47 protein-coding genes and 2 pseudogenes (1 of these 49 only partly in view) are annotated in these 57,671 nt (G+C 49.6%); 12 read left to right on the top strand and 37 right to left on the bottom strand.

Features of this window, described 5'->3' with window-relative positions:
- Positions 1–52: 52 nt before the first annotated feature.
- On the bottom strand, positions 53–502 hold the full coding sequence (locus H6629_18110) for a GNAT family N-acetyltransferase (GenBank protein MCB9069702.1): 450 nt from the start codon (positions 500–502) through the stop codon (positions 53–55).
- A 132-nt stretch (positions 503–634) separates the two neighbouring features.
- Between H6629_18110 and H6629_18105 the strand changes: the two genes are divergently transcribed.
- Both H6629_18105 and H6629_18100 read left to right on the top strand, forming a co-directional pair.
- Entirely contained in the window at positions 635–991 is a 357-nt protein-coding gene (locus H6629_18105; GenBank protein ID MCB9069701.1) for a hypothetical protein, read from the top strand.
- A gap of 142 nt (positions 992–1,133) precedes the next feature.
- Positions 1,134–1,802 (top strand): hypothetical protein, encoded by a 669-nt coding sequence (locus H6629_18100; protein MCB9069700.1) that lies wholly within the window; start codon positions 1,134–1,136, stop codon positions 1,800–1,802.
- Positions 1,803–2,067: 265 nt separating this feature from the next.
- Here H6629_18100 and H6629_18095 read toward each other — a convergent pair whose 3' ends face one another.
- From H6629_18095 to H6629_18075, 5 genes and pseudogenes are all read right to left on the bottom strand, one after another.
- Positions 2,068–2,889: a DUF1028 domain-containing protein gene (locus tag H6629_18095; protein ID MCB9069699.1), complete on the bottom strand. Its 822-nt coding sequence runs from the start codon at positions 2,887–2,889 to the stop codon at positions 2,068–2,070.
- Positions 2,890–3,211: 322 nt separating this feature from the next.
- Entirely contained in the window at positions 3,212–3,691 is a 480-nt protein-coding gene (locus tag H6629_18090; GenBank protein MCB9069698.1) for a hypothetical protein, read from the bottom strand.
- Between the two features lie 149 nt (positions 3,692–3,840).
- Positions 3,841–4,191, bottom strand: a pseudogene (locus tag H6629_18085) (TfoX/Sxy family protein).
- A 40-nt stretch (positions 4,192–4,231) separates the two neighbouring features.
- Positions 4,232–4,915, bottom strand: a complete 684-nt coding sequence (locus tag H6629_18080) for a hypothetical protein (protein ID MCB9069697.1) — start codon at positions 4,913–4,915, stop codon at positions 4,232–4,234.
- Between the two features lie 44 nt (positions 4,916–4,959).
- Complete coding sequence (locus H6629_18075) at positions 4,960–5,646, bottom strand: DNA alkylation repair protein (protein ID MCB9069696.1); 687 nt, start codon at positions 5,644–5,646, stop codon at positions 4,960–4,962.
- A gap of 294 nt (positions 5,647–5,940) precedes the next feature.
- On the opposite strand from H6629_18075, the gene H6629_18070 reads away from it, so the two are divergent.
- From H6629_18070 to H6629_18060, 3 genes are all read left to right on the top strand, one after another.
- Positions 5,941–7,305, top strand: a complete 1,365-nt coding sequence (locus H6629_18070; protein MCB9069695.1) for a sialate O-acetylesterase — start codon at positions 5,941–5,943, stop codon at positions 7,303–7,305.
- A 236-nt stretch (positions 7,306–7,541) separates the two neighbouring features.
- Positions 7,542–7,997, top strand: coding sequence for a hydrogenase maturation protease (locus H6629_18065; protein ID MCB9069694.1), 456 nt, complete (start codon positions 7,542–7,544; stop codon positions 7,995–7,997).
- Between the two features lie 21 nt (positions 7,998–8,018).
- Complete coding sequence (locus H6629_18060; GenBank protein ID MCB9069693.1) at positions 8,019–8,441, top strand: hypothetical protein; 423 nt, start codon at positions 8,019–8,021, stop codon at positions 8,439–8,441.
- 91 nt (positions 8,442–8,532) lie between these two features.
- Here the strand turns inward: H6629_18060 and cybH are convergent, their stop codons facing one another.
- The 14 genes and pseudogenes from cybH to H6629_17990 form a co-directional block, all read right to left on the bottom strand.
- Entirely contained in the window at positions 8,533–9,255 is a 723-nt protein-coding gene (gene cybH / locus H6629_18055) for a Ni/Fe-hydrogenase, b-type cytochrome subunit (protein MCB9069692.1), read from the bottom strand.
- 37 nt (positions 9,256–9,292) lie between these two features.
- Positions 9,293–11,029: a nickel-dependent hydrogenase large subunit gene (locus H6629_18050; GenBank protein MCB9069691.1), complete on the bottom strand. Its 1,737-nt coding sequence runs from the start codon at positions 11,027–11,029 to the stop codon at positions 9,293–9,295.
- Positions 11,029–12,154 (bottom strand): annotated as a pseudogene (locus H6629_18045) (hydrogenase small subunit). Before H6629_18045 ends, H6629_18050 begins: the two are co-directional and overlap by 1 nt.
- 413 nt (positions 12,155–12,567) lie before the next feature.
- Positions 12,568–13,974 (bottom strand): sigma-54-dependent Fis family transcriptional regulator, encoded by a 1,407-nt coding sequence (locus H6629_18040; protein MCB9069690.1) that lies wholly within the window; start codon positions 13,972–13,974, stop codon positions 12,568–12,570.
- 62 nt (positions 13,975–14,036) lie between these two features.
- On the bottom strand, positions 14,037–15,503 hold the full coding sequence (locus H6629_18035; GenBank protein ID MCB9069689.1) for a PAS domain S-box protein: 1,467 nt from the start codon (positions 15,501–15,503) through the stop codon (positions 14,037–14,039).
- Positions 15,504–15,528: 25 nt separating this feature from the next.
- Entirely contained in the window at positions 15,529–16,548 is a 1,020-nt protein-coding gene (gene hypE, locus H6629_18030) for a hydrogenase expression/formation protein HypE (protein MCB9069688.1), read from the bottom strand.
- Between the two features lie 68 nt (positions 16,549–16,616).
- On the bottom strand, positions 16,617–17,711 hold the full coding sequence (gene hypD, locus H6629_18025) for a hydrogenase formation protein HypD (protein MCB9069687.1): 1,095 nt from the start codon (positions 17,709–17,711) through the stop codon (positions 16,617–16,619).
- 53 nt (positions 17,712–17,764) lie between these two features.
- Positions 17,765–18,016 carry a HypC/HybG/HupF family hydrogenase formation chaperone gene (locus H6629_18020; GenBank protein ID MCB9069686.1) on the bottom strand — a complete coding sequence of 84 codons (252 nt, stop codon included), beginning with the start codon at positions 18,014–18,016 and terminating at the stop codon, positions 17,765–17,767.
- Positions 18,017–18,157: 141 nt separating this feature from the next.
- Positions 18,158–20,527, bottom strand: coding sequence for a carbamoyltransferase HypF (hypF, locus tag H6629_18015; protein MCB9069685.1), 2,370 nt, complete (start codon positions 20,525–20,527; stop codon positions 18,158–18,160).
- A 5-nt stretch (positions 20,528–20,532) separates the two neighbouring features.
- Positions 20,533–21,240, bottom strand: coding sequence for a hydrogenase nickel incorporation protein HypB (hypB, locus tag H6629_18010; protein ID MCB9069684.1), 708 nt, complete (start codon positions 21,238–21,240; stop codon positions 20,533–20,535).
- Positions 21,221–21,598, bottom strand: coding sequence for a hydrogenase maturation nickel metallochaperone HypA (locus H6629_18005; protein MCB9069683.1), 378 nt, complete (start codon positions 21,596–21,598; stop codon positions 21,221–21,223). The genes hypB and H6629_18005 overlap by 20 nt, the downstream gene beginning before the upstream one ends.
- A 219-nt stretch (positions 21,599–21,817) precedes the next feature.
- The gene (locus H6629_18000; protein MCB9069682.1) at positions 21,818–22,504 is read right to left on the bottom strand and encodes a sulfite exporter TauE/SafE family protein; all 687 of its coding nucleotides are present in this window, start codon (positions 22,502–22,504) and stop codon (positions 21,818–21,820) included.
- Positions 22,505–22,690: 186 nt separating this feature from the next.
- Positions 22,691–24,421 (bottom strand): HAMP domain-containing protein, encoded by a 1,731-nt coding sequence (locus H6629_17995; GenBank protein ID MCB9069681.1) that lies wholly within the window; start codon positions 24,419–24,421, stop codon positions 22,691–22,693.
- 48 nt (positions 24,422–24,469) lie between these two features.
- Positions 24,470–25,450, bottom strand: coding sequence for an NAD(P)-dependent alcohol dehydrogenase (locus H6629_17990; protein MCB9069680.1), 981 nt, complete (start codon positions 25,448–25,450; stop codon positions 24,470–24,472).
- Positions 25,451–25,923: 473 nt separating this feature from the next.
- Between H6629_17990 and H6629_17985 the strand changes: the two genes are divergently transcribed.
- The 3 genes from H6629_17985 to H6629_17975 are packed head-to-tail and all read left to right on the top strand — an operon-like array spanning position 25,924 to position 28,361.
- Positions 25,924–27,219, top strand: a complete 1,296-nt coding sequence (locus tag H6629_17985) for a hypothetical protein (protein MCB9069679.1) — start codon at positions 25,924–25,926, stop codon at positions 27,217–27,219.
- Complete coding sequence (locus H6629_17980) at positions 27,220–27,840, top strand: FMN-binding protein (GenBank protein ID MCB9069678.1); 621 nt, start codon at positions 27,220–27,222, stop codon at positions 27,838–27,840.
- On the top strand, positions 27,837–28,361 hold the full coding sequence (locus H6629_17975; protein ID MCB9069677.1) for a hypothetical protein: 525 nt from the start codon (positions 27,837–27,839) through the stop codon (positions 28,359–28,361). Before H6629_17980 ends, H6629_17975 begins: the two co-directional genes overlap by 4 nt.
- Before the next feature lie 98 nt (positions 28,362–28,459).
- Here the strand turns inward: H6629_17975 and H6629_17970 are convergent, their stop codons facing one another.
- Together H6629_17970 and H6629_17965 are read right to left on the bottom strand one after the other, a co-directional pair.
- Positions 28,460–30,619 carry a T9SS type A sorting domain-containing protein gene (locus H6629_17970; protein ID MCB9069676.1) on the bottom strand — a complete coding sequence of 720 codons (2,160 nt, stop codon included), beginning with the start codon at positions 30,617–30,619 and terminating at the stop codon, positions 28,460–28,462.
- A gap of 2 nt (positions 30,620–30,621) precedes the next feature.
- Positions 30,622–30,996, bottom strand: coding sequence for a hypothetical protein (locus H6629_17965; protein MCB9069675.1), 375 nt, complete (start codon positions 30,994–30,996; stop codon positions 30,622–30,624).
- 194 nt (positions 30,997–31,190) lie between these two features.
- On the opposite strand from H6629_17965, the gene H6629_17960 reads away from it, so the two are divergent.
- Positions 31,191–31,406 carry a hypothetical protein gene (locus H6629_17960; protein MCB9069674.1) on the top strand — a complete coding sequence of 72 codons (216 nt, stop codon included), beginning with the start codon at positions 31,191–31,193 and terminating at the stop codon, positions 31,404–31,406.
- Here the strand turns inward: H6629_17960 and H6629_17955 are convergent.
- The 15 genes from H6629_17955 to H6629_17885 all read right to left on the bottom strand — a co-directional run bounded on the left by H6629_17955 (position 31,351) and on the right by H6629_17885 (position 54,813).
- Positions 31,351–31,809, bottom strand: coding sequence for a hypothetical protein (locus H6629_17955; protein ID MCB9069673.1), 459 nt, complete (start codon positions 31,807–31,809; stop codon positions 31,351–31,353). The genes H6629_17960 and H6629_17955 overlap by 56 nt on opposite strands.
- Before the next feature lie 590 nt (positions 31,810–32,399).
- Entirely contained in the window at positions 32,400–32,666 is a 267-nt protein-coding gene (locus H6629_17950; protein MCB9069672.1) for a T9SS type A sorting domain-containing protein, read from the bottom strand.
- 468 nt (positions 32,667–33,134) lie between these two features.
- Positions 33,135–36,320: a hypothetical protein gene (locus H6629_17945; GenBank protein ID MCB9069671.1), complete on the bottom strand. Its 3,186-nt coding sequence runs from the start codon at positions 36,318–36,320 to the stop codon at positions 33,135–33,137.
- 194 nt (positions 36,321–36,514) lie between these two features.
- Complete coding sequence (locus H6629_17940) at positions 36,515–36,715, bottom strand: hypothetical protein (GenBank protein MCB9069670.1); 201 nt, start codon at positions 36,713–36,715, stop codon at positions 36,515–36,517.
- A gap of 891 nt (positions 36,716–37,606) precedes the next feature.
- A complete protein-coding gene (locus H6629_17935; protein MCB9069669.1) occupies positions 37,607–38,194 on the bottom strand; it encodes a hypothetical protein in 588 nt (195 codons plus the stop codon).
- Positions 38,124–39,245 (bottom strand): SBBP repeat-containing protein, encoded by a 1,122-nt coding sequence (locus H6629_17930; GenBank protein ID MCB9069668.1) that lies wholly within the window; start codon positions 39,243–39,245, stop codon positions 38,124–38,126. The genes H6629_17935 and H6629_17930 overlap by 71 nt, the downstream gene beginning before the upstream one ends.
- 439 nt (positions 39,246–39,684) lie before the next feature.
- Positions 39,685–39,912 (bottom strand): T9SS type A sorting domain-containing protein, encoded by a 228-nt coding sequence (locus H6629_17925; protein MCB9069667.1) that lies wholly within the window; start codon positions 39,910–39,912, stop codon positions 39,685–39,687.
- 1,023 nt (positions 39,913–40,935) lie between these two features.
- Positions 40,936–41,460, bottom strand: coding sequence for a hypothetical protein (locus H6629_17920; GenBank protein MCB9069666.1), 525 nt, complete (start codon positions 41,458–41,460; stop codon positions 40,936–40,938).
- A gap of 95 nt (positions 41,461–41,555) precedes the next feature.
- Entirely contained in the window at positions 41,556–42,059 is a 504-nt protein-coding gene (locus tag H6629_17915) for a hypothetical protein (GenBank protein MCB9069665.1), read from the bottom strand.
- 523 nt (positions 42,060–42,582) lie between these two features.
- Positions 42,583–42,837 (bottom strand): hypothetical protein, encoded by a 255-nt coding sequence (locus tag H6629_17910; protein MCB9069664.1) that lies wholly within the window; start codon positions 42,835–42,837, stop codon positions 42,583–42,585.
- A 53-nt stretch (positions 42,838–42,890) separates the two neighbouring features.
- Positions 42,891–43,313: a hypothetical protein gene (locus H6629_17905; GenBank protein MCB9069663.1), complete on the bottom strand. Its 423-nt coding sequence runs from the start codon at positions 43,311–43,313 to the stop codon at positions 42,891–42,893.
- Between the two features lie 2,121 nt (positions 43,314–45,434).
- Positions 45,435–48,521 carry a S8 family serine peptidase gene (locus H6629_17900; GenBank protein MCB9069662.1) on the bottom strand — a complete coding sequence of 1,029 codons (3,087 nt, stop codon included), beginning with the start codon at positions 48,519–48,521 and terminating at the stop codon, positions 45,435–45,437.
- Between the two features lie 663 nt (positions 48,522–49,184).
- Positions 49,185–49,478, bottom strand: coding sequence for a hypothetical protein (locus H6629_17895; protein ID MCB9069661.1), 294 nt, complete (start codon positions 49,476–49,478; stop codon positions 49,185–49,187).
- Between the two features lie 200 nt (positions 49,479–49,678).
- Complete coding sequence (locus H6629_17890; protein ID MCB9069660.1) at positions 49,679–53,713, bottom strand: response regulator; 4,035 nt, start codon at positions 53,711–53,713, stop codon at positions 49,679–49,681.
- Positions 53,714–54,492: 779 nt separating this feature from the next.
- Positions 54,493–54,813, bottom strand: a complete 321-nt coding sequence (locus H6629_17885; protein MCB9069659.1) for an isoamylase early set domain-containing protein — start codon at positions 54,811–54,813, stop codon at positions 54,493–54,495.
- 263 nt (positions 54,814–55,076) lie between these two features.
- Between H6629_17885 and H6629_17880 the strand changes: the two genes are divergently transcribed.
- The 3 genes from H6629_17880 to H6629_17870 all read left to right on the top strand — a co-directional run.
- Positions 55,077–55,655 carry a cob(I)yrinic acid a,c-diamide adenosyltransferase gene (locus H6629_17880; protein ID MCB9069658.1) on the top strand — a complete coding sequence of 193 codons (579 nt, stop codon included), beginning with the start codon at positions 55,077–55,079 and terminating at the stop codon, positions 55,653–55,655.
- A 91-nt stretch (positions 55,656–55,746) separates the two neighbouring features.
- Positions 55,747–56,829, top strand: coding sequence for a 3-phosphoserine/phosphohydroxythreonine transaminase (serC, locus tag H6629_17875; protein ID MCB9069657.1), 1,083 nt, complete (start codon positions 55,747–55,749; stop codon positions 56,827–56,829).
- Positions 56,830–56,868: 39 nt separating this feature from the next.
- Positions 56,869–57,671: the 5' portion of an iron-containing alcohol dehydrogenase gene (locus tag H6629_17870; GenBank protein ID MCB9069656.1), read on the top strand. It continues 334 nt past the right edge of the window; 803 of the gene's 1,137 nt are visible here — the first part of the coding sequence; its start codon is at positions 56,869–56,871; the stop codon falls past the right edge of the window.

Genomic DNA, 57,671 nt, shown 5'->3' with positions numbered 1-57,671 from the left:
CGAATAAAACCGCTGCTATTGTAGGGTTCGCACATGTGCGAACCGAATTTTGTCACCGTGTAACATCGATTAGTAATTTGTCAAATATTTTCTGTTGTTTGTTTTCAATAAACCCGATGCGCTCATAAAAACGATGACTTTCCCGGCGAATCACGTTACAGCGCACGCGAATGCGCCGGCATTGCCGGGTTTCCGCCCACCGGATGACGGTTTCTACCAGTTCTTTGCCGATGCCCCGGTTGCGATATGCCTCATGAACCACCAGCCCGCCGATTTCTACAAAGCGATCTGTTTCTACCCGCAACAGATAACATCCGTGAATCCAGCCTGCGACCATGTCATCCAATACGGCGACATATACACAATGTTCATCGTGATGGATCAGCGCTGTCAAACGTTCTTTATTGCATCCCGGTTTGCGGCATAGCCCAATTGACCCGATAGCTCCGCAATTGCCGCTGCATCTGCCATTATAGCCGTGCGTATCATTATTGCCATTCAAGTATTTCCATGTGATAGGCTTTAAAATAAATATATTTTTTGCATAAAGAAATAAAATTTTGCACAATTTTCCTGATGGAAGCCTGAAATGCAATGTGGGATTTTAGGATTGGCCTGTTTGAAGCATAAAATCGTGCCGGTTGCCGGTGTGGCGCAGCATGATCCGGGACGTTTTGCTGTTATGCCAAACGTTTACCGGAGGTGTGTCCCATATATTTCACTGCTGCGATGTAATGTTTTGCTGCTGTTCCACAATTTTTCGGCAGTGTTCCCCGGGTTTGGCGGTAGTGCGCTGCTGTTTTTCGCTGTTATGACCGTTGTTTTCGCTATTGTGCCAGCATTTTCTGCTGCTGTACCCGATATTTTCGCAGTTACGACTGAATTTTCCGGTGCTGTTCCCGATGTTTTCGCTGGTGTGCTTCTTCCTAACGGTTTATTGGTAAGCAGTCGTTCCGTAATTACAGAGAAAAACGCAAAAAGATCTCCGTAATTACGGAGTGAATTTCCGAATTTGCAGTCGTCTTCTCTGTAATTACCGAATTTACCTGTTATCCTAAAGTATGTCGCGGTTTAATCGAAAATGGCATTTATAACGGTCACACAACATAAATATTACCAAAAGGAGTTGGTTTATGAAAAAACCCCGTTTTACTGAAAAAGTCATCCTTCCGGTTTCCAAAACCACTTTGGCTGCGGCACGGGAACATCAGGCGGATTTATCCCGCTTTGGCGCCACCGTGGAACAGTTGGATGATCTCGAATCCCGTATTCAGGCGGCGGAGTCGGTTACCATTGATTCGGTTAACGTGCTTGGACAAAAACAATCCACCGGTCAGAAAAACGTTGCGCTGGAGGCGTGTTACGATTGGTCGCGTGATCTGGCGTTTCGCATGGAATTGGCTTTTGGCAAATCATCGGTTGAGTATAAAGCCTTTCCTTCCGGCGCGCTGAACGATGCAAAAACCAGCGAGCGCAGCATGATCGCCCTGATGCCGGCGTTAATCCGTTTTGCCACGGACCACCACGCCGTTTTATCCGCCAAAGGTCAAACCGATGCTATCCGCGATGCCGGTGCAACCTTGCTTGCCGCGCTGAAATCTGCCAACGAAGCACAGGAAATGCAAAAACTCTTGCGCACTTCGGATACGCAGGATCGCTATAATCGCTTGAAATCCATTTACGAAACGGTGAATAAGATTAACCGGATCGGGCAGCGGGTGTATCGGGATAATCCCGCCAAATTTGCCCTGTTTAAAAGCCGTTGGCCAAAATATGTCCCGGTGGAAAAAGTTGAGGAATAATCGATTGGTGTATGTTTGTTGGGCGGGTCTGTGACTCGCCCCTTGTTACGCTTTTGTTCCCAAACGTATTTAGTTTCTGCCGGTATTGTTGTTTAGCTAGTGCATCGCGGCGGAAATCATACGCCGCATGTTTGTGCTTCGACTCCGCTCAGCATGACGTCAATAGTCATTCTGAGTCCCGCGCGCGGGAAAGAATGACGAACTATCTTTGCCGAGATACACTAGTCTAGCGACATCACATTCATGCAAACCGGAAAAGTCACCTTTATTTGTTTTCCGGCACAATATACACTCTTGTCGAAGGACGATTTATACTTTGCGGAAACAGAGAATGAAATTCTTTTACCAGATAATCGACTGCCGGCACGCCGCCTTTTTCAGTACCATAAACTACCAGATGGAAATATGGCCATCTGGCATTGTCAGTTTTATTATACACAGTTACAAAAGCGGATCTTGCGCGTTGTTCACCACATCGTTTATCACCCCCGGCATTTGCGCCTGCTTCTAATGCCTTTACCAGTTTCTCTGCCAATGTTCCATCCTTGCGTTGAAATGCTAATACAGCGTCGTCCAAAACGGCATCGCTAACCAGCACATTACCCTGAACGGATAATCCTGTGGCAATACGATGACCACGTGTATTATCCAGTTTATTGCCTGAGAACGCTATCGGCTGTATGGTGGAATCTAGTAATATTAGTGCATACTGCTGATTTTCGGGATCGTATTTGGGATTGCGGATTTCATCCATAATTTCCGCCAGCGAATGTTCTTCCCGCATTAACGCAATGGCGCTTTCCCTGGCTTCATCACTACTCATGCCTTGAACGATGACGGCTCCCTTACCTGGAATTATCTCACCAATACCCTGAACATTAAATGTGCAAGATGCGCCTGCGATACCAATTTGACCGGTTTTGAAATCTACCGCAGCAATAGACCAGGTACCCACTTCAGCAGGTTCCGGATATTCATTTTTTACAACATTATCATTTACTTGCATGGAGTTAATGTGCTGGGCATTGGAACAACTCCAAAACAATGCGCCAAAAAGCAATACCACTAAAAATTTATTAAGCGTCATATTTTTCCTGTAGTTATCATCCTCGCCGGTATAGAGGAGTTGTGATTGATGATCACATTATCCATAAGAAGTTCACAAATAGTGGTTACCTCTTTTGGGAAATTTTATCTATTTTAACCGAAAAATTATCAAACAAATAGCTTCTAAGTAATGGGACAATAATATCTTGCTAATTTAGGTCATGCCCGAATGACTTAATCGGGCATCCAAAGTATTGTAAACAAATGGATTCCCGCTAAAAACTGCGGGAATGACCAACCCCTGGTTTGAAATGATAAAAGTAAATTTATTGTGTCTACCCACTTACTTCCTGATAAGATAATTATTCCTGTGATTCTTTTTCTGCCATTGCGATATACCAGGTTTTAACAACAAATGTTAATAATCCGGATGTAACAGCCGGATCGAGCGCGGCATATGCTTCAATTTCCTGCCTGCTCACACCTTCTGCGGCAACCATCATCCCACCTGAATCGGCATCGATAAAAGGTCCGCCCATAAATAATTTATTATCCCCATGAAGTTTTGCATAATGCTGGACGTGTTCCATTACGCCGGGCTGTTCTCTAAAATCGACCCCTGTTTTCCATTGTGGACCTGGTGAGTGAAACACCACATGCTTTAATACCATTGTTGATTCCTTTTGATTTGATAAATTCTGATGGTTTGATATGATATTCTGATCGTTAAGGTTTGATATTCCTCTGCCAAACAATGATGTCGAAAAAATGCCGACAAGCGAACTTACGCTTAATTTTAACCACTGTCTGCGGTTCAAGCCGTCCGTTTTGATCATTTCCAAATTCGTTTCCTTTCTAACGTTTGCAGTTAATCTGCTTTCTTTTGTTAACTAACATTGCACAATTTAGCCAAAAAGTGATAAAAAATCACAGCGGAAATGCTTTTAATAGTAGTGCATATGTGCCAAAAAATGATGAGTAACCTCAAATCTTAATCGCTGTTTTTCCGGGTATTCTTTGTTTTTTTCTTTTTGGGCTTTGGCTCCGGCAGTTCCGCAACGGTAACCCGGATTAACTCGTTCAACCATTCGCGATTTTCAATCTGGTCTTCTATTAAGAAATACATTTATGCACCGGGGTAGGGCGGTGCTTCAACCACATCCCCGATAAAATCCCTGCCCGCAGTTGTCGGTTTGATAAACAGTTGGTTATCACAAACCAGCGCAAATATTTTGCCGTTTGAATAAACGCCGTATTCGCCAAACATTTTTTTGTAAGTGATCAATCCGGCGTTTTCTATTTGTTCCAAAACAAAATCCATAAACGCTTTGTCTGATGCCATATTTTTTATCTCCCGCTCAATCAATATTTATAATGAATTGCTATTCTTCCGATGCCCGCAAATAGGTGATTGTTTCCATATTCCGGTATGAATAAAATGCGGTGACAACTGTACCATTTGCCTCAACCATTTCCGGCGTAATAAAATATTTAAAATGGATTTGATTGCCCGTATCATCGGTAATCGTAATAACGCCGGGCAAATCGCCGGTGGTTTCGGCTTCGGCGCCGCTGAGAAACCCGGTGATGTGCAGCCAATCGGGATTTATTTCCGGCGCCCACTCGCCGAGCACCGATGTTCCCGAAACTTGCAAATCGTTCAGGTCGTTTTCCATCTCGCTCAGGTAATAAATGGTGGCGTATTTTCCCTCTAACGCGGTTAACGCCGCCATATCCATGGCAATTTCTTCGATATTCAGGTTAAATGTTGATTTCATCTGCCGGTCGGGGAAATCGACCGTGACGACGAACATCGGGTAACCGCTGTCCTCGATGCTTTCGATGATGCCAAATTCCTGAATCTCATCTTCCGCCGGTTCCTGCAGATCGCCCTCGCCGGATGCACTGTTGCTGTGATGCGCTGCCGATTGCATATCCGCTGTTGAATCGGCTTGTGCTGTGGTTTGCAGTTCGCTGCGCTCTCCGCTTTGCGGCTTTTCTGATTGGCAGGCGATCAACAGCACTGCTGCGATCAACGCAAAACCAACGGCGATTTGCTTTTTCATGAATATCCTTTTTTGATTGGCGATCAGGTGGTAATCGCTTTAAACTACATGTATTTCCGGGCGTTTTTGATGACTTCCGTTGTTGTCCATTCCTGATATTTTTCCAGAAAATCCGTGACAAACAGCGGGTCAATTTTTGAATATTCGCGCATTACCCAGCCGACAGCGGTTTTGCAGAATCGTTCGTCCCGCTGAATCAGCGTTTTGGATAATTCAGCGATCATTTCCCGGTGTTGTCCGATGCTTTTGCACTGGGCAAACGGCACCAGCGATGCCCGCGCTTTCCATAAATACGGGTCGGTATTCCAGCGGCTTAATTCATCGATGATTGTCGGTGTGCTATCCACCAGCGGACTGAGCAGACGAACGCACAGCCAATCGCAAACATTCCAATCGCTGATCCAGCGTTGGTCAAACCAGCCGGAAATCATGCGCATCGTCGCGTCAGGTTCGCTGGTTTTCCAATACAACTGGACAAATAATATCGCTGCCAATTTGTACTCGGTGATCGGCTGGTGCATCAAATCGTTCAGCATTTCCGTTTGTTCGCTGATCGGCAACTGTGTGAGGCGATGTTCTCGCTCCGCCTGCCGGATGATGTCCCGGATCTCCGGAATCCCCACGCCCAACGACTGAATATCGTGTTTTACGTAGTTTTCCAGCCATTTGGCTTTGTCGCGGTTCTCGCGTTGGCTGATCTGCTGCTGTATTTCTGTTGAAAAGGGAATCATTCCGTGCCTGCGTAATAGCTGTATTTGGTTTCGCGGAAATATGTTGATTTTTTTCCGGAAATAATATATCAATTTTTGGCAGACAACAAAATATGTCCTTTATTGCCGAGCAGGTTTGCTGAGCGTAGTTGAAGCATGGTTGCTGAGCTACGCTGAAGCATGTCCTATTATTCATCTTTGGATATTTAATTGAAATGCGTAAAATTACTCAAACAATACAGGATAATAATCGTGATCTATCGTTATCTCAAAACAATAATGTGGTGTCTTTTGATCAACAGCGGCTTTTCTCAGATGCATGCGGAAGTCAAACTTGCCGCACTTTTTTCGGACAATATGGTGCTCCAGCAATCGCAGCCGGTGCCGGTGTGGGGCTGGGCTTCGCCTGGTGAATCTGTGGTTGTCGCGTTTGCCGGACAGGAACAATCGGCTGTTGCGGATGCAACCGGCAAATGGCTGGTGCAACTCCGTCCCATGACGGCCAATAAACAGGGTGCCTCGCTGCAGGTGCGGAGCAAATCCGGAACGATCACGCTGAACAATGTGCTGGTCGGGGAGGTCTGGTTGTGTTCCGGACAGTCCAACATGGAAATGGGCGTTGGCAGCTTTAATGATGCCGAAAAAGAGATTGCCGCCGCGTATCATCCTGCCATCCGGCTGTTTAATCCCGACAATAACTACAGCGATACGCCGTTGAGCGACGTTGCCGGCGATGCGCGCTGGCAGGTGTGCACGCCGCAAACCATCGCCGCCGGCGGTTGGGGCGGATTTTCCGCAACCGGCTATTATTTCGGTCGGGAATTGCTGCAGGAACTGGATGTGCCCATCGGTTTGATCGATGCATCGTGGAGCGCCACCGCCATCGAGCCGTGGATTGCGCCGGAAGGATTTGCGACTGAGCCGTTGCTCCAATCCATTTACGACAATCGCATGGAAAAACCCGCTGTGGGCATTTGGGGCGAGCCGTCGCGTCCGTCCAGTTTGTTTAACGCGATGATTCATCCGCTGCTGCCGGTTGCGCTTCGCGGTGTGATCTGGTATCAGGGCGAATCGAATGTTGGCGACGGCATGCTGTATTTCACCAAAATGAAAGCGCTTATCAACGGTTGGCGTAAGGTGTTGAATCAACCGGATTTACCGTTCTATTTTGCGCAGATCGCCCCGTATAAGGATTATCCGGAAAATGATTTGCCGGAGCTGTGGGCTGCGCAAATCGCAACGCTGGCGCTGCCGAAAACGGCAATGGCAGTCACGATGGATATCGGCGAACTTGACGATATCCATCCCAAAAATAAACAGGATGTGGGCAAGCGTTTGGCGCTGTGTGCGCTGGCAAAAACATATGGCAAGTCGCTCGAATACAGCGGCCCGGTGTTCCGCTCGATGCAGGTTGCAGCCGGTAAAATAGTGCTCTCATTCGATCATGTTGGGGATGGATTATCTTCGCGCGATAATCGCCCGCTCACTTTTTTTACGATCGCCGAAGCGGATGGCAAGTTTGTCCCCGCGACTGCGGAAATTTCCGGCAAAACGGTGATCGTTTCCAGCCCGCAAACCCCGAACCCGCTACATGTGCGGTTTGGGTGGAGCCGTTTTGCCCAACCGAATCTGGTGAACAGCGCGGGTTTACCGGCGTTGCCCTTTCGGACGAAAGATTGATAAAGGATAAAGGATAAAGGATAAAGGATAAAGGATAAAGGATAAAGGATAAAGGATAAAGGATAAAGGATAAAGGATAAAGGATAAAGGGAAAAGCGGTTATGAAAATTCCCTCCGGAATTCCAATTTCAATTTTCCAATTTCAAATTTCGATCCTCCAATTTTCCCGTTGACAAAATCATGCGAATCGTGTAACATCTGATCAACAGCTTACGATAACGGAACCGGATAATGCTATGAAAACATTGATATTAGGTATTGGCAATTTGCTGATGGGCGATGAAGGGGTGGGCATTCACGCGGCTAATTATATTGAACAGCAGTTTCAGCTCCCCGATGATGTGGATGCGCTGGACGGCGGCTCCGGCGGGTTGCATCTGCTGGATTATTTCCATCAATATCCCCGGGTGATTCTCATCGATGCGACGATGGACGGTCAACCGGTTGGCACGATTGCACAACTTACGCCAAAGTTTTCATCGGATTATCCGCCAACCCTAACCGCGCACGACATTGGTTTGAAAGATGTGCTCGACGTTCTCTTTTTGATGGACAATCAGCCGGAAATTATCCTGTTTACCATCACCATCGAAGATATGAGCACGATGGCTACCGAAATGACGCCGGCGGTTGCGGCTGCGGTTCCGGCAGTCGCCAAAGCGGTGATGCAGTTTATCAACGATACGAAATAATTGCTATTCCCCGGTTCTCAAATGACCTGTTTTTTCCATCGATTGCGCCACATTTCTCTGATCGTTTTGCTCGCTGTTGTTGCCGGATGCGGCGGCGAGCAGCCGGCTTCCGAACCGCTGCGCCCGCAGTTTTCGAGTATTTTCCGCAATGTTATCAAACCGAATTGCGCGATCCCCGGTTGCCACGTCGGGACGATGCCGGAATCCCAATTAAATATGGAAAATGCGGATTTTACCTATCAGCAACTGGTGGGGAAACCCAGCACATTTATGCCGGATTGGCAATTGGTTCATCCGGGCGATGCGGGGCGCAGTTATATTATCCAGAAATTAACCGGCGGAACGATTGTCGGTGAGCGTATGCCATCCGGCAAACCGCCGCTGCCCGATAGCGTGATTGTTATCATTCGCGAATGGATTGATAGCGGCGCTTTGCAAAATTGATGTGTCATTTTGCCGCAGCTTTTTTGCAAAAAAGAACGCCCCGAACAGAATTGTCCGGGGCGTTTCCCCACCAAGTAGTTGTAGAAGACAACTATTTTTTGCCTTTTATAACCTTCTTTACATCTTTGTGCACCAGACTGGCTTTGCCCTCATCTTTGGGTTTGCTGCGGATAAATTTCCAGCCGCCCACCATCGATGAGATCGTGCCGGTTGCTTCCACATAATCGTGATAAGCTGCCAGATATATGTGTATCACAACAAAAATGGCGAAAAACCACATCATGAAATGATGGATAATTCGCACGATATGATCACCGCCCATAAACGGAACCACCCACGTAAATAAATCCACAAACCAGTTGTTGCTCATTGCTGTGTAAAGTCCGAATCCGGTAATTGCCGAAATCAGAAATCCAACAAAACCAATGAGATACGCGCCGCCGGCGAGGGCATTGTGTCCGATGGAATCGGTTGCCTCTTCCCAAATGTGCAGCACGTCCACTTTGATGACGTGAACGATTTCCGCCCATTTTTCCCGGCTGAACGGCAGGAAGTTGTTGAAACGCACGTATTCATTCCCGACAAATCCCCAATACAATCGCAGAAAAGCCACGGCAACCCAAACATAAGCGCTCAAAAAATGAATAAAGCGCAAACTGCCAAACCAGTATTGTTGAGATGCCTCCACCGAGCTGGTGACAGCCACCGGATTTCCCATAAAATACCCGGTTACTGCCAACACAACCACACATGCGGCGTTTACCCAATGGAACAATCGCACCGGGAATTCCCAAACGTAAATGTAATAGCGCATTTGCGCGTTTTGGACAGATTTTGTTTCACCGGCCATTTTAGCGTCCTCCCAAAATATCCAGCACCTGCACTTGGTTGATGTGTTTGCCATCCGGATCATACAGGTGAACCGAACAAGCCAGGCAGGGATCGAACGAGTGGATTGTTCGCAAAATTTCCAGCGGTTGCTCGGGATCTGCCATCGGCGTATCCATCAGCGATGCTTCGTATGCGGACATATTGCCGTTGGGATCGCGTGGCGATGCGTTCCAGGTTGTCGGCACAACCAGTTGGTAATTCTCGATTTTCTGATCCTTAATTTTGATCCAGTGGCACAGCGCGCCGCGCGGGGCTTCGGTTAAACCGAGTCCCTGTGCTTCTGCCGGCCAGGTGTATGGCTCAAAGCGGTCTTTATTTGCCGTCCGCAAATCGCCATTTTTAATGTTCTGCAACAGCTCGTTGAAATAATCTTTCATCCAGTACGCCACCAGCTTTGTTTCCAAACCGCGTGCGGCGGTTCGTCCCAATGTGGAGAACAGCGCGGAAACCGGCACATTCAATCTGCCGAGTGCATCGTTTACCACGTCCTGCACTTCGGTAACGCCTTTGGCGTAGGCAACCACCAAACGCGAGAGCGGACCAACTTCCATCGGTTTATCGCGCCAGCGCGGTGTTTTCAGCCAACTGTATTTTTCATCCACATTCAAAAAATCGTATGGTGGTTTGGGTCCGGTGTAATTCAATTCGGTTTCGCCGTCATACGGGTGCAGACCTTTGGAATCGCCGTTGGCGTATTTATACCACGAATGCGCGATGTATTCCTTGATCTGTTCGGGATCGTTGCCGTCCACTTCCAGCACTTCGCTGAGGTTGCGATCCAGCACAATGCCACGCGGGAATTTGAATCGACCCGGATCGTTGTAGCCGTTGGTGGGAAATTCGCCGTAGCTGAGGTAGTTGCTCAGCCCGCCGCCAATCGCGCCCCAATCTTTGTAAAACGATGCAATGGCCATCAAATCGGGAATATACACCTGCTCAACAAATTCGATCGCTTCATTGATCAGGCTGCCGACAAACGCCAGGCGTTCGGCGTTAATCGCACCGGAATCTTCCGGATTGATCGCGCAGGCAACACCGCCAACCAGATAGTTGGGATGCGGGTTTTTTCCGCCAAAAACGGTGTGAATTTTAACGATTTCTTTTTGCCATTCCAGCGCATCCAGATAGTGCGCAACGCCAATCAGGTTTACTTCCGGCGGCAGTTTGTATGCCGGATGTCCCCAATAACCTTTCGCGAAAATGCCCAGTTGACCGCTTTCCACCAATTTGCGAACCCGTCCCTGTACGCTGGCAAAATAGGCTGCCGAGTTTTTCGGCCAGGTGGAGATGCTTTTGGCGATGCGTTCGGATTCTTTCGGATCAGCTTTTAGCGAGCTGACGATATCCACCCAATCCAGCGCATGCAAATGATAAAAATGCACCACGTGATCGTGAATATACAGCACCGCGTTCATGATATTCCGAATCAATTCCGCATTCGGCGGCACGGTAATGTTCAGCGCGTTTTCCACCGAACGAACGGAAGCCAGCGCGTGAATGCTGGTGCAAACGCCGCAAACGCGTTCGGTAAACGCCCATGCATCGCGCGGATCGCGACCTTTCAAAATAATTTCGATCCCGCGAACCATCGTTCCCGATGAATACGCGTTGGTAATTTTGCCATTGTTTACTTCTGCTTCTACCCGCAAATGCCCTTCGATGCGGGTGATCGGATCAACGACGATACGTTTTCCCATTATTTGCCCCCTTTCTCGTCAATATCACTGCCCTTTGCGCTGGCATCGATGCCTTCCTGAATCAGCTTGCGTTTCCGCAGATTGGTGACCACCGCGTGCGCCGCAACTCCGGCAGCGGTTATTCCGGCAACTGTCATCCCGATTTTATCGGCGTTGCCTTCGATCGGGAAACCGGAAACGTTGGCGAGGTGGTTGTAAAACGGGCCGTTATCCCAGAATTTTTCTTCGCTGCAACCGATGCACGGGTGCCCGGATTTGATCGGGTTGCTGACGCCCTCGTTCCAACCCATCACGCCGCAGGCGTTGTAAGTTACCGGACCGCGACAACCGACTTTGTAGAGGCAATAGCCTTTTTTGGCATTTTCATCATCAAATGAATCGACAAACAAACCAGCATCAAAATAGGGGCGGCGATAGCAGGAATCGTGCACCCGTTTGGAATAAAACGCTTTCGGACGACCGAGTCCGTCCAGTTGCGGCAGCCGGTCGAAAGTGAGCACGTGCATAATAACGCCGGCCATCACTTCGCCGATCGGCGGGCAGCCGGGCACTTTTACGATTGGTTTTCCCTGAATAATTTTGTGAATCGGGGTTGCCTGGGTAGGATTCGGTTTCGATGCCTGCACGCATCCGTTGGATGCACAACTGCCCCACGCGATGATCGCTTTTGCACCGGCTGCGGCTTCCTGCAATAAATCGACCGATGTCCGTCCGCCGATGCAGCAATACACGCCATCCGCACCCATCGGCACAGAACCTTCCACACATAAAATATAGTTGCCGTAATTTTCTTTCATCGTTTCCTGCAACGCCTCATGCGCCTGATGCCCGGATGCAGCTTGCAGTGTTTCGGTATAATCCAGCGAAATTCTGTCCAGAATAATATCCGCCACCACCGGGTGCGACGAGCGAATAAACGACTCGTTGCAGCAGGTGCTTTCCTGAATGTGGAACCACACCACCGGCTGACGCGTTTTTGTCAAGCGCGTGAACAACCTGGGGTATCATTGCGGATTGCAGCCCCATATATGCAGAAATGTAGGAGCAAAATTTGAGGAAATCCCTTCGGGTGTATCCTGCTTCGTGCATTTTTTCCCAGTATGTGGGCTGTTTCGATTGGCTCATAATGTCCCCTTTATTGATGATCTGTGAAGAGCGTTTATCATTTGTCGCAATTGTTTTTGAATCCGTGAAACGAACTCGGGAATTAAAAACAAACCTTGTGCCAGCAAATGCACACAATACATATGATTTTTAAACCATTGATATTTAATAAGTTATGGAGAATCTCAAAAGGGTAGGGGGAAACCGGATGTTTGAAAAATTCTTAAAAATAAGAAAATGTTTTTCAGATTTGGGAAAACAGGATTGGATGTGAAAAGCAGCGAATGGCGTCGCTGAATTTGGATTATTTCCAAATTTCGATTGACTTGAAAATGCATTTGAATGAAGTCATTCCTGCTCCGAAGGAGTGCCTTCGGTACGAATGCAGAAATCCTCGGTTTTTAGGCAACGCTACTTTATATGAAACAAATCACTCAACCATCGCTGATGTTCAACTCACTCATTTTGCGATACAGCGATGAAAGGCTGAGCCCCAGTTTCTCGGCAGCCGTTTTTTTATCGCCATCGCAGTGCTGCAAAATTTTGGTGATGTGTTCGCGCTCAAACCGGTTCACCGCAGCTTTTAGATCAGTGATGCCGGAAACATGTCCGTTTTGCTGCGGATGGTGGTAGCGCAACGGCAAATCTTCCGCAGAAATCTCAGTTCCGGTTGTTAAAATCATCGCATGCTCGATAGCATTTCGCAACTCCCGAACATTGCCTTTCCACGGATTGGCGACCAGCAAATGCGCCGCGCTGACCGTCATTCCGGTGACATTTTTCATCAGATCGACATTAAATTGCCGGATAAAGTGGTTTGCCAGCAGCGCGATATCTTCCCGCCGTTCCCGCAACGGCGGCGCAAAAATGGAAATAACGTTCAATCGATAATACAAGTCTTCCCGGAATTGCCCGGCTTCGACGGCAGCTTGCAAATTGGAATTGCAGGCTGCGAGAATGCGCACATCGACCCGGAACGTTTTTATTGCACCGACCGGACGCACTTCGCGCTCCTCCAAAACACGTAATAATTTAACCTGCATGTTCGGCGATAGCGAGCCGACTTCATCCAGAAACAGGCTGCCGCCATCCGCTGTTTTGAACAATCCATCCTTTTCCGCAACTGCGCCGGTAAATGCGCCTTTCACGTGTCCAAACAATTCGCTTTCGATAATTTGCTCGGCGATGGCGCCGCAGTTCACCGCCACAAACGGTTTGTCCGCACGATCGCTTTTTTCGTGCAATTGGCGCGCGATAATTTCTTTTCCGGTGCCGCTTTCACCATTGATCAGCACGGTGGAGGGCATCGGCGCGATCTGCTCGATCATCTGGCGAATGCGCCGGATTTCCGGCGATTCTCCGATCAACTGAATTTTTTCCACACCGCATTTCAACTGGGTTTTCAACTGACGGTTTTCCCGAACCAGTCCCTGTTTTTCCAGCACGCGCTGAACACGGGCGAGAATATCCGCCCGTTTGAACGGTTTGGCGATAAAATCGTGAGCGCCTTCGCGCATCGCTTCAACCGCCATTTCCACCGTCGCGTGACCGGTAATCAGCAGCACCTCCACATCGCCAAACGATTGTTTGATGCGTTTCAGCAGCGATAATCCATCCATTTCCGGCATCATAATATCCGAAATCACCAGATCGACAGCGTGTTTTCCGAGCAGGGAAATCGCATCTTTGGCGCTCGCTGCGGGCAGCACGGCGTAATTTTCGCGACTGAGCACCTTCATCAGCGATTCGCGAATGTTCTGTTCGTCGTCAACAATCAAAATGGTTTTCTGCCGGTCGATGGGGCGCTCCTTTTGTTGGATATTTGTTTTAAACGTAATCAAATCAATTATTTAAGCATCACAAAATACACAATGGGGTTGCTGAGCGAAGCCGAAGCATTTCCTCACAACCCCACCGGCAATTGCACTAAAAAAGTTGTGCCTTTTCCCGGCTGGCTTTCGCAAAAAATATTGCCGTTGTGCTCTCTTACGATTTGCTGAACGATCGACAAACCCAGTCCGGTGCCAAATGATTTGGTGGTGAAAAACGGATCAAAAATTTTCTCAACCTGTTCCGTTGCGATACCGGAACCGGTATCGCGGAAAGCGACTTCCACCCACGGACCACCGTTGTGCATTTCGACGGAGAGCCGCCCGCCGCCAGCCATCGCATCAATGGCGTTACGGGTTAAATTGAGCACCAAACGACGCAATTGCTGTGGATCGAAATCGATTTCCGGCAACGATTTTATGTTTTCGCAATCAATTTCGATGCCCGTCGATTGCGCCAACGGATGCAATTCACCGATCACCTGTTTGATAAATTCACAAATTTTGCCGCGTTTCATCAGCGATTTTGGCATTCTGGAAAATTGCAGATATTCGTCCACCAATTCGGAAATCCGTTCGATTTCCCGCTGAATAGAAGCCAGCAATTGGTTCGCTTCGTCCGTGCTGGCAATTAATCCGAACACTTCCAACTCATCGCCCAGCAGCTCCGCGTTCAGGCTCATCGACGAGAGCGGATTGCGGATTTCGTGTGCAACTTTCGCCGCCATTTGCCCGATCATCGCCAGCCGTTCGGCTTTGAGCAGCTCGCGCTCCATTTGCTTTTTTTCGCGCATATCAATTTCGATGCCCAAATAACCGATGCGTTGCCCGTTCCGGTTGATCGGCGTGATGGACAGCCACACCGGAATCTCAACCCCGTTTTTGGCGCGATTGATGATTTCGCCTTTCCACTCGCCGTTGGTGTTGATGGACTGCCACATCTGCTGGTAAAACGTGTCGCTGGTTTTCGGCGAACGCAGGAATCCGGTGCGCTTGCCGACAACCTCGTCATATTCATAGCCGAACATCGCCAAAAATGCGCGGTTCGCATCCAGAATTATCCCTTTGGCATCGGTGATGATGATGCCATCCGTGCTGTTTTTAAATGCGCTGCTGAGCAGGCTCAACCACGAGAACAGCGCGGGCGTTATCCGGCAGTTCAGCGCTGCGGATGTTTCATTTTCTTTTTCAAAGATGTTCAGCAATGCGCCGGTTAATTGATCGAACGCATTGTTTATCTGTTCGTATTGCGTGATATCTGGTTTGACTTTGAGCAGCGAAAAACAGTGGCTTTTTCCCGATCGGATAAATGAAAACAGTTGGCTGAGCGGGATGTTTCGCAACCGGTTTGCCGCATGTTGCAACGGCTGAACATCGGTTGCCGATGGTTGTTCCACTTCCGATGCGAGGAAATTCAACACTTCGTCAACAAAAAATCGGGCGTCATCCGGCTGCAACAGATGTTCCGGCGAGTTGCCGGTTGTCAACAGATTGACCCATTGTTGTGTCAGTTTGGTTCGATGGACTGCAAATAAATTCATGTTGTTCATTTTCAATTGTATGATTTCAACAGATGCGCGGGAGTTGTTCGCCCGGTAACATGTTCACCACCCGCCGCCCGCCGATGGCGCTGTGCAACAACACCTGCCGGGGATGGGCGTCCACCACTTCGCCGATGATGGCCGCGTTCCGGCAATGCGGCTGTTTCCGCAACAAATCCAGCGCAGCGTCGGCGGTTTCTGCTGCCACAAATGCCACAAAAACACCCTCGTTGGCGACATACAGCGGATCGAGTCCCAAAATTTCGCAAGCGCCTTCCACCTGCTCATCCAACGGAATCGCCGTTTGATGCAGCTCGATGCCGCTGCCGGTTTGACGGGCAATTTCGTTGAGAACGGTTGCGACCCCGCCACGGGTTGCATCGCGCAATAAGTGGATGTTTTCTTTGAAATTATCGATCATCGCCAACACCGGTTTGTGCAACGGTGCCGTGTCGCTTTCGATGGTGGTTTCGAACGCCAGTCCCTCTCGAACGGACATAATGGCGATGCCGTGCGCGGCAATTTGTCCGCTGACGATGATTTTGTCCCCCACACAGATTCTGTCCGCAGCGATATTTGCGGATGGATGAACCGCGCCGATGCCGGTGGTGTTGATGAAAATTTTATCCCCTTTGCCACGATCCACCACTTTTGTGTCGCCGGTTACGATGTGCACACCGACGGCTTCCGCGGCAAATTTGATGGCGCACAGCACATCCCAAAATTCGCTGATGGGCAATCCTTCCTCCAAAATGAACGCCAGCGAAAGAAATTGCGGGCGGGCGCCGCACATCGCCAAATCGTTGACGGTGCCGTAAACTGCCAGTTCGCCGATGTTTCCGCCGGGAAAAAATATCGGTGAAATCACAAAGCTATCGGTGGTAAATGCAGTGTTGCCGTTCAACGGCAAAATGGCGCCGTCGTGCCGCTGGTCGAGCTGCGGATTTTTGAACAGATCGAACACACCGGCATCCAGCAATTTGTTCGTCAGCAATCCGCCGCTGCCGTGCCCCAACAGAATTTCCGAAAAATCCATTTTGGGCATCGGGCAGCTGAGCTGCATTTTTATTTTTCCATTTTTATCTGCCATGTTGTCCTCTGCGGCGTAAACGCTCAGTGCACTTCAGCGCCGGAAAAGTGATAATATGCCGCACACGCGCCTTCGGACGAAACCATCGGTGCGCCTTGCGGGGTTGTCGGCGTGCAGCCTTTGCCAAATAGCGGGCATTCGTGCGGCTTTTTGATGCCTTTGAGAATCGATCCGGCGATGCATTCCGGGTTTTCGCGGATGTTGCTGGCGGGAACGTTAAACTTTGCATTTGCGTTGTATGCGGCAAATTCCGGGCGAACATCCAGCCCGCTTTGGGGGATCGTCCCGATGCCACGCCACTCCCGGTCAACCGTTTGAAAAATACGCTGCATAACCGCCTGCGCAGCCGGATTGCCTTCCCGGCGAACCACCCGGCTGTATTGATTCTGTAATTCAGCGTGCCCGTTTTCGAGTTGTTCAACAGTCATCAAAATGCCCTGCAGCAAATCGACCGGCTCAAATCCGGTGACCACCATCGGCACTTTAAATTGTTCCACCAACGGGTAATATTCATCGTATCCCATAATGGTGCACACATGTCCGGCAGCCAAAAATCCGTCGATCTGCGTTTCCTCATCCGCCAAAATGGCGCTGATCGCCGGCGGCACCAACACATGCGACGCCAAAATGCTGAAATTTTTTAATCCCCGTTTTGCGGCGTGCTCCACCGCGAGCGCGTTTGCCGGTGCGGTTGTTTCGAAACCGACCGCAAAAAACACCACTTCTTTGGCGGGATTTTCTTCCGCGAGCGATACGGCTTCCAACGGGGAATATAAAATTCGCACATCGCCGCCGTTGGCTTTTACTTCCAGCAAACTTTTTTGGGAGCCGGGAACGCGGAGCATATCGCCAAATGAGCACAGCGTAACGTTTTGATTTTCTGCGAGATACACCGCTTTATCGATCAGACCGAGCGGGGTAACGCAAACCGGACAACCCGGACCGTGAATCATTCGTATGTTTTCCGGCAGCATTTCCAAAATCCCGTTTTTGACGAGGCTGTGGGTTTGCCCGCCGCAAACTTCCATAATTTTCCACGGTTGAGTGGTAATGTTGTGCAGCCGTTCGATGTATGCTTTTGCCAATTTCGGGTCGCGATATTCACTGAGATATTTCATGAAACCACCTCATTCATAAATTTTCGGGCAACAAATCCATTCAAAAAATGCTGTTATTCCGGTTCCAGTTCGTCCAGTTCGCCCATTTGTTTCAGATAGCCAAACACTTGCTGCGCCTCATCTTCATCCACTTTGCTGATCGCCAAACCCACATGCACCAGTACGTAATCGTTCACCTGAACATCATCCAGCATTTCCAAACTGATTTCTTTTATTACGCCGCCAAAGCTCACCTTTGCCATGCGAATTTCGCCATCCAACAGCGTGTATAATTCCTTCACTTGTCCGGGGATTGCCAAACACATAGTTATTTCTCCACGGTTTTGTTCATTCGGTTTATCGTAATTGCTCTGTTGTTTTCATTTTTACTGTTAAAATGTTGCCGAAAAAGGCAAAGTGCACAGCGAAACGATGTAAAGGGTTCAACCCAAATTTGTCTAAACGATTCATTTACCCATTTTTTCTACGATGTGTTTTTCCGGTGAAATTTCTGATTCCCGTGTCTGCCCTTTGGTTGCAAAAACCAGTTGCCCGAACGAAATATTTTCATCATTCGGCGAGAGGTGACGATGGAAAAACAGTTGATAGTCGCCGAGTATCAATTTTGATAAATCGACCAATAGCGCATTTTGGAAAACGCCACCGCTAAATCCGAGATGTTTTAATCCATGCGAAACCGCAATTTTTTCGATCAATTTGACCAGGCTGAAGTGAAAGCAAAACGCGATTTCGGCGGGATTTTTGCCGTTGCGAATGTCATCCACAATTGCGGCGATTGCCGGTTGGTGCGAAATGATTCCGGTCAATTGGCTGTAGCCGAAAGGGTAGGGGACAGCATTTTCCGGGACGCCGTTTTCCCGGACGAATCGCCAGGCGAGGCGTTCCAGCAGCATCGCCGCTTCGCCTTCGAACGATACTTTGTCCGCCAATCCCAGCAAACAGGCGACAGCGTCGAACAATCGTCCCATACTGCTGGTGGGATGCGCGTGCTCATTTTTGAGCAACCGGTGGTAAATTTGCCATTCTTGAGCCGAGAATTTTTGTTGCAGCAACGCGGCTTTTTCGGGGTGATCGTTCAGCAGCGAAAATGCCGAAATCCGCGGTTCGAGCGCCGCTTTGTCGCCGGCGAGCAGCGGAAAATAGTCGAGATGTGCCGTTCGTTTCGTCCGGTTTTCGGAAAAAATAAAACTTTCGCTGCCCCAAATCGCGCTGTCATCGCCGTAACCGGTGCCGTCCCAAATGAATCCGAGAATATCAGATTTGGTATCGAGCAGCTCGTTTTCTGCCAGCAATGCCCAAAAGTGGGCGCGGTGATGCTGCAATTCCGTCACCGGTAAATTTGCCGAATTCGCGCGTGCTTTACCAGCGTTGGTCGATTCGTAATTCGGATGCGAATCGACAACGATGGATTGCGGTGAAAACTTCAATAAACTTGTTAAATGATCAATTGTCGACAGATAGAGCTGTTCAGTTTCGTAAGAACCGAGATCGCCGAGGTATTGCGATATAAAAATATTGCCCTGATGGCAGATCGAAATGGTGCTTTTTTGACGCGCGCCCATCGCCAAAACGGCGCGGTTTTCGGGGATTTTCAACATGCCGTGATGATAAATCGGAGCGAACGAACGGGAGCGTCGCATCACGATGTGCGTACCGCTCAGCGGCGAAAATCGCACCACCGAATCATCCTGCGGCATCACGATATCGCGATTGTGCGTCAAAACGAAATCGCAAACATCACCGAGCAAATCAAGAATTTCCGCGTCGGTTGCGAGAATCGGCGATCCGGAAATATTCGCCGATGTGGCGATCACCGGTTGCTGCAATTCCTGCATCAGCAATTCATGCAGCGGCGTGTGTGGCAGCATGATGCCGAGCGTATCGTGTCCCGGCGCAACGGATTCGGCAATCGCCGGCGCAGCATCCGAACGAGATTCCAGAATGACGATCGGTTTTTCCCGGCTGGTGAGTTCCGCAGCTTCCGCGGGGGAAATGCTGGCGTATTTCCGGGCAGCCGACAGATCGGGCACCATCAGCGCAAATGGTTTCGCGGGGCGATGTTTGCGTTTCCGCAACTGTTGCACGGTTTTTGGGTTGAGGGCATCTGCCAGCAGCAAAAAGCCGCCCAATCCGCGCATCGCGACGATGTTACCCTTGCGAATTTTCGCCGCAGCCTGCCGGATTGCGGTTTCATTTGTTGCTAAAATTCTGTTTTTGTGACTGATCAGCTCCAGCCGGATGCCACAGGTGTTGCAGGAATTGGTTTGCGAATAAAACCGGCGGTCAGCCGGATGGTCGTATTCGGTTTGGCAATCCGGGCACATGGCGAATGGCGCCATGGTTGTGTTGGGGCGATCGTACGGCAATTTGGTGATGATCGAATATCGCGGTCCGCAATTGGTGCAGGTGATAAACGCATATTTGTTGCGGCGATTGTGCGGATCGTTCAACTCGGCGCGGCAGTCGTCGCACATGTCCAAATCCGGTAAAATCAACAGGTTGGCAATGCCGTTTCCGTCGCTTTCGCTCACCCTGAAATCGTTGAAATGCTGCTGCGCCACTTCCCGCATTTCGGAATGGGTGACGGTGGCAATCGATGGATAATCCCGCAACAGTGCCCGGTAAAAATTCTCAACGCCATCCGGCGAGCCGTTCACCCGGATGTGCACGCCATCCAACCCATTATTCACCCAGCCGGTCAGCCGGTGTTCATTCGCCAATCGATACACAAACGGGCGAAAGCCGACACCCTGAACTTTGCCGTTCAGGTGAATATGAAACGTGCGGTGATCCGCTGTGGTGGGATGTTTGCCCATTTGCTTCAGGTTGCTGTTTCGGTTTCGCGTTTGGTTGCCAATTGCTGAATCAGGAAATCACACCATTCTTCCATGCCGTCGCCTTTCATGCTGGACAGCACAAACGGCTGTATTGCGGCGTTTACTTCGTGCGCATCTTTGATGACCGCATCCACGGAAAACGGGACATACGGCAGCAGGTCGGATTTTGTGACCAGCATGATATCGGTTGTGAGAAACATGCTCGGGTATTTTTTGGGCTTGTCATCGCCTTCGGTAACGGAAACGAGCGTGACGCGGATGTCCTCACCCAAATCGTATGACGCCGGGCAAACCAGATTGCCGACATTTTCGATGAACAGAATATCGACATCCGATAAATCGAGATTGGGCATTGCCTGCTGGATCATCTGCGCTTCCAGATGGCAGATGCCGCCGGTGACAATTTGCAGCGCCTGAATGCCGTGTTTGCGGATGCGCTCTGCATCGCGTTCGGTTTGCAAATCGCCTTCCAGCACCGCAATGTTCACCCGGTCTTTCAATAATTTGATGGTTTCTTCCAGCAAACTGGTTTTGCCGCTGCCGGGAGACGACACCAGATTGATGAGCAGAATGTTTTGATCGAACATCTGTTTGCGGATCATCTCTGCAACGTAATCATTGGCTTTCAATAAATTCAATGAAACGTCGTGCACTTGCAGCGTACCGACCGCTTTATTCGTTAATTTTTTCATGACTGACCTCGTCGGGTTCTTCGATGACAATTTGACTGACTTTCAACTCGTTGCCTTCCACCACATTGGATGACGCCTGCCCGCAATCCGGGCAAATGAAGCGCTGTTGCTCAACGGTAAACCGATGCCCGCAGTGATGGCATTCCACAATAATATTGCGCGTTTCGATGGTTAGGCTGACGTTTTCATATTGCGTTCCGGCAATCACCAATTCGAACGCGTTTTGCAAATATCCCGGTTCCACCCCCGAAAGCACGCCGATTTGCAAATGGATTTCGCTTAAATGGCGCAGCTCAGTTTCCGGAAAATTTTCTTCGAGCGATTGAAAAATACTTTGACAGATCGACAATTCGTGCATTTTAACTCATTTTCGTTAAATAACTGATATTACGCATCAACTGTTCTTGCCACAGAGACACGGAGAATCACAGAGAAATATTACAGCAACCTTTTCTTTAATAAATGCTTGTTTTTGCTGATTATAACCTTTTCATCTTTCATCGGCTTTTTAGATTTTTTTTTAAAAATCTCTGTGTCCCTCTGTGACTCTGTGGCTAAAATGGGTAACTCATTTTCGTTAAATGAACAGAATCCACGCGACGCCAACGCCAATCGCCAGACTGGAAAAGCCATATTGCAGCCATTGCAGGGCTTGCGCGGAGCGGTCGATCAGCCGTTGCGCCAATTGCCCCAGTGCCCAGCTAAATGCCGACATCGCCACAATCGCGCCAACGCCAAAACCGACGACGTAGCCGACTGCCGTGACCGTATCGGGAAACGCGAGTGCCGGCAAAATGCCGAACAAATGCGACGTGCCCGCCAATCCGTGTAAAATACCGATGCCGAAAGGCGCGTGTGCATGCGAATGCTGTGATTTATGCGGTTGTGCAGGAGTTTTCTGATGCAGGTGAAAATGGGCGTGACGATCGCCGTCGTGCTCATGTTCGTGATAGTGCAGCCGGGAATTCAGGGCTTTCCGGATGGTCCATAAACCCAGCGCGATCAACACAAATCCCACCAATCGCTCGCTCCATTGCGACAGCGTTTCGATCGGCAAAACCTCGCGCCAGATAAATACAATCAACCCAATCGCCCAAACCCCGCTGGTGTGACCGATACCCCACCACAGCCCGGTAAGCCAGGTGCGTTGGCGTTGATTGACAGATAATGGTGCAACTGCCGCAAGATGATCAGGCCCGATCAGTACATGAACGATGCCTGCCAGCAAGCCAGTTGCTGCAGCAAAAATTAGCCCCGGATCCATGTTTTCCCCTTATACCAACCGTCTCAATTGTCAGTATATTTATTGAGAAATATATCTGATTGTGTTCATTTATTCAAATGAAATATGAGGGGAATTGCTGCCTTTTTTATGAAAGCTCACCGAAATAAAGCAAAACATTGTATTTGTGAACTATTCCTTTCGGCTTTGCAAATCGTTCGGCCAGTTTCATATTGCTGTCGGGATAACCACAGTAAAAACAGAGCCTTCGCCCGGTTTGCTGGCGACCTCTATTCTGCCGTTGTGTTCCTGAATAATCTGATACGAAATGGATAATCCCATACTCGCCCGCACAACCGCGCCTTTTTTGGAGAATCCCGGATCAAAAATGGCATCGAGATCTTCCGGTTTTATGCCCTTTCCCGTATCGCGAATAGCTACAAAAACATGGTTGTCTTCAACTTTTGTGGTGATGGTTATCCGCCCGGAGTTTTCGATAGCCTGGCAGGCATTTTTTAATAAATTGAAAAAAACCTGATTCAGTTTTCGCGCGTGACAAACAAACGGCGGCACATCGCCGTATTCGCGAACAACCTCGATGTTGGTCAGCAAATCGTGTTTGATCAGCGCCAAAACGCTGTCCATGCTTTCGTGGATATCCGCCACGGCGGTTTCGGCTTCATCCAGCCGGGCGAAGGTTTTGAGATTTTGGATAATACCGCCAAGCCGCTCCGTTCCCTGATCAATCGATTGATCGGCGTTCAAGATAATTTGCATCATTTTTTGGATTTCGCTGTCACTTGCCGCACGGTCAGCCGGTAAATTTTCCAGCCGGGATTTCAATCGGGCAACCGCTTTGGATTGGGTATTTTTCATGCTGCGAATCACGCCCAGCGGTGTGTTGATTTCGTGGGTCAATCCCGCCACCAATTGTCCTAACGATGCCATTTTTTCCTGAACAATAATTTGTTTTTGCATTTGCTGCAACGTATTGAGCGTATTTTCGAGCTCGATGTTTTTCTCTTTCAATTCGCGGGTTCGCGCGTCAACTTTTATTTCGAGGGTGTGGTTTTGCGCTGCAAGTTTTTGGTGGGATGATTCCAGTTCCTGCACCATTTCGTTAAAATTATTGGTCAATACGCCAATTTCATCTTCGGTAATAATGGCTGTCCGGGTTGAATAATCGCCCGCCCGAACCTTGTCGATTTCGGTTAACAGCGAATCGATCGGTTTGGTGAACGCGCGTTTCAAAAAAATGACGGAAGTAACGACGCCAACCAAAACAACCAAACGATCGATCATCACCGATTCCAACGGATTAAGCGTGGAAAACTGGGCGTATTTATCGCCCAATTCCAGCGTGACAGCCAATTCCAGAATCGCCAGCAACGCCGGAATAAATACGATGATGATAAAAATCACCAAAAACATCATGCCGATTTGCCGTTTTCCTGCCGGATAAAGGATGCCGAACCGCGCAAACATTTGCGATTTGAGATCCATTTTGAAATCGTTGATCAAAAAATAGATGATAAACGCGGGGAAAATTGCAAAAATAAATAAGGTTGCCGGAATGCCGGACCAGATCAGAAGCATGGGCATTTTTTCAACCGTAAACACTTCTATGTCGCCATATACTGATGGATCGATAAACAGCGGCAGCACGGAAACTGTCGTAAAAATTGTGCCGATGATAAAAATCCAGCCGGTTGACAGACGGTTCAGCCGGTCGGTTCGCTGTTTCGCCAGCTCGATATCGCCATCGTTGTTAAATAATTTGTCAATCGGTTTGAACAGGTGATAGGTGCCCCAAAAATTCAACAGCCCATAAAGGGAGAGGTGCATCAATCCCATCATTAAAAATATGTCGAACGATTTGTGGAAAATAAAGTAGATGCTGTTGAACACCATTATCAGTGGAAAAGCGCTCAACATTGAGAGATAATATCGTTTTTTCATTCTTGGCTGATGATCCGTTTTTGTGCAACATTTCGAGTTTTTGGCGACCTATTCCTGCACCACATCGATGACAATATTGCCGGTTTTGTGACCCGTTTCAACATATCGGTGAGCGTCGGGAACGCCTTCCAGCGGATAACGCCGGTCGATCACTGTTTTTATTGTTCCGGATGCAAACAAAGAAACAAGTTCCGTGAGCAATTTTTTTGATTCGGGAATTGGCAATAATCCGGTGGCGGAAAATTTGGCTTTTTTACTGCTGAATTTCGATGTCCACAGCATTTGAAATAGCAGCGACATCGCGAGCACGGGCGATATGAAAACCCCGTTTTCCGTTAACGCGCTTTTACAGCCCGAAAACGATAGTTTGCCGACGGTATCGTAAACAATATCATACCGTTGCTTGTTTTTTGTAAAATCTGTTTTGGTATAATCGATAACATGTTCTGCGCCGAGCGATTGCACCAACGCGACATTTTTTGTACTGCAAACGCCGGTTACGATTGCCCCAAAATGTTTGGCCAGTTGCACCGCGTACGTGCCCTGGCTTCCGGATGCGCCGTTTATCAGCACCCGTTGTCCAGGTTGGATAATTGCCAGATTTTTCAGGAAATTCATTGCGGTCAACGCGCCGTCGCAAATGGGCGCGGTATCTGCGAACGGCAAATTTTCCGGCTGCGGCACGAGTAATCCGGATTCCGAAATCGTGAGGTATTCCGCGTTTGCACCAAAATTTACGCTGGTTTCTCCAAAAACGGCATCGCCCGGTTTAAATTGACTGACATTTTCTCCAACAGATTCAATAATTCCGGCAAACCCGGTTCCCGGAATGGGGCTTTTCGGGCGCAAAATACCCAGCATCAATCGCCCGTAAAAGGGTGTACCTTTTCGCATCATGCCTTCTGCTGCGGTTACGGTTGTTGCGAATATCTTGACCAGCACTTCGTCGGGTTTTGGGGTGGGTTTTTCAACTTCTTTTAGCTGGAGAACATCGGGAGATCCATATTTAGTGCAAACGATTGCCTTCATAAATCAAATCGTCCTTTTATTTTGAGTAAAATAAATCGAGTTGAAAATAACCATTCCCGATGGAAATTCACAGGTTAACGCAGATTTTTTTTCGAAAATGTTTTTTTTAATAAGTGGGTACACAAATTTAATTTGATGTTTTACTTATGTCAATCTGAGCGAAGTCGAAGGATAATTTCAATATAAATAAAGGCTTCGACTTCGCTCAGCCTGACAATAACTAAACCGTTTTTTATCAATTTATTTCTGTCGAGGCACTTCCCGTTTGGATACTGCCAATTGTTGCGTAACCCCAAAAATCCAGAAACTAATAATCATTCTTAACCACAAACAATTATTCACTAACAACAGTTTTTGTTAATTAAATGCGTTGATCCGCAATCGTGGATTGCGCTAATTTTTGCGGGTAAACAAGATGTATGTAATTAAAAAAAGTTAAAAGTATATAAAAGCACAGATTGTTGAGGCGTTAAATGAAGTTGATTTATACAATAATTTTTGGGGTTTTTGTCGCACTGAGTGTTGGGTTGAACGCACAAACCACCCAACAGGACACATTGAAAATGCTGATGCGAAAAGTGGATATTCTCACTCGCGAATTGGAAAAACAGCGGTTGGGCGGTGTTTCGGAACGCAGCTACGAAAGCAAGTTCGGGATGGGTCCGGCGGCGTCGCAAATTTATTATCGCTCCGAAAACGGCGCAACCGTTGCCGGATATGGCGAAATTGTCTATGAAAATTATGCATCGGAAAAGGATGACAATACGCCGGGCGGCAAAAAAGATCAGGTCGATTATTTGCGAAATATTTTGTATGTCGGCTATAAATTCAACGACCGGTTTTTGTTCAATGCGGAGATCGAATTTGAGCATGCTTTTGTCGCTGCCGATGGCGCACCGGGCGAAGTGGCTATCGAATTTGGTTATATCGATGCCATGCTATCGCCATTGGCGACCATTCGCGCCGGAATGGTGCTGGTTCCGGTCGGCATCATCAATGAATTGCACGAGCCGCCGACCTTTTTTGGCACATTGCGCCCGGAAACGGAACGCAGTGTGATTCCCACCACCTGGCGCGGAAACGGGCTTGGCGTTTTGGGCAGCACAGAATCGGGTTTTGGCTATCGCCTGTTTGTGGTGGAAGGATTGAACGCGGCAAATTATTCCGCAACGGGTATTCGCGGCGGCCGGCAGAGCGGCGGCAAAGCGATTGCCGAAGATTTCGGGTTTACCGGCAGGGTTGAATATGTTGGCGTGCCCGGGTTGAATATCGGTGCGTCCGTTTTCACCGGCAACAGCGGTCAGGGATTGACGGATTCAACCGGCGCAGATATTTCCGCCCGGACGACGGTATTTTCCGTTCACGGTATTTTCGCGAAAAAAGGATTTGAGCTGCGCGGTTTATTTGCCCAAAGCAGCATCGACGAAGCGGAATTGCTCAACCGCACCCTGGGTTTTTCCGGCAACAGCGCCATTGGGGAAAAACAAAACGGGTTTTACCTGACCGCCGCTTACGATGTGTTGCAACTGGCTAAATCCGGCAGCGAAGGGCAGTTGCTGCCTTTCGTGCAATATGAAAAACTGAACACACAGAAAGAGGTTTCAGCGGGATTTTCGGCGAATCCGAAAAATGATATCACCAACGTTACCATCGGACTGATGTATCGCCCGATTCCCAATATTGCCTTTAAAGCCGATTTTCTCAATCGCAAAAATGAAGCGGGCACCGGATTGGATCAGTTTAATTTGGGTGTAACTTATTTATTTTAAATGAAATTATACTTAGTCCGGGAACGGGAAATCCCGAAAGGAAAATTCAGTTTGCAATTATTGAAAATCAATCACCGCGAATGGTTTATAGTTGTCGCAATAACGGTTTTGTTTACATCTGCAACGTTAAGTTCGTTACATGCGCAGGTATTCAAAAGTCAGGAAAAAGCGCTGGCAGAGGCGTTTGCTACAGCGGACACCGTTCGTCGGGAAACGCTGTTTTTGGATGAAGCGCAGCAACGCACAATCGAGGCAGCAGCCAAAATGCCTTTGAGCACCGGCATCATCAGCTATTATGTCGGGGAAAAAAACGGCAAGCCCTATCGCTATGTTTTTTTTGAAGATGAAGTGGTGCGAACCAAAAAAGCCGTGCTGATGGTTGCGATAGATGCAGATGCCGCCATCGAAAGTGTGAGCGTGCTGGCGTTTTACGAACCGATGGATTATTTGCCGGTTGCCCGATGGTTTAACCTGTTCGCCGGAAAAACCACAGCAGATGCCATCCAGCCCGGACGCGATATCGACGGGGTAACCGGCGCAACGCTCAGCGTGCGAACATTTTCCGGCATCGCCCGGCGAACACTGGCTGTTTTTGCAGAAATAAAGGAACAATCGAAATGAAATATATGGCTAACGGCAGTTTTCAATCCAACCCGCTGATGCGGTTGACGTTGATTGGCACATTAATATTTTTTGCCATTTTTTGGGTCACCACATTTGTGATGTTTTTTTCCAAAATGGGGCTTTCGCCGCAATCGGTGGTGGATTATTATCTCGGCTCGGAGGCGCTGTACACCCAGCCGCGCACCTTCGGGTCCATGCTGGAAGTAACCCACGGGCATCTGCCGGTGATGGCGATGGTGGCGCTGTTGCTCACGCATCTGTTTATTTTTTCCGGGCAATCGTTTCGTACAAAAATCTGGGCGATTGCCGCGCTGTTTATCGCCGCGTTATCCGGCGAAGCCGCCAGTTGGCTGGTGCGATTTGTGCACCCGGCATTTGCCTGGCTGAAAATAGCTTCGTTTCTTGCGATGGAAATGTCGATGGGATACATCATTTGGGCGCTGTTCGGGATGATGCGTCCGGTAAAACAGCAAGCGCTCAACAAACAGCCAACAAGCAGTCCGGTAACGACCCGATAAGTTAAGCTTTTGATAAAAAAAGGGTTACGCCGAGGTATTTCATTTCGGCGTAACCCTTTTGTATTTCTGGGATCAACGATTTTTCAATCGAAATCCGATTACTTCATCAACATCATCTTTTTGGTTTGGACAAACGATCCGGCGGTGATGCGGTAGAGATACATCCCGCTGGCGACTTTTTCGCCGAGATCGTTGCGACCGTTCCAAACGATCTGGTGTTGCCCTGCAGCAAACTCGCTGCTGACCAATGTGCGCACCAACTGACCGCTCAGGTTGAAGATTTTGAGCGTCACGTTGCCGGATTGCGGCAAAGCGAAACGGATGGTCGTTTCCGGGTTGAACGGGTTGGGATAGTTCTGATCCAGCCCGTATTCGGTGGGAATGACCGCAACCGGTTCGCCGGCGGTTTTGCCGAGTCCGTTGCCGAGCAGCACGCCTTCCTGCGCTTCTATCCAGGCTTTGCCGTAGCGATCCATCGCTTTTTCGTTTTTGCCCTGCGCAGCGGCAGCATCCCCGTCGTTCAGGTAATTCTGGGCTTTGGTGATCTGCTGATCCACTTCCGGTGTGCCGGCGTAGGTTTGCGCTTCGGTGATTTTGGCAACCGCATATTCGCGACCGAGCGTGAGCAGGTCGGCAATCACCGGATCTGCGTCCGAGCCTTCATCGGCGGCGTCTTCCAGATAGCCGACAGCATCTTCCAATTTGCCGTAGCCGTCTTCGATATCGCCGTTGTCGTATTTGCTTTGGGCATCAGTCACTTTGCCGTGCGCTTTTTGCAACGCTTTTCGGGCTTTTTTATTGGGATTGTTTGCCAGTAATGCGTCGATGGCATTCAGAACCGGATCGAGATCCATGGAAATTTCCCCGCCGGTGCCGGTGTTATTTGCCAATTGGATGGCTTCTGCGGCGTATTCCCAGGCTTTGCCGTATTCTTTTACGGCTTTGTCGAATTTGTCATCGGCGCGTTCGACGTCGCCATCAGCGAGGGCTTCTGCGGCTTTGTTGAGCAGGTGATCGATTGCCGGGTCACCGGCATAGGCTTGGGCATCGGCGATGGTTTCGGTGGCGATGAGTCGCGCCAGATCGACTGTGGCAATGCGAACGGCATCGGCGTTGGCGCCTTTGTCCATGGCTTTGTTGAGTTCATCAGCGGCATCTGCCAGATCATTAAATCCGCGATCGTATTCACCGGCGGTGAAGTTGTCGCAGGCGCTATTCAGATAATCTTTGGCTTTGATCAGTTTGCTTTTGGATTTCCGTGGCGTGCCGGGATTGTTCAACAGTGCATTCACTTCATCAACCAATAAATCGATTTCCGCACAGATATCCAGTCCTGCCGGTGGATTTACCGTTGTTGATTCTGTTGCACTGTCGTTGTTGCTGTCTGTATCGGTTTGGTCAACCGCCAGCACAAGGGCATCGGAGGAGATGGGGTTGGTGTCGCTATACCCAAGTCCGACATCCCAGGTCATCGTCATCGTGGCTGAGTTCCCCGAAGCGATGCTGGGAATACTCCACTCATTGCCACCCGGACCTTGACTGCCTACCTGGAAAGCGAGGGTTGGAGACGGTACGGTGTTAGCGCCAAACTGAATCACGATGTTAGTTGCTGTCGCGGGTCCGTTGTTCGTCACCGTAATGGTGTGGACGAGATTGTCGATGCCGCCATTCGAACCGGCTATCACAGGGTCAACGTTTTCGCTAATCGTGACTTCAAGATCGACCTGCGGGAAACTAACTGTCGTCGATTCGTTATCACTGTCGTTGTTGCTGTCTGTATCGGTTTGGTCAACCGCCAGCACAAGGGCATTGGAGCTGATGGGATTGGAGTCGCTATAGCCACTTCCGACATCCCAGGTCAGCGTCATCGTTACCGAGTTCCCCAAAGCGATGCTGGGAATACTCCACTCATTGCCACCCGGTCCTTGACTGCCTGCCTGGAAAGCGAGTGTTGGCGCCGTTGTGGTGTTGGCGCCAAACTGAATCACGATGTTGGTTGCTGTCGCGGGTCCGTTGTTCGTCACCGTAATGGTGTGGACGAGGTTGTCTATGCCGCCATTCGAACCGGCTACTACAGGGTCAACGTTTTCGCTAATCGTGACTTCAAGATCGACCTGCGGGAAACTTACTGTCGTCGATTCGTTATCACTGTCGTTGTTGCTGTCTGTATCGGTTTGGTCAACCGCCAGCACAACGGCGTCGGAGCTTGATGGGATTGAGTCGCTATAGCCACTTCCGACATCCCAGGTCATCGTCATCGTTACCGAGTTCCCCAAAGCGATGCTGGGAATACTCCACTCATTGCCACCCGGTCCATGACTGCCATCTGGAAAGCGAGTGTTGGCGCCGTTGTGGTGTTGGCGCCAAACTGAATCACGATGTTGGTTGCTGTCGCTGGACCATTGTTTGTCACCGTGATGGTGTGGACGAGGTTGTCGTTGCCGCCATTCGAACCGGCTACTACAGGGTCACTCGACTCTGAGATACTGATCTGAAGGTCGACAGTTGTCTGTATTTCCGCGATCACTGCCTTGACTCTGTTATTCCCAAGGCCGTTGGCGGTGGTGCGGTTGACAAAGGTGGCACCGCCATCGCTGGAAACGCTCAAGCCGCCAATCGTTGCCGCATACACCATGCTGCCACTGGCGAAGACCCCGCCACCGACAGAGTTACTCCCGAGCCGTCGGTGGTGGTGCGGCGGTTGACAAAGGTGGCGCCGCCATCGCTGGATATGCTCAAGCCGACATACGTTGCCGCATACACCGTGCTGCCATTGACGAATAAGCCGCCTATGACATAGTTACCCTGAGGCCGTCGGTGGTGGTGCGGTTGACAAAGGTAGCGCCGCCATCCGTGGAAATGCTCAAGCCGTCATTCGTTGCCGCATACACCGTGCTGCCACTGGCGAAGACGTCCCAGACAATGTTACTTCTGGCGCCGTTGGCGGTGGTGCGGTTGACAAAGGTGGCGCCGCCATCTGTGGAAATGCTCAAGCCGTCATTTGTTGCCGCATACACCGTGCTGCCACTGGCGAAGATGCCATAGACATAGAAACTCCTGAGCCGTCGGTGGTGGTGCGGTTGACAAAGGTAGCGCCGCCATCCGTGGAAATGCTCAAGCCGCCATTCATTGTCGCATACACCGTGCTGCCACTGGCGAAGACGCAATTGATAGCGTTATTACCGGAGCCGTCAGTGGTGGTGCGGTTGACAAAGGTGGCGCCGCCATCCGTGGAAATGCTCAAGCCGCCATCGGTAGCCGCATACACCGTGCTGCCACTGACGAAAACGTCTTTGATAGCGTTATTACCAAGGCCGTCGGTGGTGGTGCGGTTGACAAAGCTGGCACCGTCATCGCTGGAAATGCTCAAACCGCCATCGGTAGCCGTATAAACGGTGATCTGTGCCTGCGTTTCCGTAACCATTCCGGTGCCTATGAAGAAGCCCAAAAGAATGGTGAGAAATCGTATTTTGTGTGTCATGATTTGTCTCCATGTGTGATAAATGATCGATCTGTGAATAAGTGTTATTGCCGCGTTTATAGTGAAAAAATTGTCCGAAACATGACATAAATTTTACCAAAATAGGTCAGTAGATGAAGAAGCTGAACTCTCGCAACATCGAGACTCTCCTGCATCTAAAGGTTGACACATTGATTTTTTCAAAGGAACATCTATGTTTAAATTCCACTTTTTAACTGGAATAAAGGAATGACATCAAAAAGAACATTGAAAATCGTTTACAACTATTTGGAGAGAAAAATCTCGGCTTTCCAAAAAAACCGGGGTGTGAGTGTTATAGAATGCCGAATAACCTAAAAACATGTGCTGCCAATGACAAAATAAACCACGCAGCTTTAAAAGAAGAAATAACTTGAATTGTTAGAAAATTATGTGTGACTAAATACACATTTTTAGGTGATTTTAATTTTTGCAATCCAACCGAAACCGCGTTTTCCTGAAATCAGAATATGGACTATTTAATGGCAATTTATTAATAAAAAAAAGGCGCGGCAACGCCGCGCCTTTTTACAAAAGTTTTACTTCATCAACATCATCTTTTTGGTTTGGACAAATGATCCGGCGGTGATGCGGTAGAGATACATTCCGCTGGCAACCTTTTCGCCGTTATCATTCCGACCGTTCCAAACGATCTGGTGTTGCCCTGCAGCAAACTCGCTGCTGACCAACGTGCGCACCAACTGACCGCTCAGGTTGAAGATTTTGAGCGTCACGTTGCCGGATTGCGGCAAAGCGAAACGGATGGTCGTTTCCGGGTTGAACGGGTTGGGATAGTTTTGCTCCAACCCGAATTCGGTGTGGGATTTCCGCCAGCGGATCACCGGTGGTTTTGCCGAGTCCGTTGCCGAGCAGCACGCCTTCCTGCGCTTCCGTCCAGGCTTTGCCGTAGCGATCCATCGCTTTTTCGTTTTTGCCCTGCGCAGCGGCAGCGTCCCCGTCGCTCAGGTAATTCTGGGCTTTGGTGATCTGCTGATCCACTTCCGGTGTGCCGGCGTAGGTTTGTGCTTCGGTGATTTTGGCAACCGCGTATTCGCGACCGAGCGTGAGCAGGTCGGCAATCACCGGATCTGCGTCCGCGCCTTCATCGGCGGCGTCTTCCAGATAGCCGACGGCATCTTCCAATTTGCCGTAGCCGTCTTCGATATCGCCGTTGTCGTATTTGCTTTGGGCATCAGTTACTTTGCCGTGCGCTTTTTGCAGCGCTTTGCGGGCTTTTTTATTGGGATTGTTTGCCAGCAACGCATTGATGGCATTCAGAACCGGATCGAGTCCATGGAAATTTCTCCGCCTGTTCCGGTGTCATTTGCCAATTGGATGGCTTCTGCGGCGTATTCCCAGGCTTTGCCGTATTCTTTTACGGCTTTGTCGAATTTGTCATCAGCGCGTTCAGCGTCGCCATCGGCGAGGGCTTCTGCGGCTTTGCTGAGGAGTTGATCGATTGCCGGATCACCGGCAAAGGCTTGCGCATCGGCGATGGTTTCGGTGGCGATGAGTCGCGCCAAATCCACCGTTGCAACCCGGATGGCGCCGGCGTTGGCGCCTTTGTCCATGGCTTTGTTGAGTTCATCAGCGGCATCTGCCAGATCATTAAATCCGCGATCATACTCACCGGCGGTGAAGTTGTCGCAGGCGCTATTCAGATAATCTTTAGCTTTGATCAGCTTGCTTTTGGATTTACGGGGCGTGCCGGGATTGTTCAACAGTGCGTTAATCTCAGCAATCAACGGGTTAATTTCTGCACAAATATCTAACGCATCACAGGCTTCCGGGGCAGTGAACAATGCATTCGTCGTCAGGCTGCACGCCGGTTCTGCAGAAAAAGAGGCGGTGACATTTACAGCCTGCCCGTCTGAAACCAGATCAATCAGTGTAACCGTTTGCGGGCTGGCGGTGATGGCAAAGCTCTGTCCGTTGACATCCAACGTGCCTGTTGTGGGTTGATATGCGTAGGTAACAGTCACTTCCTGGGTGTAAGTGTTGGTCTGCGGATCGCAGGCGGTTTGGTTACCGGCGGTCAGGCCGGTGATGGCGCAGGGTTGTGCTTCATAGGCACCCATGTCGGCGGGATCCGCCAGCGTCAGTGGACGGGGATTCCCTTCGATATCGCTGTCAGGTGCACCGGTGTTGGTGCCGGTGTTGATGGCCGGCGAGCCCGGCTGCAGATGCAGATCGCTGGCGCTGACAAACAGGGGATCCTGGCCGTAGATCATCCCGGGGCCGCAGGTGGCTTCCGGATAGCAGTCCCCCTCCTCCAGCAGGGTATAGCTGAAGGTAGCGGTCGGAGTTCCATCTGCGAACACAAATTGGGCGCCGTTGACAGTGGGGTTGCCGTAAACGATGGTGTTGATGAATTCGGGATTGCTGCCGGTCAGTAATACCGACACCGCTCCCCCGTAATCCGCGCTGTTGCCGGCGATGGTGGTGTTGGTGATCCGGGTAGTGGCCCCCTGAATCAACAACGCTCCTCCGACCCCGTCGGTGCCGGAAGCCCTATTGTTGCGGAAAATCGTGTTGGTCACGGTGTTGGACTGCTCATAGGCAATCGACATTCCGCCGCCACCGGCGTTAGCAACGTTACCGACAAAGTCACACTGGTTCACTGCCGAAAAGGAATACCAGTTAAAAATCCCCCCGCCGTAGAGGGCCTGGTTTTCCGTAAAGGTGGAGGTGGAAATGCTGACTATAGCTTGGTCGTTACAGACGGCGCCCCCCCAGTATGTCGCCGTATTTCCCTGGAACAACGAGCCGCTAAAAGTCGTGCTGTTGTCGGCGATATTGTAGATGGCCCCGCCGTTGCAGTTGATCGCGGTGTTGTCGATGAACCGGCAGTTTTCGATTGTCGCAGAATACACCCCCCCGGCAAGTTCGATGCCAACAGCACCCCCGCCACCATAATATTCCTGTTGACCGCGATCTTCGGCGAGGACCCTGTTTCCGGTAAAGTCGCAATCGTTTATTTGGGCGAAAGCATTCTGTATATACAGGCCACCACCACGGCCTAAGAATTCTACCCCGTCACCGGCCTGGTTATTGGTAAAGGTGCTGTTGGTGATGGAGTGGGGGGTGGAGTTGAGTTGGTTTAGTAAGTAAACAGCGCCACCCGACAACTTGGTGGAATTCCCGTCAAACGAACAGCCCGAGATGGACACCGGGGCGAATGCCATTAACGCGCCTCCATTAACCGCCCGGTTATCCGTGAAGTTGCAGGCGGTCATGGCCAGAAAAGAGCCGGGATTAGGGACGACATAAACTGCCCCGCCAGCATCATCCAATGACGTCTGCTGGGCAACGTAATTGCCGGTAAAGGTGGAATGATCAATGGTGGTCGGGCCATCTAGATGAAGTGCCCCTGCGCTGCTGTTGGCGAAATTGCCGGTAAAGTTGCAGTAGCTGACGGCATTGGTTCCTGTCAGACCCATCGCGGCACCAACATACGCGGCGGAATTGCCACTGAACTCACAGTGCATAACCGATGTTATATTGCCTCTTGAGCCTTGTATTCCTACGGAGTTATACCCGTAGTTACCGCTGAAGGTGCTGTGAGTTACTGTCAGCACCCCACGGATCGCATAAATGCCGGCGCCCCCGATCGCGCTGGCCGAGTTGCCGCTGAAGCGGCAGTTGGTCACGAGCAGTTCCCCGCCATCCATATAAATCCCCGCACCGCGGGCAGTCGGGCTGGGAAAGGGATTGGGCACGTCAGCAGCCCCGGCGGTAAAAGTAAAACCGTCGATCACCGTCCCGGCACCCACCCCGGAGGCATTGACGATGGTATGGGAGTTGTCGCCGGTATTGGTGTTGGTGGTGGCATCGGTGGCCACCGGCTGCTGGCCGTCGTTGCCCTGCAGATCGCCGCTGAGGATGGTGGGGTTGGTATCGAAGTCCCGCAGGCCCAGGTCGTAGCCGGAAGGCTCGTTGCCGGCGAAACCGCCGTAGATGCTCACCCCGTCTTTCATAACAAAGGCTATGTTGCGGTCGGTGGTGGGGGTCGGTTTGTAGAGGCCCTTTGCCACCCAAACCTGGTCTCCCGCGCTGGCGCCGTCAATCATGGCCTGCAGGTTATCGGAGGCGTTGTTCCAGTCGCTGCCGTCACCGCTGCCGCTGGCAATTTCCTTTACATATCGAATGATACCGACAGCATAGGGACTAATCGGAGTGGTGCCTCCCCTTTTCCCAAAGGTTACAAACCGGGGAGCACTCTGGTCGCTCGGCGCTTCCCAATCTTCCATTTGAAGGGGCTGCAGCGGCTGCATCTGCTGCGTACCGGGGCGGAGCAATATTCCCTTCGTGGAAAGCCCCCTGGACGGCTCCGCAGAGATCGCCGGCATGGGCAGGGATTTCTCCTGGGCCAGACCAAACCCGCCGGATAAAAGCAGTAGGACTATCCACAGCACCAGAGGGTTGAATAGATTTTTCTTCATGGGTAAAGCATTTTTCATTGGTTGGCTCCTTTTAAGCAATGATAAATGAGATATGAGTGATATTCTAAAAAGCCCTTTTTTTAAGGGCTGGCAATCCCTTGTATCGCAACGATTAAGTTGGTGTCCGCACGTTTAACGGATGATAGAGAGCGTGGGCGAACGCTGCTCGCCCCTACCCAAAAATTATTTCATCAACATCATCTTTCTGGTTTTCACAAACGATCCGGCGGTGATGCGGTAGAGATACATGCCGCTGGCGACTTTTTTTGACCGGTGTCGTTACGTCCGTCCCACTGAACGGTGTTGCTGCCGGCATTCTGTGAGCCGGAAACCAGCGTGCGCACCTGCTGTCCTAAAGTATTGTAGATTACCAGTTTTACATTGCTGACCGCTGGCAACTGATAGTTGATCACGGATGTCGTCGGATTGAATGGGTTCGGATAGTTTTGCTCCAACCCGAATCGGTGGGGATTCCGCCAGCGGATCGCCGGCGGTTTTGCCAAGCCCGTTGCCGAGCAGCACGCCTTCCTGCGCTTCCGTCCAGGCTTTGCCGTAGCGATCCATCGCTTTTTCGTTTTTGCCCTGCGCAGCGGCAGCGTCCCCGTCGCTCAAATAATTTTGGGCTTTGGTGATCTGCTGATCCACTTCGGGTGTACCGGCGTAGGTTTGTGCTTCAGTGATTTTGGCAACCGCATAATCGCGACCGAGCGTGAGCAGGTCGGCGATCACCGGATCTGCGTCCGAGCCTTCATCGGCGGCGTCTTCCAGATATCCGACAGCGTCTTCCAATTTGCCGTAGCCGTCTTCGATATCGCCGTTGTCGTATTTGCTTTGGGCATCAGTCACTTTTCCGTGCGCTTTTTGCAAGGCTTTGCGGGCTTTTTTATTGGGATTGTTTGCCAGCAATGCGTCGATGGCATTCAGAACCGGATCGAGATCCATGGAAATTTCCCCGCCAGTGCCGGTGTTGCCCGCTAACTGGATGGCTTCTGCAGCGTATTCCCAGGCTTTGCCGTATTCTTTTACGGCTTTGTCGAATTTGTCATCGGTGCGTTCGGCATCGCCATCGGCGAGGGCATCTGCGGCTTTGTTAAGCAGTTGATCGATTGCCGGGTCACCGGCAAAGGCTTGCGCATCGGCGATGGTTTCGGTGGCGATGAGTCGCGCCAAATCCACTGTGGCAATGCGGATAGCGCCGGCATCTGCACCTTTGTCCATGGCTTTGTTGAGTTCGTCTGCCGCGTCTGCCAGATCATTATATCCGCGGTCGTATTCACCGGCGGTGAAGTTGTCGCAACCATTGTTCAGATAATTTTTGCTTTTTTCAAGTTTTTGCGTGCTTTCCGAGGTGTGCCGGGATCAGTTATCAGCGCATCGACTTCGCCGATCAGCACATCGATTTCTGCGCAAATGTCCAGTTCTGCCGGAAGATTACCGCCCTGAAACTTTGCCACAAATATGTCACTATTACCGGCGCTGGTCAGCGCGGTTTCGTTGGTCTCCCCGGCACCAAAAGTTGCAGTGGTATTGAAATAACCAGTGATATAGCTATTGCCGTCTCCGTCCAGTTTAATGCCATCACCACTATCTAAATCGCTTCCACCGTTGCGTTTGGCCCAGATCAGGGTCCCGTCGGGGGCATACTTAGCCAGGAAAAGGTCATAACTCCCGGCACTGCTCATAGTGGTTTCATTGGTTTCCCCCGCCCCGAAGGTGGCGGTAAGGCTGAAATAACCGGTGACAAAGCTGTTGCCGTCTTCATCCAGCGCGATGCCATTACCACCATCAAAATCACTTCCTCCAACGCCCCTGGCCCCCAGATCAAGGTTCCGTCGGGGCATATTTCGCCAGGAAAATGTCAGCTTGACCTGCATTGCTAAGGGTGGTTTCATTGGCTTCTCCGGCCCCAAAGGTGACACTGCCATTGTAGATATTACCGGTGATCGTGCTGTTGCCGTCACTGTCCACCGCAATGGCATTACTGGTAGCATAGTTACCGCTGGAAACGCCGTCGCGTTTGGCCCAGATCAGGGTCCCGTCGGGGGCATACTTGGCCAGGGCAATGTTTTGAACACCGGCGCTGCTGAGGGTAGTTTCATTGACTTCCCCATTGCCAAAAGTGGCGGAACCTCTGAAATAACTGCTGACCAGGATGTTGTCCTCACTGTCCACCGCGAGGGCATAGCTATTAATTAAGCTTGCGTTCGCGCTTTTGACCCAGATCAGGGACCCGTCCGGTGCATACTTGGCCAGGAAGATGTTCGCAAAATTACCGGTGTTCAGGATGGTTTCATTGGTTTCCCCCACCCCAAAGGTGGCGCTAACAAAGTAAGAACCTGTGATCAGGCTGTTGCCGTTGCTGTCCAGCGTGATGTCTCGGGCAGTATCACCGTCGGTTCCACCGGCCCTTTTGGCCCATATCAGGGTCCCGTCTGGGGCAAATTTCGCCAGGAATATGTCGAAACTACCGACGCTGACCAGGATGGTCTCATTGGTTTCCCCCGCTCCAAAGGTGGCGGTACCATTGAAATAACCGATGAGAAGACTGTTGCCGTCACCATCCACCACTATGCCTTGGCTAATATCAATACCGCTCCCACCAGCCCTTTTGGCCCATATCAGGGTTCCGTCGGGGGCATACTTGGCCAGGAAGAAGTCACTAAGACCGGCGCTGACCAGGATGGTTTCATTGGTTTCCCCTGTGCCAAAGGTTGCTGTGTTCCGGAAGTAACCGGTTACATAGCTATTGCCGTTGTCATCCACCGCTATGCTGTTGCCATAATCATTGCCGGATCCGCCAGCGCTTTTTACCCAGAGCAGGTCCTGCGCCGCTGCCGGGATAACCGTTAGCAGCGTGAATAGCAACATTAGCCAGCAGAATAAATTTTTCTTCGCACTTAATCCGTATGACGCCTTTCGATAAATATTATTCACCAATTCCATACATTCTCCTTGTTAATTTGGTTGATACATTTCATATCTAACATCCTCCTGATTTATAATGAATTGTTCAGCAACATCGGGTGTGACCATCTTCAAATAACATGTGATTGGTATAGTCAAGTTTTTTATGATACATCAAATTTGAAAATCGAAAACAGAAATGGTCACATTTTACAATATATTGCAATTTATGAATTTCTGATCGCCCAACAGTTTAACCAATATAGTTGTTCCGGTAGGGTGATTTCTTTTCAATACTGCGCATTTTTTTGTCATTTTCACGCATCGGGCACATTTTTCGGCAATTTCGCTCCCAAAATGCCCGGTGGGTTTGAAATCAGTAAGGCAATAAGAACAAACCTCTGGATATCCCAGACACCCGGTTTTTGTTGATTTATAAAAAAAGGCGCGGCAACGCCGCGCCTCTACAGAGATATTGTTACTTCATCAACATCATCTTTCTGGTCTGGACAAACGATCCGGCGGTGATGCGGTAGAGATACATCCCGCTGGCGACTTTTTGACCGGTGTCGTTACGTCCGTCCCACTGAACGGTGTAGCTGCCGGCATTCTGCGAGCCGGAAACCAGCGTGCGCACCTGCTGTCCTAAAGTATTGTAGATTACCAGTTTTACATTGCTGACCGCTGGCAACTGATAGTTGATCACTGTCGTCGGGTTGAATGGGTTCGGATAGTTTTGCTCCAATGAATATTCGGTTGGGATAATCCGCCAATGGTTCGCCGGTGGTTTTGCCGAGTCCGTTGCCGAGCAGCACGCCTTCCTGCGCTTCCGTCCAGGCTTTGCCGTAGCGATCCATCGCTTTTTCGTTTTTGCCCTGCGCAGCGGCAGCGTCCCCGTCGCTCAGGTAATTCTGGGCTTTGGTGATCTGCTGATCCACTTCCGGCGTTCCGGCGTAGGTTTGCGCTTCGGTGATTTTGGCAACCGCATATTCGCGACCAAGCGAGAGCAGGTCGGCAATCACCGGATCGGCATCCGAACCTTCATCAGCGGCGTCTTCCAGATAGCCGACGGCGTCTTCCAGCTTGCCGAATCCGTCTTCGATATCGCCGTTGTCGTATTTGCTTTGGGCATCTGTTACTTTACTGTGTGCTTTTTGCAAGGCTTTTCGGGCTTTTTTATTGGGATTATTTGCCAGCAACGCGTCGATGGCATTCAGAACCGGATCGAGATCCATGGAAATTTCTCCGCCGGTGCCGGTGTCATTAGCCAATTGAATCGCTTCTGCGGCGTATTCCCAGGCTTTGCCGTATTCTTTTACGGCTTTGTCGAATTTGTCATCGGCGCGTTCGGCATCGCCATCGGCGAGGGCTTCGGCGGCTTTGCTGAGCAGATGGTCAATCGCCGGATCGCCCGCATAGGCTTGGGCATCGGCGATGGTTTCGGTGGCGATCAATCGCGCCAAATCCACTGTGGCAATGCGGATAGCGCCGGCATCTGCACCTTTGTCCATGGCTTTGTTGAGTTCGTCTGCCGCGTCTGCCAGATCATTATATCCGCGGTCGTATTCACCGGCGGTGAAGTTGTCGCAACCGTTGTTCAGATAATTCTTGGCTTTTTCAAGTTTTTGCGGGCTTTCCGGGTGTGCCGGGATCAGTTATCAGCGCATCGACTTCGCCGATCAGCACATCGATTTCTGCGCAAATGTCCAGTTCTGCCGGCGGTGGTGTATCACAGATATACCGACCGATGAAAAGCGACGGTTTGCCCCCGGCAACTGTAAAAATCCCCGACATATATATCATTGTCCATGCCTGTTATAGACTGGGCAATGTTATCCAATCCGGAACCCAATGGCGACCAGGTGCTACCGTCCCATTTAGCGATGCGGTTGAGTGTGACGCTGCCATCCCCGGTTTCGGTGAAGTTTCCCCCAACATAAATGTCGTTGCCGATAGTGGTCATGGCTTGGACATAGCTGTTAAACCCTTGTCCCACGGTTGCCCAGTTGCTGCCGTCCCATTTGGCGATGTAGTCGAGTTCGAGAAGACCATCCCCGCTTTGGGTGAAGCGTCCTCCGGCATAGAGATCGCTGCCGATGGTGGTTAGAGACCAGACGAGGTCGTTGAAGCCGAGTCCCACGGCTGTCCAGTTGCTGCCATCCCATTTGGCGATACGGTTGAGCCCGGTGACGCTGCCATCCGCGGTCTGGACGAAGAATCCGGCAACATAAAGATCGCTGCTGATGACGGTCATGGCATAGACAGAGCTGTTTAGCCCCGCACCAACTGCTGCCCAGCTACTGCCGTCCCACTTGGCAATACGGTTGAGTGAGACGCTGCCATCCCCGCTTAGGGTGAAGTTTCCCCGGCATAGAGATCGCTGCCTAAAGTGGTAAGGGTATTTACCGATGCGTTTAGCCCGTTACCAACAGCCGACCAGTTGCTGCCGTCCCATTTGGCGATGCGGTTGAGCCCGGTGACGCTACCGTCCGCAGTTTGGGTGAAGTCTCCACCAACATAGAGATCTGTTCCGATGAAGGTCAGGGATCTGACAATTCTATTTAGCCCGGATCCCAGCGTGGACCAGTTGCTGCCGTCCCATGTGGCGATGCGGTTTAACGTGACGCTGCCGTCCGCGGTCTGGGTGAAGCTTCCACCGATATACAGAATGCCATTGCTGACAACCATGCTATTAACTGAACTGTTGGGTAGGAATAATCCTTTGCCGCGCGTTCCCAGTATTGACCAGCTACTGCCATCCCATTTGGCGATATTGTTTAACCCGACGATGTTGCCATCCCCGGTCTGGCTAAAAGATCCCCCGACATAAAGATCCGTACCACTGCTGGACAAAGCATTGACAGCTCTGTAAAGTTCTACATCAAGCCCGCCCCCAGCGCAGACCAGGAGAGTGCCATTCCATTTGGCGATGCGGTTTAGCCCGGTAACGCTGCCATCCGCGGTCTGGATGAATTCTCCCCGGCATAGATATCTGTGCCGATCGCGGTAAGGGACCTGACAGGACTATTCAGCCCGGATCCCAACGCGCTCCAGCTGCTGCCGTCCCATTTGGCGATTCGGTTGAGTGTGACACTGCCATCTGCTGTCTGGGTGAAGTCTCCCCCGACGTAAAGATCCGTGCCATTAGTAGTTGTCGTAAAGATCCCAATGGTAGCACTTAGCCCTGTTCCCAGTGCCGACCATGAAGTGCCGTCCCATTTGGCGATGTGGTTGAGTGTGACGCTGTTATCTGCGGTCTTGGTAAACCATCCCCCGGCATAAATATCCGTGCCAATGAGGGTCAGAGAAAAGACGATGCTGTTGAACCCGGTTCCCAGAGCTGCCCAGTTGCTGCCGTCCCATTTGGCAATGTAATTTAGCCCGGTAACGCTGCCATCTCCGGTTTGGGTGAAACCCCCGCCGCATACAATTCGCCACCGAGTATGGCAAAGTCTCTTACCGCATTATTGAATCCTGAACCCACCGGTGTCCAGTTGCTGCCGTCCCATTTGGCAATGTAGTTTAGCCCGGTAACGCTGCCATCTCCGGTGCTTGAAAACTGACCTCCGGCATAGATAAAACCGTTAAATTCAATGATGGCGATTACATTAAAATTGAGACCGGCACCCAATGCTTGCCAGGATGTACCATCCCACTTGGCGATACTTTTTGCAGCGGCGTTTCCTACAGTCGTAAAATATCCGCCGATATACAGTTCACCCCGATGATGGATGTAGTTATTACATTATTATTCGCCCCGGTAACGCCACTGCCGGAAAACTGATCGTCCCACTGCCCATCACCGGCTGAACTCAAATGTGCCGGAGCGTTGGTGGGTTGCGGTTGGTTAATAGGCACAAAGCGCGGCTCGCCATTGGGCCCGTTTACCATGTGATATCCATTCAAGTCCAGATTACCGGAAAATCCGTTGTTGAGGTTGATGGTGCCGTCTGCGTTCAGCAGATCGGATACGGGTGTCTGTGGTGCAGACATCATCGATTCCTGTGCAAGAACCGGCGATGCGGCAAACAGCAGCCATAGTGCCATCGCGGTGAAAATGCAACGGAGTGTTCGTTGCCAGGGTTCAATAGTATTGAAAATAATCATTTAATAGTTCCTCCTGAGTAAGGGGTGTTTAATAAAAACCAAAGACTGTGAAAATTTTCTAATGATGTTCAGCGGTGTTACAATTACAGGTGAGACTGTTTAAGGTTAGTATCCCGCGCTAAAAGTGAACCGTAATTCCGGTCGCGGATTGCGAAATATACATGCGAGTGAAAAAACGTTAGAGTTTTGGGTCACATATTGCAATATCATGTTTTATCAAAGACCAAACTGTTGAATAGTTTATCACAGGAGAACCGGGGCGGTTACTGCAACATCAGGAACTTCCTGTGGCGTGTTTCAAACTGTTGCTGCTGTCAATTTAGCTTTTCAGAAGGGTGATTTCTTTTCAATACTGCGCATAATTTTGTCATTTTCGCGCATTGGGCACATTTTATTGGCAATTTTTCCCCCAAAATACCCGGTGGGTTGAGAAACAGAAACGCAATAACAACAAACCCCAGATGTTACAGACGTCCGGGGGTTTGTTGATTTATTCAGAAAAATGATGGTTTACTTTTCCAAATTTACTTCATCAACATCATCTTTTTGGTTTGGACAAATGATCCGGCGGTGATGCGGTAGAGATACATCCCGCTGGCAACCTTTTCGCCGAGATCGTTGCGACCGTTCCAAACGATCTGGTGTTGTCCTGCAGCAAAATCGCTGCTGACCAACGTGCGCACCAACTGACCGCTCAGGTTGAAGATTTTGAGCGTCACGTTGCCGGATTGCGGCAAAGCGAAACGGATGGTCGTTTCCGGATTGAAGGGGTTGGGATAGTTCTGATCCAGCCCGTATTCGGTGGGAATGACCGCAACCGGTTCGCCGGCGGTTTTGCCGAGTCCGTTGCCGAGCAGCACGCCTTCCTGCGCTTCTATCCAGGCTTTGCCGTAGCGATCCATCGCTTTTTCGTTTTTGCCCTGCGCAGCGGCAGCGTCCCCGTCGCTCAAATAATTTTGGGCTTTGGTGATCTGCTGATCCACTTCCGGTGTGCCGGCGTAGGTTTGCGCTTCGGTGATTTTGGCAACAGCGTAATCGCGACCGAGCGTGAGCAGGTTGGCGATCACCGGATCGGCGTCCGAGCCTTCATCGGCGGCGTCTTCCAGATAGCCGACGGCGTCTTCCAGCTTGCCGTATCCGTCTTCGATATCGCCGTTGTCGTATTTGCTTTGGGCATCAGTCACTTTGCCGTGCGCTTTTTGCAACGCTTTGCGGGCTTTTTTATTGGGATTGTTTGCCAGCAACGCATCGATGGCATTCAGAACCGGATCGAGATCCATGGAAATTTCCCCGCCGGTGCCGGTGTTGCCCGCCAGTTGAATGGCTTCTGCGGCGTATTCCCAGGCTTTGCCGTATTCTTTCACGGCTTTGTCGAATTTGTCATCAGCGCGTTCGGTATCGCCATCGGCGAGGGCTTCTGCTGCTTTGCTGAGGAGTTGATCGATTGCCGGATCACCAGCATAAGCTTGGGCATCGGCAATGGTTTCGGTGGCAATCAACCGTGCCAGGTCAACGGTAGCAACCCGGATGGCACCGGCGTTGGCGCCTTTGTCCATGGCTTTGTTGAGTTCATCAGCCGCGTCTGCCAGATCATTAAATCCGCGGTCGTATTCACCGGCGGTAAAATTGTCGCAGGCGCTATTCAGATAATCTTTAGCTTTGATCAGCTTGCTTTTGGATTTCCGTGGCGTACCGGGATTGTTCAGCAATGCGTCAATCTCCGCAATCAACGGGTTAATTTCTGCACAAATATCTAACGCATCACAGGCTTCCGGGGCAGTGAACAATGCATTCGTCGTCAGGCTGCACGCCGGTTCTGCAGAAAAAGAGGCGGTGACATTTACAGCCTGCCCGTTTGAAACCAGATCAATCAGTGTAACGGTTTGCGGGCTGGCGGTGATGGCAAAACTCTGACCGTTCACATCCAGTGTGCCGCTGGCGGGTTGATGCGCGTAGGTTACCGTTACCTGTTGGGTATACAGGTTGGTTGCCGGATCGCAGGCGGTTTGGGTGCCGGCAGCTAACGCCGTGATGGCACAGGGTTCACAGTTTGCCGGAGCGGTAAATAATGCTGCCTGCGTCAGGCTGCAGGTCGGATCTTCGGAAAAGGAAGCTGTGACATTAACAGCCTGTCCATTTGAAACCAGACCAACCAGTGTAACGGTTTGCGGGCTGGCGGTGATGGCAAAGCTCTGTCCGTTGACATCCAACGTGCCTGTTGTGGGTTGAAATGCGTAGGTAACGGTCACTTCCTGGGTGTAAGTGTTGGTCTGCGGGGGCACAGGCGGTTTGGTTACCTGCAGCCAACCCGGTGATGGCACAAGCCGGATCGCTTAAATCCAGTGTTAGCCTGTTGCCAGGTACATTAAGTGTCTCGATACCGGTTCCATCCGTATTTCCGCGCTGAATGCCAATACCGTCCCGGCGGCCCCAATAGAGTTTTCCATTAGCCACATCAATGTCCAGGTCCGAGGCTTCAAACCCGGTAAATACGTTTTCAACATTGCTACCATCAAGGTTAGCGCGGGTAATCGCATCACTCTCGGTATTACCAAAATACATTTTACCATTAACCAGATCCAGAGCCAGACCAAATGGATCTACACTAAGATCAACGACTTTCTCCGGATTTGAGCCATCTAAATTCGCCCGCCAAATACCTTCCGGTGCTGTGGCGAAATCAAATCCTTCACACCAGTACATTTTTCCACCGGCGATATCCAGGGAAAGTCCGTTGGCATTTTGACCGGAAAAACTGACCAATGTCACAATACCGGTACCATCTAAATTCGCCCGCCGGATACGCCGGTCTGCAACCGGAAAAACCTCGATCCAATAGATCTGGCTATTCACGGCATCCACCGCGATGGAATACGGTGAACTCAGCCCGGATAGAACTGTCTCCATGTTGGTGCCATTCAGATCGCTGCGATAAAAGGTATCGTCAAACAAGTCTATCCAGTATAATTTGCGGTTGATCTCATCTACTGCCCCATCCAGAGGTCCGGAAAGCCCTGATTGCACGGTGGCAAGGTTGCTACCATCAAGTTCAGCTCGCTGAATGGTTTTGCCAGCAGAACTAAACGAATATAATTTTTGTCCGCCAATTACCGGCTCCATTACCGAAAGCTCCACCGGAATTTGGATAGTCACGTTGTTGGGATCATTGGAAGTCACTTCGATGGTTCCCTGGTAGAGACCGTTGCTCAAACCCGTTGCATTTACATTGACCTGCACCGTCTGATTGTCCTGCGGAGCGATGATCCCGGCATTGAGGTTTATCCCCAACCAGTCAATATTGGAGCCTTGCAGTGTGGCATTCCAGTGCAGATTCAGGTTTCCGGCAGGTGCATCATTGGAAATGGTGAGCATATCTGTGGTGTTTTCACCGGTGTTGAGGTTAAAGAAGAATGCGCCCGGCGATACCGCGATGTCCGGCGGTGGCAAACTGTTTACGTTCAGATCGACGACGATCTCAACGAGCGGGTCATCTGGGTCGTTGCTGTTGATGTTCAGCGTGCATTGGTAATTCCCGGCAATCATCCCTAAGGTGTTGATGCTAACGGTGATTTGTTCATTGGTGTTTCCGGATAGACGTCCAATTGCTTTATCAATAGAAAGCCAGGTACAGGCGGGATCGTAAGTAATGTTCCAGAATAAGTTGCGGGCGTTAGCGCCGCCGGCATTGCTGATGGTAAAGACATCGCTATCGGTCAGATCCGGGTCCATCGTGAAACTGAGTCCGGTTGGTGAAACAGAAGCTTGCGGCGGAACGGAACTCAGCGCAAAATTCAGTGCGGCGTAGGCATTTACACGACCATAGCCGGTTTCGATATCAAAACCGGCAGCGCCGATATCCACTGCCGTGCTGTTGATGACATCGCGAATATCGTCATTGGTGAGTGAGGGCGCATAAGAACGGACTAACGCTGCCACACCGGCGACGAACGGAGCAGCTGAAGAAGTACCGTTAAAAGTGGCTGTGTAATCTCCGGCAGAGTATCCGCCGGCGCCGAGAATATCTGTCGTATGGATGCGGGTGCCCGGTGCCATTACGTCCAGGTCTGCACCGTAGCTGCTGCCCCAGAAGGTTTCACCGTCGCAGGAAGAAGGCGATTTGCGCTCGTTGCAGGGACTCATTGCACCAATCGCCATAACATTGGCAAAACTTGCCGGATACTCGGCAAATGAATTGTTATCATTACCCCGGGCAGCCACCAGAATACAACCCATGCTATGCGCATAGTTTACAGCAGCTTCTTCTGTTGCGCTGTATCCGCCGCCAAAACTCATGGAAAGAACATGAGCGCCGTTATCTGCGGCATAGTTGATACTGTTGACAATTGCAGTTAAGGTGAGTGAACTACCGCTGCCCCCCGCTTTAAGCGGCATAATCTTGCAATTCCAGTTAACCCCGGCGACACCGATGCCGTTATTTCCGGCCGCGGCAGCAATACCGGCACATGAGGTGCCATGACCATTGTCATCCATGGGATCGTTGTCATCATTGTAAAAATCATACCCGGGAAGCATGCGTCCGGCAAATTCCGGGTGGTTGTAATCGACACCGGAATCGATAATGGCCAGAATGATGCTGTTATCGCCGGTGTGCAAATCCCAGGCGAGCTGGGCGTTGATGTCCGCGCCGGGTGTTCCGACCGTGCCCACGTTGTTGTAGGGAATTGCCTGTCCGGTGTTGTTCAAAGCCCACTGGCTGGCATACAATGGATCGTTGGGAACGGCTGTCAAAGTACGAAGAAGGTTCGGCTCGGCATAGGCAATTTCCGGCAGTTTTTCATACTCAGCGATTGCCTTTTCGATATCGGTACCGTCAGAGACCTTTAACACATATATGCGGGTTAGACCGAACTGTTCGGCTTTGGCTGCGCTGGCAGCTTTTTGGGAGATGGTTTTGAACACCGGTTCAGCACTGCGCACGCCATAGCGGTTATTCAGCGCATCCAGCGCCGGCAGGCCAGTAGCGCCGTAAATCGGGCGATGGCTCAACCCGGCCTGTTTCGCCGCGGTTGCCTTAATTTGGACAATAATTTCATTATCAACAAATTGTTGCTTTTGTGTGTCATCCGTTTGTTGATCTCTGGCAGGCTGTGAAATCAATGCGCCGGTTGACGCAACTAGAAACAAGCCTAACAAAATAAATTTGAGAAAAATTAGTTTGCAGAAATTTGCAGAAACCAATTTATTCATTGTGGACATCCTCCGTTAAAGTAAATGTATTTATGGACTTGCAACATTCTGGAAGAGATAATTCCTCACCGGGTCGATCAACCCAGGTAGAAATAAATGGCGAGAACGATTTCATCCTTGAAATGTTAAGAGCGAACAATCTGAACAAATGCACTTCGAAAATCTGATACTATTTATGTCGAAGTATTGCGGCGTAAACAGTTGTTTTGATTATAGAGACGCTAAAATGCAACTTCAGCTTAAAAAGGAATGAATTACCGGATGCTTTGAAATCCGGGGGTGAAAAGTTTGGAATGTTGAACCACTAACAGACGTTGCCTAGTTGCGAAGCACTATTTAAATTCCCAAATAAGGCGATGTAAATAACAACCTTTTTGGAATTTCTCGTTGTGACAAATCGCACCGCCAAACATATTGTTATCTAAATATAATCATATTGAAAAATACAACATTTTCGTGACGCATTGCACTGACGATCAGTGATGCATTTCGTTCAATCTTGAATTTCAATTATCAATTGAGAAATGTTTCCCAACGGTTTCAGAATTAAGATGAAATTGACTATTCCAGCAAACGACTTGTCTGGTTTTTGGGATAAACATCACAATCACTGTTTTGAATTGGATGAAATAAAATAGTGCTTTTTCAAAGGGTTTGAATGATTCAATGGTTGTTATCTGATTTCGGCAAATGATAATCCTGCGGCATTTCCCCGACGGACTTCAGTTGCAAGCCAAACTCATCGCGCCAGATAAAATCAGTTGCCCGGGGGACATCCGCCGGGTTCGGAACGATGAGCAGGTAGACAGCTTGCTCGGCATTACCATCCTGTTGTATTTCACATAAAATTCGAAGCGCTTCCAATGCGTTTTTTATTTGTCTTGCCTGAATATTATTGGCTGTGCGCCATACCAATCCTTTGATCTGTTGCGGATTGAATGATTCAGAGTTTTTCAAGATGCACCTTTTGTGTTGATTGATATTTCTGCCGGTAGTTAATCGATCAAACCGGTCTTTATGTTTGCTGGATAAAATTACAATATTGGGTGGGCAAAAATCTTTTCGATACTGCGCAAAAACTTGTCATTTTCGCGCATTTACGCTAAAAAACAGATTTTTGTGATGAAAAAAATGGTTGTGGCGAGTGGAAAGAGGCGTCAAACGTATCTTCGCCGATAGGCCATTGGCGAAACGCCGAACTGTTTTTTGAACGCACGGGTAAAATTCGCTTGACTGCTGAAACCGACTTCGTAACAAATTTCGGCAACATTTCCGGCATTTTGTTTGAGCAAATCGGCCGCGCGTTGCAGCCGCATTGAGCGGATCAGCTGTCCGGCGGGCTGATCGATCAACGCACCCAATTTCCGGTTGAGCTGCGAAACGCTCATCCCAACGGTTTCTGCCAATTGTTCAACGTAAAACAATTCTTCGCCAATGTGTGCGTCGATCACCGAAATTATTTTTTCGAGAAACAATTTATCTATCGAAGTTGCAGCAACTTCCGTCGGCTTAATGACCGTTGCGTTGCTGAATCGTTCGCGAAGCTGTGATCGCAATTCAATCAGATTTTTCACCCGCACCACTAATTCTTTGGCATCAAACGGTTTGATCAGGTAATCATCTGCGCCGGTTTCAAGTCCGGTGAGTTTGTCTTCCCGGGCAGCGCGGGCGGTAAGCAAAATAACCGGAATGTGGCTGGTGCGCTCATCGGTTTTCAAATGTTTGCAGACGGTGTATCCGTCCATTTTGGGCATCATTAAATCGCTGATGACCAAATCCGGCATGGTTTCCTGCGCCATTGCCACACCCGCTTCGCCATCAACCGCTTCGATGACGCTGAATTCCGGATCGAGATATGTGCGGATGTAAAGGCGCATGTCCGGATTGTCCTCAATGAGCAGCAGCAACGGTTTCGCCGCATTTTGGCTGCCGTTTTCCGGCGCTGTCATCTCGGCAGGGGTGGTGGAATTGTTGCCAAAAAATTCGCCAGAAATATTTGTTTTGGGAAAATTTTCAGTCGGCGTCGGCATAATTTCGACAGCATCCTGTTCAATTTGTCCGAACGGTAATCGCACCGTAAACGCTGAACCTTCTCCCGGTTTGCTGGTCACGGATATGCTGCCGTTGTGCAGTTCAACCAGTTCTTTGGTCAACGCCAGCCCGATGCCGGTGCCTTCATGCGCCCGATTGGGTGAATCGTCCACCTGATAAAATCGATTGAAAATATTTTCCAGCCGATCTGCGGATATGCCTTCACCGGTGTCGCGAATCCGGATGTCGAGGTAGGGTTGGTCCAACTCAGCATCGCTATGCACATCAATGGCAATATCTATTTTGCCATCGTTTGGCGTGAATTTGAATGCATTGGACAACAGGTTGTGGCAGATATTTTCAAATTTTTCCACATCGACTGCCGTATGCAACGATTGATCCGGTAAGTCGATTTTCAGCGTGATATTGCGCATTTCCGCCAGCGATTCGTACGACATCACAATGCCATTCATCAGCGGGATTACATCCACGTTTTGTAAATGGAGCGATAATTTTCCGGCATCGAGCCGCGAGAGGTCGAGCAACTGGTTGATCAACTTCAGTAACCGATTTGCGTTGCGGCGCATCACCTGCAAAATGGTCCGGGATTTATCCGTTTGCACATCTTCCGCCAGTTTTTCCATCGGTCCCAAAATTAACGTTAGCGGTGTACGAAATTCGTGGGAAATATTGGTAAAAAAGCGGGATTTCAGTTTGTCCAGCTCTTTCAGTTTTTCCGATTGTTCCGCAAGCTGTGCGGTTCTTTCCGCGACGATGGCTTCCAATGCCTCCGCCCGTTTTTCCACCAGTGAAACCCGCCAGCGCACCAGCGAAAACAATCCCAGAATCCCTAAAATTGTGTAAATAAAATATGCCAATCCTGTGCGATACCACGGCGGCAAAATGACAAAAACGAATGTTGCTTCCTCGCTGAATTGCTGTTGCAAATTTTGCGATCGCACCCGGAAGCGATAGTTGCCCTCCGGCAAATTGGTGTAATCTTTCTGACTCTCCAATGTCCAGTGCGACCAGTCGGTGTCGAATCCTTCGAGAAAATACTGATAGCGATTCGCTTCCGGTGCAGCGTAGCTAAGTCCGGAAAATTCAATACGTAAGGCGTTGTTTTTGTAGAGCAGTTCGCGCACGGTTCCGGGTTCGGAAATATCCGTTCCGCCAAAAATTAGCGAATCGGTATTGACTGTCACCCGGCGAATCAGCATCGGGAAATCTGTTTGAACATTGGGTGAAATTGACAAATCGTATCGCCGCAATCCCTCATCGTTGCTGATCCAGAGATAGCGATAATCTGCCGACAATTCGCCGCCAATGCCTTTGTCCGGGAACAGCATATAAATTTGCCCATGATCGCGCAAGTCGGCAAATCGGGCGGTGTCCCACACCGTTGTTTGGCGATTGATTGGGTCGATAGTGCCGATTCTGATTTCGCCGTTCTGAATTGCAACAATCCGGTCCACATCGCCCGGAGAGCGTTTTATTTGCACGATATTTAGGGTCGAATCTGCCAGATTGTCAAAATTGGTTGCCGGAATAAATCGATCATCTTCCCATCCGAACAGACCTTTGTTTGTGGAAACCAGCACTTTTCCATCCAGAAAATAGATGCTGCCCAGCATTTTGTCTTGTAATGCCGGTGTTTTTTCGTAACTGGAAATCGTGACGTCCGCTTCCGTTAACTTGTCGAGCGGCACACCGCTGGCGAGCGTGATTTTGCGTAAATTTAAAGGGGAATTTACCACCCAAATATTTCCGTCATCGTCTTCCGCAATGGTGTTCACCATATCTTTAATGCCCGGCAGCATGCCGGCAAACGCCCATTTTCCGGCAGTTTTTTTGAGAAATGCCAGACCAAACTCAGTGCCGACAAAAATAAAATTTGGATGAAATCGCGATTGATACAGCGAATTGGTGTTTTTTTGATAGATCAATTTGCCGCGATTGCCGGAAATTTGATGAACGCCGTTGTGCGAAGCGGAGAACAAATCATCACCGATAGACAGCAGATCCCAGCACTGCGCACCAACATTTTCAACCTCCCGGAATTGCGGCTGCGATTGCACAGAAACTGCCGGTTCCAGATAATAAACGCCGTTGCTGGTGGCTGCATACAAAGTGCCGGTGTGGCGTTCCATCGCCTCTACCGTGCCCTCGATTCCCAACGATTCATCATAAAAAGTGGATTGCGGCGGCAGCGCCACTCGCGCCAGACCATTGTTCATCCCGATCCACAATCCGCCCTGATTGTCGGTATCCATCGACCAAATAGTTTCATCGCGTAAACCGCTGTTTTTATTGAATATATTTTTAATGTTTCCATCCGCATCCGTAATCACGACACCGCCGCTCAACGTTCCCAATGCATACAAATTTGTGCCGGGAATTGAGCATCCGCTGTAAAGCTCGTATTTCGCCAAATACGCATCAACCGCGCTATTTTGGATTTCAAAAGTGCTGCCGTCATATCGCACCAATTTGTTGATCGACGCGCCCAATATGGCGCCTCCATCGGGCGCAGGAGCTACAAAATTGACATATCGGAAACCGGTTGAATTGGGGATGATTTGCAACGAATCGTCTACCATTTTTGCCAAACCCACATCCACGCCGCAATGAGCCATCAGCGTATCCGCAATTGTGAAGCAGCGGAAAAAATTGCTGACCGGAGGGTCCCAAACTTTCATTTCTGAACCATCCCAACGCGCCAGAAAATGGTAGGTCATAAAATAAACGCCATCGGGTGTAATGCGGGTATACCAGACATCGGTGAAGTCGCGGTAATCGGGTGGCAATTTTTCTTTCAGCGAAACGAATTGGGTTGTGCCAACGGAATCGGGTGCGAGATATCCCAAATCACCAATTGCGCCATTAAAAATACGCCCGGTTTTATCCATTGCCATTGAGCGGATTGTGGCATTTTGAGGTGTTTTGATTAATCGCCAATGGACGCCATCGTATTCCAGAACGCCATCCACATTCCCGAAATACATGATGCCGCGCAAATCCTGAACCATTGCCCAGTTTTGCGATGACCCATTGTAATCTTTTGGGCTGAAATTTTGAATATGGGGAATACCGCTCTCGTTAACAAAATCAAACTCTGATTGGGAAAAAGCTGTGGAATAAAATACAATCCATGAAAACACAACAAAAGCGGTAAGTATCCGTTGTACCGGGGATTTACGTTGTCTTTTGTTCTTGCTGAAAAAAGACATCGATAGTATTTCACAATTTAAAATTGGCATCATTTTCAAAAAAAACAGCGCTGATTGACGGGTTATTATTTGCATAAAATACGAATTTTGCCTGTAAGTTGAAATATTTTTCATTCGTGACGTAAAATTTATGGAATGAATCTGACAATCAACATGATTCGGTAGGCACAATTGCAAATATTAATTTTGAGGCATATAAAAAAGGCGTCGTATTCGGACGCCCTTTTGGGATTTACGGCTACAACGTATTTAAATTAAATGTATCTCAGCTTTATTATTTAGCAGGAATTTTCAGATATCTGAAAACGGAAATTTTACAAATCAATGTGGTTTGATATGCATTTGTGAAATTTTGCATACATATTAAATACAGATGATATTGAATGCGGCGTGTAAACAAAAAAGGTCGCTAAACGTGTGAATAGCGACCTTTCTGAATTCTTGCTCCGGAGGAGAGTGTTAAAAAAATTTCTTTGCACAAATAACAACAACTTAAACTGCAATAAAAACAATAGCTTAGGTTTTTGGGTAAAATCTGAGGGATTTGAACCCCGACCTGGTGGTTAACAGCCACTCGCTCTACCACTGAGCTACTCCGGATCGTTTTGTAACAACGGCGCGAAATATATAGTGCCGATCCTGGTTTGTCAATAAAAAAATTACAAAAAAATGGGGAACGATTGTGCCCGTTCCCCATCAAAAATGCAACACTATTTCTTTGCTAATTTCTTTTTTGCAGGTGCTTTGGGGGCAACAACTTCGGCTACGGAATTGCTGGTACCAAATGCGTTCGGCACTGCCGGTGCTTCTTCATCGTTAATCCATTCGCTGTCGTTTACCAGATAGCGAAATTCATGAACACCGCTGGAAACGGTTACATCTGCTTTCCAAACGCCACTGCGTTTTACAAATTTCATCGGGGTTGCATTGCTATCCCAATTGTTGAAATCACCAACAACGGCTACGCTGTCTGCGTTTTGCTTCTCCAGTTGGAAGGTGATTTTCTGATTTTTTGGACTCACTTTGATCATGATATCCTCCATTTGTTTATGTTTAGTAAATGTTATTTACGGACCTCTTTACAACAATCGCGCCAATAGTAATGAATAATTTTTCACAACACAATACTTTTTAACTTTTTTCAAATACGAAATCTGACATCACTAAATTCGGCAATCCTAAAAGATACTGAAATTGATTTTCATTTTTCTGAAAGTCATGTTGAATGTACATTGCAAACCGGTAAAATTATTGAAGCATGAATTTTTCAACTCTTTTGAATTTGGAGCATAAAATGGTCAGGATTACCCGTGTATATACCAAAACCGGCGATGAAGGAATGACAAGTTTGGCCGGCGGTCAACGCGTTGAAAAAACCGCGCCGAGAATTGTCGCATATGGAACCATTGATGAATTGAATGCTCATCTCGGTTTAGTTGCGGAGGGTTTGCGAGATGCAACCGGCGATTTGGCAATCATCCGCGAAAAGGTGCTCCGGATTCAAAATGAGTTGTTTGATCTGGGTTCACAATTGGCGGTGTTGCCGGAAGACCGCCGGGAAAATACGCCGGTAATTCACGATCCGGACGTCCGGCGCCTCGAAACGGAGATGGATGAAATGAACACCGATCTGCCATCCCTGAAGTCCTTTATTTTGCCGGGTGGAGGAGAGGTTTCCGCCAGAATTCATGTGGCACGAACGGTTTGCCGGAGGGCGGAACGCGAGCTTTATCACGTGTTGCAGGCGGAGCCGCTGGACGGCACAGAACTGCCCTATCTGAACCGTTTGAGCGATTGGTTGTTTGTTGCCGGACGCTATGTTGCGGCAAAATCGGGCGTCGAAGAAACGCTGTGGAAACCCGGAAAGCGCTGACGCTGCGTAAAATATATCTGGCAAGCGCCGTTACGCAGTGTTAATTTAGCACGGTCGAAATAATCCCAAAAAACAGCAGAACGGAGGCCATATTATGCAACGAATTTTCAATTTTAGCGCCGGACCGGCAACGCTGCCGCTACCCGTTTTACATCAGGTTCAGGAAGAGCTGGTTAATTTTCGCGGGCAGGGCATGTCATTAATGGAAATGAGCCACAGGTCCAAAACATTTGATGAAGTATTGAACGAAGCAGCATCGCTGATTCTCGATATTATGGGATTCTCCGATGATTACCAGGTTGTGTTTATGCAGGGCGGCGCCACCGGACAGTTTGCCGCCGTTCCGCTGAATTTATCTGTCGATGGCAGAGTCGGGGAATATGTTGACAGCGGTTCGTGGGCGATAAAAGCCTATAAAGAAGCAGTGCAACTTGGCAAACCTGCTCGGGTTGTCGCATCATCCAAATCCAGTAATCACAACCACATACCTACCGATTTTAAAGCAGGTTCGGATGCCGCATATTTGCATATCTGCTCCAACAACACCATTTTCGGCACCCAGTTCCAAGATTATCCGGATACGGGTGATGTGCCGTTGATTGCCGATATGTCATCCGATTTATATTGCCGCAGGTTCGATCCCAAAAAATTTGCCCTGATTTATGCAGGTGCACAAAAAAATGCAGGTCCTGCAGGTGTTACCATTACGATTATCCGCAAAGATTTACTGGATCGTTGCCCGTCAAATATCCCCACGGTTTTCAATTACAAAACCATCGCCGAAGGCAATTCCATGTATAATACGCCGCCGACTTTCCCGATTTATGTGGTCGGTTTGGTGATGAAATGGATCAAAAGCCAGGGTGGCATCGATAAAATTGAAAGCGCCAATCGCAAAAAAGCCGGTTTGTTATACGATGCACTGGATGCCGGTGATTTTTACAAACCGCATGCACAGAAAAACAGCCGCTCGCTGATGAACATAACCTGGCGGTTGCCAAACGAAGACCTCGAGAAAAAATTTGTTGCGGAAGCAACCGCGCAACACATGTCCGGACTCAAAGGGCATCGCTCAGTCGGAGGAATTCGTGCATCAATTTACAACGCAATGCCCACAGAAGGCGTGCAAACGCTCGTTGCATTTATGAAAGAATTTGAACGCACCAACGGATAACCGGATGCCAACTATTGCGGAAAATTGATGTTATTGAATATGAATTTATTTGAATTTCGACCCACAATACAGGTTGTTTTTGGAACTAACGCGCTGGCAAAACTGGGCGATTTGGTAAAATCGCTCGGTGGCCGGCATGTGCTGATCGTTACGGATGCGGGAATTGTCGCATCCGGAATTACCGATAAAGCATTGAATATATTGCACCAATCAAATATCTCCACGAATGTGTTTGAGGATGTTAACGAAAACCCAACCGATGCACAGGTGAAAGCCGCCGCAGCTGTTGTTCAATCCGGCGGATTGCCGGATGTCATCATCGCACTTGGTGGCGGCAGTTCGATGGACTGTGCCAAAGGCATCAATTTTTTGGTGACGAACGGCGGTCAAATGGCAGATTATTGGGGATTTGGCAAAGCTACCCAGCCAATGTTGCCGTCAATCGGCATCCCGACAACCGCGGGAACCGGAAGCGAAGCGCAATCTTTTGCGCTGATTTCCCGCGCAACCGATCATCGGAAAATGGCTTGCGGCGATCTGAAAGCGCGTTTTCACACGGTTATTTTAGATCCGCTGCTGCTGGCGACGCTGCCAAAACCGGTTGCCGCCGTAACGGTAATGGATGCATTTTCTCATGCTGTGGAAAGCTTTGTGAGCACCAAACGAACCGCTTTTTCCCAAATGTTCGCCAAAGAAGCCTTTCGTTTTATCGACGAACATGCGGAATATTTTTTGAATTCTCCATCCCAAATTACAGCCGCAAGCGCCATGCTGATGGGTGCGCATCTCGCCGGTATGTCTATTGAAAACAGTATGTTGGGTGCTGCTCATGCATTGGCAAA

The sequence above is a fragment of the Calditrichia bacterium genome (assembly GCA_020634975.1).
Classification (GTDB): Bacteria; Calditrichota; Calditrichia; order RBG-13-44-9; family J075; genus JACKAQ01.
The sequence above is the reverse complement of the archived record's forward strand: the minus strand, read 5'-3'. Positions and strand labels throughout refer to the sequence as shown.

Coding starts and splice junctions, on each gene's coding strand:
- H6629_18100 (MCB9069700.1), top strand. CDS start 1,134: ATGAAAAAACCCCGTTTTACTGAAAAAGTCATCCTTCCGGTTTCCAAA.
- H6629_18095 (MCB9069699.1), bottom strand. CDS start 2,889: ATGACGCTTAATAAATTTTTAGTGGTATTGCTTTTTGGCGCATTGTTT.
- H6629_18080 (MCB9069697.1), bottom strand. CDS start 4,915: ATGAAAAAGCAAATCGCCGTTGGTTTTGCGTTGATCGCAGCAGTGCTG.
- H6629_18075 (MCB9069696.1), bottom strand. CDS start 5,646: ATGATTCCCTTTTCAACAGAAATACAGCAGCAGATCAGCCAACGCGAG.
- H6629_18070 (MCB9069695.1), top strand. CDS start 5,941: ATGCATGCGGAAGTCAAACTTGCCGCACTTTTTTCGGACAATATGGTG.
- H6629_18065 (MCB9069694.1), top strand. CDS start 7,542: ATGAAAACATTGATATTAGGTATTGGCAATTTGCTGATGGGCGATGAA.
- H6629_18060 (MCB9069693.1), top strand. CDS start 8,019: ATGACCTGTTTTTTCCATCGATTGCGCCACATTTCTCTGATCGTTTTG.
- cybH (MCB9069692.1), bottom strand. CDS start 9,255: ATGCGCTATTACATTTACGTTTGGGAATTCCCGGTGCGATTGTTCCAT.
- H6629_18050 (MCB9069691.1), bottom strand. CDS start 11,029: ATGGGAAAACGTATCGTCGTTGATCCGATCACCCGCATCGAAGGGCAT.
- H6629_18035 (MCB9069689.1), bottom strand. CDS start 15,503: ATGAATTTATTTGCAGTCCATCGAACCAAACTGACACAACAATGGGTC.
- hypE (MCB9069688.1), bottom strand. CDS start 16,548: ATGCCCAAAATGGATTTTTCGGAAATTCTGTTGGGGCACGGCAGCGGC.
- hypD (MCB9069687.1), bottom strand. CDS start 17,711: ATGAAATATCTCAGTGAATATCGCGACCCGAAATTGGCAAAAGCATAC.
- H6629_18020 (MCB9069686.1), bottom strand. CDS start 18,016: ATGTGTTTGGCAATCCCCGGACAAGTGAAGGAATTATACACGCTGTTG.
- hypF (MCB9069685.1), bottom strand. CDS start 20,527: ATGGGCAAACATCCCACCACAGCGGATCACCGCACGTTTCATATTCAC.
- hypB (MCB9069684.1), bottom strand. CDS start 21,240: ATGAAAAAATTAACGAATAAAGCGGTCGGTACGCTGCAAGTGCACGAC.
- H6629_18005 (MCB9069683.1), bottom strand. CDS start 21,598: ATGCACGAATTGTCGATCTGTCAAAGTATTTTTCAATCGCTCGAAGAA.
- H6629_18000 (MCB9069682.1), bottom strand. CDS start 22,504: ATGGATCCGGGGCTAATTTTTGCTGCAGCAACTGGCTTGCTGGCAGGC.
- H6629_17995 (MCB9069681.1), bottom strand. CDS start 24,421: ATGAAAAAACGATATTATCTCTCAATGTTGAGCGCTTTTCCACTGATA.
- H6629_17990 (MCB9069680.1), bottom strand. CDS start 25,450: ATGAAGGCAATCGTTTGCACTAAATATGGATCTCCCGATGTTCTCCAG.
- H6629_17985 (MCB9069679.1), top strand. CDS start 25,924: ATGAAGTTGATTTATACAATAATTTTTGGGGTTTTTGTCGCACTGAGT.
- H6629_17980 (MCB9069678.1), top strand. CDS start 27,220: ATGAAATTATACTTAGTCCGGGAACGGGAAATCCCGAAAGGAAAATTC.
- H6629_17975 (MCB9069677.1), top strand. CDS start 27,837: ATGAAATATATGGCTAACGGCAGTTTTCAATCCAACCCGCTGATGCGG.
- H6629_17970 (MCB9069676.1), bottom strand. CDS start 30,619: ATGACGATGACCTGGGATGTCGGAAGTGGCTATAGCGACTCAATCCCA.
- H6629_17965 (MCB9069675.1), bottom strand. CDS start 30,996: ATGGTGTATGCGGCAACGATTGGCGGCTTGAGCGTTTCCAGCGATGGC.
- H6629_17945 (MCB9069671.1), bottom strand. CDS start 36,320: ATGAAAAATGCTTTACCCATGAAGAAAAATCTATTCAACCCTCTGGTG.
- H6629_17935 (MCB9069669.1), bottom strand. CDS start 38,194: ATGAAACCACCCTTAGCAATGCAGGTCAAGCTGACATTTTCCTGGCGA.
- H6629_17930 (MCB9069668.1), bottom strand. CDS start 39,245: ATGGAATTGGTGAATAATATTTATCGAAAGGCGTCATACGGATTAAGT.
- H6629_17920 (MCB9069666.1), bottom strand. CDS start 41,460: ATGACCGTCATCAGCAGCGATCTTTATGTTGCCGGATTCTTCGTCCAG.
- H6629_17905 (MCB9069663.1), bottom strand. CDS start 43,313: ATGATTATTTTCAATACTATTGAACCCTGGCAACGAACACTCCGTTGC.
- H6629_17900 (MCB9069662.1), bottom strand. CDS start 48,521: ATGAATAAATTGGTTTCTGCAAATTTCTGCAAACTAATTTTTCTCAAA.
- H6629_17885 (MCB9069659.1), bottom strand. CDS start 54,813: ATGATCAAAGTGAGTCCAAAAAATCAGAAAATCACCTTCCAACTGGAG.
- H6629_17880 (MCB9069658.1), top strand. CDS start 55,077: ATGGTCAGGATTACCCGTGTATATACCAAAACCGGCGATGAAGGAATG.